Origin of the sequence: Candidatus Bathycorpusculum sp. (assembly GCF_009778815.1) — an archaeon.
GTDB lineage: Archaea > Thermoproteota > Bathyarchaeia > Bathyarchaeales > Bathycorpusculaceae > Bathycorpusculum > Bathycorpusculum hydrogenotrophicum.
This window is the reverse complement of the sequence record NZ_WRFL01000012.1, coordinates 1-43958: the sequence shown is the minus strand read 5'-3', so window position 1 is coordinate 43958 and position 43958 is coordinate 1. Positions and strand designations below refer to the sequence as shown.

Genomic DNA, 43958 nt, shown 5'->3' with positions numbered 1-43958 from the left:
TTGTCTCAAAAATTATCCAACGCTCATCTTTGGTCAAGTTAACACTGTACTTTTTATTCATAACTAAGCACGTGTTAACATATACAATCAACACTTATTTATAATGCGGTCAAAGCAATATGTAGTTTATTACAGCATAATAACAAACATATCGGGCAGTAGTTCGTTTCATAGGTTTGTTTAGCTTTTGAACACACATGATCTATCACAACTAAGTATTGATGTTGATTTGATTTAATGCTAAGTACACGAACAAGGTGTTCAGCAGTTAGACAGCCCGGGTAAACACTGTATCTTTAAGCGCTTATAGGCTACTTCTTTTTTTTAAAGTAAATCGACAAACTTATGCTCACAATTGTCACAGACACTATGGTGACTATTAGTATCGTTGTTAGGGGAGGTTGTGGTTCTTTATCGCTTGGGGAGAACGTTGGGACAGGGGTTGGTTTTTCATTGCGACCGGGGGCGCCAGCACTGACTATATGATTTATCAAAGGATTAGAATCGAAAAAGAGAAGACGACCAGCGTGAGGGCCAGTGTCGTAGGATGTGTCCCAAATGCCTGTGTCACCTATTTCTTTGGCATCAGGATACAACGCTTCGTAGTTGCTCCAATAATTCCTATCAAGCTCAAGCTGACCATATATTTGAATATCTATCTTGCTATTGATGAAATTATTTTCAGTCACAACATTTGGCATAGCCCAATCTATGAATATTGCAGATGGAAAGCAGTCGATGAAAACGTTATGTTTAATCACATTTCCGATATACTCTATAGAAACTCCATTTCTGATGTCTAGTCCGCCTCCCTCAAAGGTGTTGTTGATAAAACTGTTATTATTTGAGGAAGCAAAAATATGGCCTCTATCACAAAAATATACAGGGACGGACCCTTAGAATTTCTGTTTAAATCTACTCCGTTTCCTTTTCCTTTAATTGTATATCCGGCGCCATCAATGGTAATATTGTCTTTTTCAACTACTATGATACCAAAAATGTCTCCTGTAAAAGTATAAACATCGCCTTGCCGCTCAATCCGATCTGTGCCCACAATCTGTCCCTCAGAGGTGATGGTTATAGTGGAACCTGCTTGAGCGTTTATCAACCCAACAAACTGACTTGCAAGCACTGTTGAACAAAGTAAAGTGGAAATTAGCAAAAATATGCCTGCTTTCTTAAGGGGTTCAAATTGCTGCTTAACTCGATTGAAATTCAATGAACAGTGATAAAAAATGGTTAGTTCTGAGTTATGGAGCCGCATTTTTTACCCTTGCTTCAATTGGTTATTTGTGTGCTGTCTTATGTTTTTTTCGCAAGCAGTTGTTTGGTTGCGTAAGCTTTAACCTGGTGGATATTTGTCTAATTAGGGATGATTTGGTGATTTGGAGGTTTTTTCGGGTGTATTATATATTGGGATTTTTGTGTATTTTTCACGGTTTTGGGTGTTGGGGTCGGGGTGGATTTGAGTGTTTAATGTGTAAAATTGTTATATATGCGCTAACGGTAGTGTAGTATGTAATGTCAATAACACTATGCATCAAGACAGGAAGAGCAAATAAAAAATGAGATGCCCCTACTGCAACTCGGAAAATTCAAAAACCCTCGAAACACGGGACTCTGCAGAGAACACCACCCGCAGACGTAAAGAATGCACCACCTGTGGTAAACGCTATACCACCTACGAATATCTCGAAACCGTCGAAATCATGGTTCGTAAAAAAAACGGTGAATTACAGCGCTTTGATGTTAACAAAATAATTCGAGGACTCCAAAAAGCCTTCGAAAAACGCCCCGTCACCATGGTACAGATAAACGAGTTAGCAGATCACGTCCGCCAGGACTTAATGCTAAAAGGCGCTCAGGAAGTCGCATCAGAGGAAATCGGCGACTTGATTATGCAGTACATAAAAAAAGTCGACCGGATTGCCTACATCCGGTTTGCTTCGGTTTACAAACAATTTGAAGAGCCTGAAGATTTCAGGCGAGTAATTTCGGAAGTGAAGAAAAAATGAAATTCGTATTAAAACGTGACAGTAAATTAGAACCATTCGATCAAGAACGCATCACCCAAGCCATCTATAAAGCTGTAAAAGCAGTAGGCGGCAAAGATAAAGAACAAGCTAAAAGAATCAGCGACGAAGTCGTAGCTGAACTCAACCGAACCTATGGGGATGATGGCGTCCCAACCGTTGAGGAAGTCCAAGATCTCGTCGAAAAGCGCCTCATCGAAAACGGACACGCCTCCACCGCAAAAGCCTACATCCTCTACCGCAAACAACACAACGACATGCGCGAACTAGCCGCGCTACTAAGCTCCTCAGACTTGGTAGATCAATACCTCGAAGTTGAGGACTGGCGCGTCAAAGAAAACAGCAACATGAGCTACTCACTCCAAGGCCTAAACAACTACCTCTCCTCAGCCGTCATAGCCAAATACTGGATCGCACGCATCTACCCCGAAAACATCGCCGCATCTCACTTCTCAGGAGACATCCACATCCACGACCTAGGCGTCCTAGGACCCTACTGCGTTGGATGGGACATAAACGATCTGTTGCTCTCAGGCTTTGGCGGAGTGCATGGCAAAATCGAGAGCAAACCCGCCAAACACTTCCGCACCGCACTAGGACAAATCGTCAACTTTTTCTACACCCTCCAAGGAGAAGCCGCAGGCGCACAAGCATTTAGCAACTTTGACACCTACCTAGCACCCTTCATACGATACGACAACCTAACCCAAAAAGACGTCGATCAGGCACTCCAAGAATTCTTCTTCAACATGAACGTCCCCACCCGAGTCGGCTTCCAAGCACCCTTCACCAACCTCACCCTAGACCTAACCGTACCCGACTTTATGAAAAACGAAGCCGTCATCTACAACGGCAAAGTCACAACCGACACCTACGGAGACTTTTCCAAAGAACTAGAAATGCTAAACCTATCCTTTGCAGAAGGCATGAAACAAGGCGACGCAAAAGGCAGAGTCTTCACCTTCCCCATCCCCACCTACAACATCACCAAAGACTTCGACTGGGACTCACCCACCTCACAAGCCATCTTTGAAGTCACAGCCAAATACGGCGTCCCCAACTTTAGCAACTTTGTAAACAGCGACATGAACCCCGAAGATGTCAGAAGCATGTGCTGCCGGCTCCGCATCGACAACCGAGAACTCCGCAAACGCGGCGGAGGCTTCTTTGGAGCCAACCCACTAACAGGAAGCATCGGTGTAGTCACCCTAAACATCCCCCGCATAGGCTACCTCTCCAAAAACGAAGACGAATTCTTCGAAAAACTAGACACCCTCATGGAAACCGCCAAAGCCAGCCTTGAACTCAAACGCAAAGTCCTCGAAGCCTTCACCGACAACGGCCTCTACCCCTACTCCAAACGCTACCTCCGACACGTCAAAGCAGGATTTGACAAATACTGGAAAAACCACTTCTCAACAATCGGCATAGTAGGCATAAACGAAGCCCTCATAAACCTCCTAGGACAAAACATCGCCTCAAAAGACGGCCAAGCATTTGCAGTTAAAATCCTAAACTACATGCGCAAACAAATAGCAGACTATCAAGAAGAAACAGGCAACATCTACAACCTCGAAGCCACCCCCGCAGAAGGCACCGCCTACCGCCTAGCCCGCCTCGACAGAAAACGCTACCGAGACATCATATTTGCCAACCAAAAACACATAATTGCAGAACACGCCGAACCCTTCTACACCAACTCCTCACAACTACCCGTAGACTTTGCAGGTGATCTCTTTGAAGCCCTCGAACATCAAGAGACACTCCAAACACTCTACACAGGCGGCACAAACTTCCACATCTTCATAGGAGAACGCCTACCCACCTGGAAATCTGCAGCCGAATTAGTTAAAAAAGTCAGCTGGAATACAAAACTACCCTACTTCACCCTAACGCCAACCTTTAGCATCTGCCCAAGTCACGGCTATACCACAGGTGAACACAAAACCTGTCTGGTCTGTGGAGCAAAAAATGAAGTTTATAGCCGCGTTGTAGGATATCTTCGCCCAGTTGACCAATGGAATGATGGGAAACAAGCTGAATTTGCCATACGCAAAACCTTTGACAGATCAACAGTGGTGGCATCAGCCCCCCTAACAGTTTAGGTGAGCAACTCAGTGAAGTTTAGCGGATTACAAAAAACCAGCTTGCTGGATTATCCCGATAAGGTAGCATCAGTACTGTTCACACCGGGGTGCAACCTGCGTTGCCCCTTTTGCCACAACCACAAAATTGCCCTCGATCCTCAACCACCGTTTCTCCAAGAAGGCGCAGCACTCTCAATACTTGAGAGCCGTAAAAAACATGTCGACGCAGTTGTTATAAGCGGAGGCGAACCCTGCATGCACCGAGAACTCCCCAAGTTCCTTGCCAAACTCAAAGAACACGGATTCTCAGTCAAGCTAGATACCAATGGCTTTTTCCCCGACGTACTCGAGGAATGTCTGGGACATGTGGATTATGTGGCAATGGATGTGAAAACCTGCCAAGAAAAGTATCATCTGCTGGGTGCCTCTGACACAAAGAACCTGATGCACTCAATGGAGATACTCAAGAGGGGCAAGGTTCCCTACGAGTTTCGCACAACCGCCATACCCGAGCTCCTAACAGAACAAGATGCACAGGCAATCGGGGAAATGATAAAAGGCACTAAAATTTATGCACTTCAACAGTTTATCGCCGAAGATACTCTTGATAAACGCTACCAAACACTCAAACCCTATGTACCCGAAAAAATCGAGGAAATCGCCAAAATAATCGCACCCTACACAGAAAAAATCATCCTAAGAATCTAACTCTTTTTCGTCTATTTTTACACTCTACAACCCAACTAAGAATACCTCTTAATCAGCACATCTATGGTTAGGTGGCAATAGCTTTTTTAGGTCTTATTAATCCTATTTTTGCAGTGTAGCGTATGGAAGAAGCAACTATTTGGGTTCCTGCCGATGGTGACACCTTTGTCACCCAAGATGGGTTTATCATGAACACGTTTGGCTATGAGCATCCAAGCGATAGAGTCTTTGCATTTCTCAAATACATCCCCGCTAAATACAAAGATCTCTTCAATGTTGAGATGTTGCAACGCACATGGAAATTTGGTTCAAATCCGCTGACCAGTCAGTTATTTCGTGCAGAGAAGCTCTACACCGCTAAAAATTATCAAACCTTTATAGGTGCGTTTCGAGGAAATTTCGCAAACTATTTGTTTTTTGATCAAACGCGAGGTAAAGAACTCATAACATCACCCTTAGATAGAATCGAGCAGGTATTTGTACCCAAAGATCGTTTGGTCTGGTTGCAGAACCTCAAAAACCCGGATAGTCTCCAAGCACATGCCATAAAACTCATTGATCTGGTTCATAAAGAATCAGGTGTGCCCTACTCGGATTTAGGTATCCATGGCTCCATCGCCTTGGATATGCATGCGCCGGAAAGTGACATTGATTTTGTGGTTTATGGTTCAGAGAATTTCCGCCAAGTTGAACAAACACTACAAACACTTGTTAATCACGGTACCTTATCCTACATTGCGGGCAATCGTATTGAAGCAGCGCGTCGATTTGTTGGTAAGCATGATGGTAAAATCTGGATGTACAATGCTACCAAAAAAGCAGAGGAAATTAAGAGTAAATACGGCGACTATACCTACACAGCATTAGCACCGGTACGGTTCACCGCAACTGTTTGTGATGATACAGAAACAATGTATCGCCCAGCAGTCTACAAAATCACACAGTACAAACCTCAAGATGTCCAATCAGAAGTGGACCTAGATAAAATTCCCCTCCAAGTCACCGCCAACATTGGCTGCTATAGAAACGTCGCTCGAACCGGACAGCAAATCAAAGTTGCAGGTACCCTTGAGAAAGTCCAATCCAACCGTGACGGTACAGTTTTCTATCAAGTTGTTGTGGGCACAGCTACCTCAGAAGAAGAATACATATGGCCGATCTAAACCTGCGTGATCGCGACGCCATCCAAACCGAGGAAGGCATCATTTTCCGCGTATTTGGATACAACCACCCCCAAACCAGCTATATCTGCGATGCGGAATATGCCAACTCGAAAATCTTTAACTCAACAGATCCCAGAGCACCGCGGGAGGGCAAAAATGAGCTGTTTTATAAATTCTACAACGACGAAGGCCTAAAACTTATCACCAAAAAGTATCCCCAGTACCTAGTTAATCAGGAAATGCTTGGTCTTAAAATCGTCGGGGTTCCAGAGAAACTCATTGGAAAAGTACGCCAACCCCAACCTCGACTACAAGAACTGCTAAAAAAAGGCCCCACCGATCAGCTATTGTCGGCAATGGAGCGCGTACTAGATATTGTCTCAAACAAATCCGGAGTTTCTAAGATGAGCTTTGGCGTGTTTGGTTCAATGCTACATGATTTCCATCATCCAAAATATTCTGATATTGACTTTACAATTTATGGCAAAGCACAAAACCAAAAAATTGTACAGACAATGGCCCAACTCTACGCAGATCCCAGCTCAGGACTTAGCAATGAATTTACATCAGAAGAGGTCATGTCAGGTAAACGATGGTTATTTAGAGACTTTACGATCCCAGACTTTGTTTGGCACCAACGTCGCAAGATGATTTATGGTTTCTACGATGACAGAGCCCATAGCGGCAGAATTATCAAAGCAGAATTTGAACCGGTGAAAGCTTGGGAGGAAATCAGAAACGAATACGACCCCGATACAAAGATCACTCAAAGAGGCTGGGTTAGACTCAAAGCCCGCGTGACAGCTGATAATGATGCACCCTTTATTCCATCGGTTTATGGCATTGAACCCTTAGAGGTTCTAAGTGGACCCAAAGAAGCCATAGAGGCTATTCGTATATTTAGTTACATGGAAGAGTTCCGCCAACAAGTACAGCGTGACGAAACAATCATAGTGGAAGGCAATCTTGAGAAGGTAGCATCTTTAAAGGGCAACTATTTGCAGGTTACACTAACTTATTGTTCCCGCTACTATGAACAGGTACTAAGAGCCCTGCATAGTTAACGCAAAAGTATCATGTAGTCTTGGGGTTTATTTCCTAAAATCAAGCGGTAATGTTCTTTGCCGCTTTTTTTATTAATTACACGCTCAATTTTTCCCTGAGCCTCAATTTTCTCACCTATCTCAGCTTGCATACAGAATCGACCACGGAAAGAAACCACTTCCTCGATCGGTGTCATCTGAGAACACTCAAGAACTTGGACACTGTCAAGTTTGTAGGTACAGGGGGTGTAGAGGGCGTCTTGGGCATCAGTGATGGTAGAATAAATTTTACTGTATCCGCTGTTTTGGTAGCAGATATCACCGTATTGTTGGGAGGTTTCGTTTGGCTCTTTTATAAAACGGATAAAGTAGTCGACGCCTTGATACATACCTTGAAAGGCCTTACGGGACTCCACAACTGAGAAATCACTAAAACTCATATGGGTGTCTTTGGAACGAAAGTCATAGAGGGTTTGGAGCTCAGTTGTTGTGTATGGTTTAAAACCTGAGCTGGGTGTTTTTTGGAGTTGTTGGAGTGTGAGGTAGGCTTTTTGGCTGTTTTCTGTGCCATAAACGATGGGGTCGATATCAGAGGCTGGGGTGGTTAGGGCAGCCATTATCGAACCAGAGATACCTATACTACTCCAGGGGATATTGGCATTATTTTTTAATTCCTCAGCCAAGTTTAGGGCTTTTTCTTCAAGATCCGAGAGGTTTTTTGCATTTCGTAGTTCGGTTAGTTTTTCTGTGGGTTGGTAGTGCTCAATGATGTGGTTGAGGGAGACTTCACAGAGGGTTTCCCCAAAAACGCTATCAAAAACGATGAGGTCAGGATGGTTTTGTTTTAGGTAGTTGAATCGCTCATCTAGGCTGTAGACTTTGCCGTAGAGTTGGTCTTTACCTTTTCTTGTGCCCTGTGTGAAGGGTATGAATCGGGGGAATGCTATGATTTTGTCTGGGGGGTGCGTTGTACCCTTTACGTCGAAAACTACGCCGCTTTGGGTTTTGATTAAGTCGCCTTCACGGGGCCTCATGATGTATCCTTGCTGTGCTAAAGTTTTGGATACTTTAATAAAGCTTCTTTGGCGTCCTTCTCTGAGTGCAACAAATGAGCGACCTCCTCCGCCTCCAAAAAGCGCAGCACATCGCCAAATGTCTTCAACTTGCGATGATGCTTGAAGTCAGTGTGCAAAAACCCGGTAACGTCAGTTTCACTGCCAGCTTTGAGAAAACCCGGGTGGAACATTTTTTGGCATCAGCGGTTGCGGCTGGACCGAGTTTGCAAGAAGCGGCTTCTCGGGGAGCTATGGTTGCTGAGGGACAACTAAACCTTGAAAGGCTGGGTATAGGTGAGTTAATCAAGACTTGTTCAGAAGATGTTACAATGTGGCAACGAGGTGGAAACACTATTTTGGGTACGGTGATGCTGTTTGTGCCGCTTGCAACCGCCGCGGGTATGACACCAACAAAGCAGAGGTTTTGTTTTGATTTTTCGGTTCTGCGGCGAAATCTTGATTTGGTGGTTAGGGCGTCATCGGCGTGGGATGCGGTTCATCTCTATGAAGCAATCGATATTGCATGTCCCAGCGGGTTAGGCGGCGCACCGGATCTGGATGTTACCCAAACAGATTCCAAAAAACGGCTCATAGAAGAGAATGTGGGTTTGTTTGAGGTGTTTAAACTCGCCGCCGCCTATGATGATATCTGCTATGAATGGGTCAACAATTACCCCATAACTTTTGATTTAGCCTATCCCTATCTAACAGAACAACTCAGAAACAAACCACTCAACACCGCAGTTGTTCATACCTTCCTAAAAATTCTCGCTGAACGTCCAGATACATTTGTTGCTCGCAAAATGGGTAAACCCAAAGCTCAAGAAATCTCCAAAGATGCCCAAACCAGCCTAGAAATAGGCGGCTTAGAAACCCCCGAGGGTAGAGAAAGCCTCGCAGAATTTGATAAAAAACTCCGCAACAGTGGAAATACCTGTAACCCGGGCACCACTGCAGATTTAACGGCTACAACTTTGGCGCTCTGTGTTCTTAACGGATACAGACCGTAACCAACAGACCGTAACTATAGCTATAGCCCCCATAATTATCAATATTACAAAAATTAGCGAAATAGGTGTCAAAGGGGATTGAACAGATGGTGGAGAAACCCCGGGAGGTTGATCTATTGGTAGAGAAACCTCTAAGGCATAAACACCATCTCCACCACCCACATACAAAACCCCATCACAAACAACAGGCGAACCAACACCACCCCCAACACCCCATGAAGAGTAATCCCAAGAAATAGGCGACGAAACAGGGTAAGTCCATAGTTCAAAGCCGTTGGCAGCATTTAGGGCATAGAGATTACCATCAGAGGAGCCAACATATAAAACATCACTATAAAGTGCCGGTGCCGACAACCGCCCCGCACCAATGGTGGAGTTCCAAAGTTTTGTCCCATCAGATGCATTTAACGCATAAACCTCACCCGTATTTGAACCCATATAAATTAACCCATCTCTAAGAATAGGCGCTGAGGGAGCAGAAGGATCTATAAGAAATGATGACGAGGAAATATAATGGCGCGGCAGACGAGAAGCGTAGGTGTAGCTCCAAATTTTTTGGCCGCTGTCAGCCTCAAGAGCATACGCATTACCATCCCCCGCACAAAAATAAAGCACTCCATCACCAAACACAAAAGACGACACACAAGACTCCCTATCTATATTCTTAGATCCTACTGTATAAGTCCAAATTTCACGGTCACCTCGAATGTCTTGGGCATCTAAAGCAAAAACTTTGTTAGATGACCCCGCATAAACAACATCACCAACAACCAATGGTGATGGAGCAACATCAGCAACACCATAGATCCAAAGAATATCGCCTGTAAAACTATCTAGAGCATAAAAGCTATGTTCATAACCGATATATAAAGTACCATTTGCAACAACTGGAGGTGCCATGACCTTATTGGTTGTTCCAGGGCTTACAATTGTTTCCCAAATTATGGCACCGCTCTTTGCGTCTAGAGCATACATTTCCCTATATCCATTTAGGAAAATTTTGTTGTCATAAACTATTGGGAACTTTGAGGCACCCGTATGCGGTAAATGGCCCTCCTTATAAGTCGACCATATTTTTGGTCCGCTGGCAGCGTTTAATGCATAGACATAACCCTCATCAGAGGCAAAATAAAGAATCCCCTGAACAATAATCGGAGAAGTATAAACCATACCCGCCCTTGTATCATATGTTCCGACTCTGCTGTCTGTTGTGTAGTTCCAGAGAGGTGTTGGAGTATTTGTTTCATCAGATGAGCCAATGGCGGGCAGTGTTGAAATTGCTGTGGGGGTTGTGGCTGTGGTAAGGGCAGCAAATGAGGTGTTAAAAACGATAACTGTTATGATTATGGCAGTCAAATATATGAGGCAAGACTTCGAGTGTATCCTTAGCTGTGCATTTGTGGTGGATTGCCAATTTTTGAAACTATAATATGCACACATATTCTGCTCTGCTTCAGCAATTATTTGATCTGATATAAATATCAGTTATCCTACGCACCAGCCAAATCGTTTCACATCTGCTGGTGCAATGCCTTCTTGGCGCATTAAATCTCTAAGGCATACTGGATCGGTTTCTAGGTAGTCGCCTGTACATGCATAGGCTCTGCCTCGGCATCCTCCACAACTCTCGCGGTATTCACAGCCGCCGCAGTTTCCTTTTAGGGTGTGTCGTTGCCGCAGGGTGTTTAAAATTGGGGCGTTGCGCCAGATTTGGGTTAGGCTTTGTTCGCGGATGTTGCCGGCTTTTATTGGTAGAAATGTACAGGGGTAGATGTCCCCGTTTGGTCGGAGGCTGAAGTACATGTTGCCTGCGTGGCATCCTATGCCGTTGTGTATCCAGAATTCTTTAATGAGGAGGGTTTTGGCTTTGGTTCCGTGGTTACGGTGCATCTCTGCGGCGATTTCAGGGTAGAGGGGCGTGCCTCCTGACATGGTGAAGGTCATTTCGGTGTCTTCTTGGCGGCTCTGCAACCAACGGATGAGGTTGACGCGTTGTTCCATGGTCATGGCGTTATCCATCACGTCTTTGCCTCTGCCTACAGGCACAAGGTCATAAACGGCGGCTTCATCAACACCTAACTCGTAGAGAAATTCGAGTCGTTTAGGCATCTCGGTGTAGGTGTCTTTGAGAGCCATGGTGGTTACAACAACCTCTAGATCTATTGCAAGACATGTCTTGATGGCCTGTATTGTTTTTTTAAATGTGCCGGGTAGGTTGCGGATATGGTCATGTTTTTCGGGAACCACTGAGTCGATGGGCATGCCTACGACTTTTAAACCGGCCTCTTGGAGCTGCAATGCTGTATGAGGGGTCATAAGCAAGCCATTTGAGAGCATGGCTGTGATTATGCCTAGATCAGTGCAGTATTCAATGAGTTGGAGTACGAAATCTTTGCGTATTAGGGGTTCGCCGCCGCTAAAAATCACTGCTTCAGTGCCTAAACTGTGCATTTCCTCAATGGCCAACTTGGCTTCTTTTAGGTTGAGTTCATCAGACATGGCTTCTCTTGCCGATACGTGACAGTGAATACAACTCAGATTGCAAGCACGCGTCACAGCATAGGAAACAATAAGGGGTGTGTTAGGTTCACCTTTTAGACCCTGTCCTAGTAGGGCCTGTCTGAGCTGCAACTCGAGCATTTTTAGCGTTGTACCCACAGCTAGCGCCTTTAACGTAGTTAGATTTTAGGGCGGATGATCCAGAGCTGGATGGCTCTGCGCAACAACCATGCGATAGCAAAGATGATCGCAACTGCGATTATAGCTATCATGATATTAGGACCAATGTCAAAAGCGTCCTCGGTAACGTTTGGCGGTGAGAGATCAACAAGTTTTATGTTGTCGATGGTTATGAGGCTGTCGTGGCCAAAGTAGTATTCAGTTCCATTAACAATGTTGCCTTGGGGGTTTTGTACGCCGTGGAGAACAGTTGTGGTTTGTTCGTCGCCGTTTAAGTAGAGGTGCATACCTGTAGTGTCGCGACGAAATTCCACTTTAATCCATTGATTGAGCGGAACCGACTGGGTGGTTACAATCTCATTAAACCCGCCGCTATCAGTTTCTACATAGCCGCTCAATGCGCCCTGTACGTATTGTTCTCCGTTCTCAGGTGTGCCTGCGCGTATGGATAAGCCAAGAACGCGAAGGGTGTTTTGCCAATCACAGGCTTGATCGGGATGGTTACATTTGGTGACTATTTGGTTATAGGTGGCATCATATAGACTGGGAACATAGACCCAAGAGCTGATTTGGACGTATTTTTGGATGTCAAGGTTTTGTGAAATCGGCACATACATAGGCTGAGACATTGGTGGAAAACCCACGACAAATTTGATGGGAACATAAACGGTGTTTTTGCCGTTAAACTGGAGGGCCTTGTCATATTTGCCATCGACAAGTTCGGGTTCAACCTCACCAGCCAAGATGCCATGGTTAACGCCTGTGCTGTCAGGGGTTATTGTTCCTGAGTCACTGGGTTTGATCTGATCCATAGCCCACTCACCCACGGTGATACCGCCGCTTTGAGCAGAGGCGGATGTAAGAAAAATCGGGCTCAAAAGAGTAACTGTTAGAAGACAAAACACTAAGACGTTTACGAGAGTTTTTTGTGCCATCATACTCACCTTATAGTTGAAGTCGAATAGTCTTCTTCTGGAGAACAAAGGGTTCCCAAAAGAACACCTCGAACAGACAATAGACCCTTTGCAAACTCTCTATAATAGTTTACTTTCTTTGGTGTTATGCATGTTCCACAGGTCACTCTTTAGCACTACACGAACAAACCAACCAATTAGCCGGCTCACCCATGACTGATCCTTAAACCACATACAATAAATTTTGCCCTGATACGCCGCTATAACAAAATTAGATTTAGACGTAACTAATTAACAAAAACTTTATCAGGCAAAATCAAAAGATACCTTATGTTAAACATGAATAAAGTTATTCCTTTCATGTTGCTTTTCTTTTTCATAAGTGGGTCATTCATAACAGCTTTTGGGTCTGTTTTAGTTGCCTCAGAGTTAGTTGAGAATTCTTGGAGCACAAAAACCGCTATGAATGATCCCCGATCTGAATTGGGGGTTGTTGCCTTAGATGGCAAAATTTATGCTATTAGCGGTGCTCCCTTAGTTGACAAACAAAATGTCAAAGGTCAGGGTTTTGTGGGTACTACTGAGTGTTATGATCCTGTGACAGATACATGGACTACTCTAAAACCCATGCCAACACCCCGAGGCAATTTTATTATTGTAACATGTCAAGGCAAAATTTACTGCATCGGCGGTGCAAATGGCACCATTTATCCCCTAGGCCCACCCATACGTTACCCATTAGACATAGTTGAAGTTTATGACCCCGTTACTGATATGTGGGAGAGTAAGACCTCGTTTACCAATTTATGTAAAACAGGGCTACAAGCACAGGTTGTAAATAAACAAATTTTCATTATAACTCTCGATGGTGAGCTGTACCTGTATAACCCCCTTACGGACAAATGGAGCACCAAAACACCCCTCACCAATCAAGAAGAACCACTACAAACCCATGTGGTAAACGAACAACTTTTTGTTATAACACAAAGTGCCATGTACATGTACAATCCAGCTACAGACACATGGATAAATAAAACCAATATGCCCACAGCAATGACATATGCATTTTCAGATGTGATGGATAACCAAATAGTAGTAGGCGACTTTTTACTCACACCATCAACAGAAACTCTTTGGATGGGCCTATTTAATGCCCAGTTACGGATTAGAATTTATGATCCGATTTCTAATACGTGGCATGACGGCAAAACAACAGATGAACACATATTTGCCACCAACCCCATTTTCAATGCTGCCACTATGATAATGACATCGGGTGGTTATGCACCTAAGAACGTTTATGTTTTAGGGATTGAAGCCGCTAAAGAAGATCTCTTCAATGTGAAGCCGTTTACGTGGGTTTATGATCCCATAGGTGATAGTTGGTCAACTGCAAAAGCCATGGATACAGCACCATATATTCGGGGGTGCAAAATGGTTGTCATTGATGATGTTTTCTACACATTAGGCGGTGAGTTTAATGTTAAGTATATACCTGTAGCTTATAATCCGCAAGGCTATCCTGATACTCAACCCTCTGCAACAGAGGATATTACTTCTTCACGTGTTCCTTCTGAACCTACACTTTTAGGGTCTTTCTTAACTGGGCCTGTTGTGGTGATAATAGTTCTAACGGTCAGTGGTGTTATTGTAGCATCTTTATTTTTCTACCTAAGAAGAAAATAAGCAAGAAATTATCCAAGGCAATAGTTCGGCCCGTTTAAATTTTTTAAACGAACATGACACAAAAATCTACACAAGAGACAACATCTACCCTTGAAGACAAAAAAGCTAACCAAAAAGACTAAGAAGTTAGCCCAAAGCCGTGTGTGGGGAGGCTTTAAATGAATAACTTGCTTCTGTATGAGGGAGGATATGTATGCCTGCGTCTTTCCAGCCTGTTCGGGGAATGCGTGATCTTATCGGTGATGAGGCTCAAGCCTTCACAGCTATCATAGGTAGAGCGCGTCAAATAGCTGAGTATTATGGTTTTTGTGAGGTTATAGTGCCTCATGTGGAGCCTCTTGAGTTGCTTTCAGCCAAGTCGGGGGAGGAGATTCGGCAACGTATGTTTATCTTTAAGGATTTGGGTGAGCGTCAGGTGGCTCTGCGGCCTGAATTTACGGCTTCTATTGCGCGCTTGGTAACTACTGCGCTTAGAAATGAGCCTAAGCCGCTTCGGTTGTTCTCCTCAGGTACGGTGTATCGTTATGATGAGCCGCAGAAGGGACGTTATCGTGAGTTTTGGCAGTCAAATTTTGAGTTGATGGGTTCGGCTAGGCCTGAGGCAGATGCTGAAATTGTGTTGCTTACTAATGGTTTGATGGCCTCGCTTGGGCTTGAGGGTTATGCGTTCAAAGTTGGCCATATTGGGGTCATTCGCGGTATTTTATGCCAAGATGAGGTGGATGAGAAGGCTCAGAATGCAATTTTGCAAAAGATGGATAAAAAAGACTATGATGCTGCTTTAAAGTTGGTGGATTCTGAGAAAAGCCGGAGTATGCTTGAGGGGTTAATTGCCATTAAAGGCGACAATTGGCGTGAGACCGTTGATCAGATGCTGGCCTACGTTTCTGAGTATCCGGCTGCTAAGTTGGCAGTTGAGAATCTAGCAGAGATTTTGGGGCTTGTAACGGAGAGTACAAATACCACAATTAGGGTAGATCCGGCATTTGCTAGGGGATTGGAGTACTATACGGGTATGATTTTTGAAATCTATGTTCCACAGTTAGATATTGCGTTGGGTGGTGGTGGACGCTATGATCGGCTGATTGAAGTTTTTGGCGGGGAGGCCACACCTGCGGTGGGTTGTGCGCATGGGATTGATCGGGTTGCTATTGCATTGCAGACTCAAAATGCAGTCCGAATTGACAAATCAGTCAAGAGGGTTGCTGTAATTGCTATTACTGAGGCTCTAAAGGTTCAGGCTTTAAAAATTGCTCAGCAGCTTCGCTTGGCGGGGGTAGCAGTAGAGTTTGAGGTTATGGGCAGAAAAATGTCAAAGGCACTCGAAGATGCAGATAAACGCGGAGCGGATTATGCAATTATTGTGGGTGAGCGAGAGTTCAAAGAGGGTGCAGTGATGCTCAAAGACTTAGCTAACCGTCAGCAAAGCGTTGTTGCAATTGAACAGTTGGCTGAAAAAATCAAAAGCTAATTGGCTCTATTGATTGAACCGGTTTCTATTGATAGGCAGGATAGTAGTTAGGCAACTATGGAGTAATTAGTTTCATAAAGGAAAGGGATGAGTTTGGGGTTTGGTTGGTTGTTAGAGGCGTTTGATGTAGCGGTTGACTTCCCATTCGGTGACTTGGGTGCGGTAGAGGTCCCATTCGCGGTGTTTTTCGCGTAAAAAGTTTTCGAAGGCGACTTCGCCTAGTGTTTCGCGCATCAGTTCGCTGGTTTCGAGTTCGTCGAGGGCTTCTTTGAGGTTCTCTGGCAGTGATATGATGCCCCTTTGTTTGCGTTCTTCGTAGCTCATGTGGTAGACGTTTAATTCAACGGGGTTGCCGGGGTCGGTTTTGTTTTTAATACCGTCTAAGCCGGCGGCTAGGAGTACTGCGAATTGAAGATAAGGGTTGCCTGCGCCGTCGGGGCAACGGATTTCGCATCGGGCGGCTGTTTTTCTGCCGCCAAAGTTGGGGACGCGTATGAGGGGGCTTCGGTTTTTGTGTGCCCATGCTATGTAGACGGGGGCTTCGTATCCGGGGACGAGGCGTTTGTAGCTGTTGGGCCAGCTGTTGAGAACAGCGGCTATTTTGCGTCCGTGGATTAGTTGTCCGCCGATGTAGTTGCGTGCGAGTTCGGAGAGGCAGTCGTTTTTTGTGTCTTCTGCGTAGAAGAGGTTTTGGGTGTAGTCTTTGTTCCATAGGCTTTGGTGTATGTGCATGCCGCTGCCGTTGATGCCTTGGAAGGGTTTGGGCATGTAGGTGGTGATGTAGCCGTTGCGGGCTGCTACGACTTTGCCGCACATTTTTAGGGTTATGGCGCGGTCGGCGGTTTCAAGGGCTTCGCCGTATTTGAAGTCGATTTCGTTTTGTCCTAGGGCGACTTCATGGTGGCTGATTTCTATGTCTATGCCAAATGCTTCGGCGTAGTCGGCGATTTCTCGGCGCAGATCGTCGGTGACGTCTCCTGGGTGGGCGTCGAAGTAGCCGGCTAGGTCGATGGGGGTGGGTAGGCCGCCTGTTTCGCTTTCTTTTACGATGAAAAATTCTAGTTCGGGTGCGCAGATGAAGGTGTAGCCGGCGTTGGTTGCTTTTTCGATGGCGCGCTCGAGAATGTAGCGTGGGTCGCCTTCGAAGCGTTTGTTTTGAGGTGTGTAGACGTCGCAGATGAGTCGGGCGGAGGCTTTTTCTTTGGGTCGCCATGGTAGGATGGCAAAGGTGAAGGGGTCGGGGTAGAGGTTCATATCGGATTCTTCGACTGGGCGGTAGCCGGTTATGGAGGAGCCGTCAAAGGATTGGCCGTTTTCAAAGATGCTTTCAATGTTTTTGGCGCTAACGGCCAAGTTTTTGAGAAAACCGTTTATATCGGTGAATTGGAGCCTGACAAATTTTATGTCGTTTTCTTGGATTTGGTGGATTACTTTGGTTACTTGTTCTCTCCAGAGGGGGTTTTTAAAATGTTTCATGTTAAATCTCCTGCAGGTTGTTAGGCTCGGTTCTTCACATGTTATGGTTATAAGTGTCCGCTTTAAACGTATTTAAGCTTAGCGTCCACTAATATGGATAACTGTCCACTATATCGAGAATTTATTGAAATAATGTATAAAGCCACACTGTTAAAGACTAAAAACTAACCAAAAAAAAGACAACAGCAACAACCACCTTAGCGTTCACGACGCAGAAAATCACCGACATCTGAGACATTACGCACCGCAACCTCATCACGAGAGGTCTTTGCGCTCAGATCACCCACAATTCGGCCAAACCCCAAACATTCCCCAAATTCATTTAACACCAAAGTATTTGTGTTTCTCTTAGCTGAACCAAACACACGCACCACACTACTTGCAAAAAGAGGTCTACCGCATATAAAAAGCCAAGCCGCCTTCCGGTCTACAACTATGCGCTGCGCATGCTCTTTTGCTAGAATCGAGAGTAAGTGAAAACTGGGGAAAAATTTGCCTTCTTTGGTTTTGCCCAAAAAAAGCCCAGCATAAAAGAAATCAGGTCGAACCATAAGAGGCCTAAGAGCAACATTAACCAAATAGAAACGCCCATTTTTCTCTACGATTAAATCAGGGTTTAAGATGATATCTACGCCAAATGTCGCTACAAAATTGGTTACTGCCTTAGCGGTCATGGGGTTGGCTCCGTTTTAGTTTAGCGGCAAAAAAGCCCTGAGTTTCATTTGGCCACATCCGCAGGCATTTTGCGACTGATGAATCTAGTTTTTTGCCAAAGACCTCTGTTAAGCCGTTTTGGCCATAACTACTATGAGTTTCTTGGATTTGCAAATTGAGGTTTTTTATTGCCCAATCCATGTTCAGTTCGTTTTCTTCAGGTTCAAGTGAGCAGGTGGAATAGACTAATTCGCCATGGTTACTTAGGCATTCGGAGGCTTTGGTGAGTATGTCTTTTTGAAGAGCCGCATTGCACTGAATGTCTTTTAGAGTGCGATTCTTAAACCAGTCGCGGTCTCCGGCAAAGTTACCAGAACATGGAGCATCCACAAGTATTCGATCAAAGCGCAGATTTAAAGAAGGGACCTGGCGTGCATCAAGTAAATAGACCACAGTGTTTGTAATGCTACATCGCTCCAGATGGTTTCCCACTGCCGCTATGCGGCGTTTATCCACATCCAAAGCTACAATAGCACCCGAGTTTTGCATGGCATCAGCTAACTGTACAGTTTTACCGCCCGGTGCCGCAGCACAGTCAAGCACTCTTTTACCACGCAAATCGCTAAAGAGAGACACCGGAATTTGAGCAGCCGCTTCTTGTATTGAGTAGAGACCCAGCAAGTATTCAGCGGTTGCACCTGCAGAGACTTTGGAGTCCAAAACCCAGTAACCTGACTGGAGAAAAGGAATTTTTTGCAGAACCACCCCTAAGCTGTTGAGACGCTCAACAAGGTTTTTGCCACGTGCATTGGTGTTGTTTATGCGGATAGCTTGCCGCAGATTAACCTCTTTGAGTTCCCAGCCAAGTTGCCTGTAACGGTCTTGAAAGAATTCTCTACCAGACACAGCCAAACCTTGTCTATGGGGAGATAAAAGCTTTTCAACAACAAACCAAACAATGAGCAGTAGGAAGCGGCAAAGTGCAGTTACAGATAAGCGGCACCGATCCCAAATGCGCGTTTTGCAAACAGCACTACAAAAAACGCTATGCACCAACTATTTTATGCCCGAATTTCCTGCACCCCCAAACTGTACCCATAACTATGAAGTGGTTGTGAAGTAGGGTATTCCCCCAACTAACCAACCCAAACAGTTTTTATGCCATAGTGGAACAGAGTAAGTTATTGGAGAATTAAACATGTTTACTAGTATGGAAGAGGCAAGAAGGTACTGTAAAGATAATGAAATTCAGATGGTCGACTTTATGATGGTTGACCTAGAGGGGCGTTGGAGACATCTAACCATCCCCGTTGATCGCTTTACTGATGATATATTAGAGGATGGGGTTGGGTTTGATGGTTCAAATTATGGTTATGCCCCTGTTGAGAAAAGTGACATGGTTTTTGTGCCGGATTTGAGTAGCGCTTATGTGGATGCGTTTGCGGAAATTCCCACTTTGGCTATGATTGGGGATGTGTTTGTTATTGATTTGCCCAAAAACCACAGGTTTGATCAGTATCCAAGAAACGTTGCTGTTCGGGCTGAGGAATACATGAAAAGTCTGGGGATTGCGGATGAGATGCGCATTGGACCCGAATTTGAGTTTCATGTGTTTGAGCATGTGAGTTATAATGTAGAGCCAAATGGTTCGGGATATGTTGTTGATACTGAGCAGGCAGCCTGGAACACCGGTAATGATGGAGAGAATTTGGGCTATAAGATGCCTGTGAAGGGTGGATATCATATGGCCTTACCGATGGACAGACTTAGTGGTTTTCGCTCTCGGGTCTCTATGTTGATGGAGAGACAGGGAATTTTGGTAAAGTATCATCATCACGAGGTTGGCGGTCCAGGACAAGTAGAGATCGAGGTTGAAATGGGCTCAATGCTAGAAATGGCCGATAAAACTATGATGACCAAATATTTGGTAAAAAATGCAGCCTTTGCAGAACATAAAACAGCCACATTTATGCCAAAACCCATCTTTGCCGAAGCAGGCAATGGCATGCATGTACATATGCACCTGTTTAAAAATGGTGAGCCGCTGTTTTATGATGAAAAGGGCTATTCACAGTTAAGTGATATGGCACTACATTTTATGGGCGGACTTTTGAAACATGCCCGAGCACTTTGTGCATTTACCAATCCAAGCACAAACTCGTATAAACGGCTTGTTCCAGGCTATGAGGCACCTGTAACCATTGGATATGCAACCGCAAATCGTAGCAGCGTAATTCGTATCCCAGCATATGCCAAGGGACCAAATAAAAAACGCTTTGAGCTTCGCAATCCAGATGGCACCTGTAACCCATATTATGCGTTTTCAGCAATTCTTATGGCAGGTCTTGATGGGGTGCAGAAAAAAATTGATCCACACAAAGAAGGTTATGGACCCTATGATTTTAATCTGTACAATCTGTCCCCTGAAGAACAACAAAAAATCAAACAACTGCCCCGATCTCTTGATGAATCCCTTGATGCTTTGGAAGCCGATCATGAATTCTTGACAATGGACGGCGTATTTCCAGAAAAGTTGATTGAGATTTGGATTAAAAAGAGACGAAAAGAGGCAGCAAAGTATAATCAACTACCCCAGCCAGTAGAATTTGAGATGTACTACGACCTATAATACAGCCAGCAAACCGCAAATTCCAGTTGAGCTTGCTCAACTTTTCTTTTATTATTTTTTTGGTTTCCAGCTTTCTGCTTTTGTTATTATCAGTTGTCAGGTCAGCAACAAAATATTACCCTATTGATTTTCCATATGATGTCTGGATTTTTGGGTATCTATTGAAGATTAACAAATAACACTTTCACTCCGCCATTGCTTTTCCTTTGCCAAATCACAAAGAACACGACGACAGCGGCAACTGCACCTACCGTAATGATAACTATGAGCAATTGGAGAGGAAAAGGATCTTGGGGGTAGTTGAGTTTGGCAAGCCAAGTTGAGTTGTTGTATGAAGCGATAAGGAAGTAGCCGCCTTCTTTGGCAGGTATGAGGGAGTTAAAGTTGGCTTCTAATCCCACGGGCAAGGTAACATTTGGGAAGGTGGTGTTCCAGATAACGACACCAAGTTTATCAGCTATGATTAGCCCTGTGGCATTGGGTTTTTGGAATTCCAGCATGAGGTAACCGTTCTCTGTTGGGAGGGCACCAACGATGGCGTGCCCGTTTTCGCCATATGTTTGGTTCCACTCCATAGCACCGTCTGCATCAACTTTAACAACCCATGCGGGTTTGCGCCAGAGGTATCCAATCATGAGGTATCCGCCGTCACTTGTGGCTATGGCTCCGTTGCATTCTGTTTGGTAATAGAAACCTGTGCCGCCGTAGGTGGTGTTTCCAAGTGGTTGGCCATCCTTATCTAGCTTTAGCAACATGTAGAGAGCTTGGTCAGGAACAAACGAGTAGCTTACAGCTGAAAGTGTGAAACCGTGGTCTGTTTCTATTATGGTTGAGGGACAAGTGTTGAGTGGTCCCATGATGTTTTTACTCCACATCAGATTACCCGAGGCATCAATTCGAGCGAACCAAATCCAGCCTAGACCGTCCTCGACGGGTACGCCAAAAGCGGCTAGTGCAAAACCCCCCTCTTTGACCTCGATAACGGCCATCAAATAGTTCACTGGCGCCTCTGAAGTGTAGCTTTGAGTCCACTGTGTGATCCCATCTGAGTTTGTTTTCATTAGGACATATCGGTTATTGATGAGGCCGGCTAAGACAAAGCCGCCGTCACGACAAACCACCAGACGTGGCAGAACGGTGTCTGCGTCCTCGATTTGGATTGTTCGGGTCCAGAGCAAATTGTGGGATGTATCAAGTTTTGTGAGAAAAGTACATGATTGGTTGATGCTGTTTAGCACTAGACTGCCATCGTCTAGTTGATATACGCTGTAGCCTACAACACCAGGCAGATTGGTGTACAACTCGACTGGTGCGGATAGGGGTGGTTGTGTAGTCGAAGTTGAGCTACTCAGGGGCAAGGGGAATAGGGCAAGGAGCACCACTAAAGTTGCGACCAAAAGAGTGGCTCTTGTTCTTTGCTGGGTTTTGTTTTGCAATGCTGAATTCCCACTATGTATAGACATAGGGAGCCGAAAAATATTACTCTCCCCTTGGAACAGAGTGTTCCAAAACAAGAACATACAGAGTTAGGATAACAAAACAACATCCCAAATTTCCAGCGCAGATCCGCGTTTCCTTAGGCACGGTCACTGCACTTGGATTGCTAAGGGTAAACTGGATACGACCCCCACAACCGCCTACCTGATGACATATACAGATAACAAATGCCAGTGCAAACTGCTGTTTTTGCAATACCGTTCATCCTACCGAAGACGAACTCAACAGCCTAATCGCAGGGATGCAACAAAACAACAGCAACGTTCCTTCAGTTTCTTAAAGAAACAGGAGTCCGAAGCGGCGAAGTCTTCATACTACAATGAACAGACATAGGTTCATAAAAACAATTCGTAAACATTCCCCCATAAAAAGACAGCGAACCACACAAATCAAACCATCAAAACAACCAATCACCAGTCTAAACAACCTACCACACAATAACCCCAAACCCTTCACACACTCACAAAAACACTCCACAAAAACCGTAGATACCAACAAAAAACAAAAATCACACACAAACTAAAAAACGACCACATACACAAAACACACTTCCACACCCTATAACACTAAAAAACCACCAAAGAATACCACAAAACTAAAAACATACTACACACCATGAAACTACCCGACCACAAAAACATCCAAAACACCCTGCTCTATACCCAACAAATAAACTTTGACAAAGACGACAACTACCACTCAACAACCACCAAAACCAGTCAAGAAGCCCAGAAACTAGTTGAAACAGGCTTGAGTACATTTGTTCTTTTGAGGATGTAAAATTATTTAGGAAACGCAAATAGGCTCTATTTAAACAGGGTCTAGAGGATTGTGGTGAAGTCGCTGGGATTTTTTGGGGTTTTGGGGTGTTTGTGTGTTGTTTGTTGGGTAGTGGGGTTTGTTGTGTGGTGAGTTGTGTCGTTTTGTGATATAGGGTCTTTGTTAGATTGTTCCTTGGTGGGAATAATGTTTTTAAATTTTCCAGTTGTAGGATGGGGTGGGTGAGGAGTGCCTGTGAAAGCCGCTGGGTCAAACAACATTCATTCATACACACTCATACAATACATCTTTTCTGGCGGTCGAGTAGGAATGGTCTCACCCACTTCTCATTTATCACATAAACGCAAGGCTTAAGAGTAATTACACAATTATTGTTTACATACATGAAGGGCAAAATCGAAACAATCGACGAGTTCAACATGTCGAAAGGGGAAAACGGAAAATAGGAATCAGGGAGGAAAACAGCACAACGCTGACAACTCCCAACTCCACCTTTTTCAGACACTCCAATCCTTCTCACATCAAACTACCGCGAATTTTTTAAGTACACCCCTCAATCATACTACCAACGAGGCACAATCATGACCCAACAAACTGAGACCATCACCGATTTTCCCAGCGAAATCATAAATGAGGGCAAAGTACAAATTTTAGTTCCCGACCTCAAAGCATACGGCGTAACCCCAAGCAACTATGCCCCCTCCAAAGCACCAGTATTCTACAACCCCGTAATGGAGTTTAACCGTGACCTCTCAGTTTTAACATTCCAAACCTACCAACGCATAATTGACCATGAAATAAACATCTGCGAACCGCTAACCAGCCAAGGAATAAGAGGAATCCGCTACGCCGCAGAAGTTGACGCAGTCAACAAGGTACTATTAAGTGACATAAGCACCCGAGCATGCCACCTAGCCCAACACAACATCAAACTAAACAACCTCGAAGACAAAATAATCCTAAAGCACAGTGACGCCAACCGCACCCTAGCCAACCATGCATCCCCAAAAAAACGCTTTGACATCATAGACATCGACCCATTTGGCACACCCATACCCTACCTAGACTCCGCATTCCGCGCCCTAAAAAACAGGGGCCTTCTAGCAACAACCGCCACCGATCTAGCGCCGCTGTGCGGCGTACACGCAAAAGCCTGCCTGCGCAAATACGGCGGCAAACCGCTTCGCTCAGAATACTGCCATGAAATAGCAATCAGACTCCTCTGCGGCAGTATGGCAACAATTGCAGCCAAAAAAGACATCGGAATCCAAATTCTATTTAGCCACAGCACCGACCACTACATCCGAGCCTATGCCCAAATCAGCTATGGAGCAAAAAAAGCAGACGACAGCATCAAAACCATGGGCTACATCCTACACTGCTTCAACTGCATGCACCGAGAAATCACCCATCAACCATTTGATTGCTCCACATGCCCCGAATGCGGCGCAAAAATGGATTACACTGGACCCCTCTGGACAGGCCCCATCACTAACACAGAATTTATAGAACAACTAATTATCCAAAATCAAAAAACAATATTTACAAAAAACAATACAAAAATCACCAAACGTCTAGCCCTGATCAGCGCAGAATCCCCCATGCCCCCAACATACTATGTTATCGATAAACTAAGTGGCAAACTAAACCTACCCGCACCAGCCAACCAAACATTCATAGACGCACTCCACAAAGCAGGCTACCAAGCAGTACCAACACACTTCAACCCCCGAGGAATAAAAACAAACGCATCCGCAATGATCATGCACAAAATACTAAAAGAACTAACAGCAACCACCCAACCCTAATGGGTTTGGGCAATAAAGTTTAAACAGTAAAGCAGACTCATCTAAGGTAAGTGAAGATTATGTCTGAAAAAATCACAGTTATCGGCTCAGGAATGATGGGCGGCGCCATAATCAAAAGCCTGCTCAAAGGCAATCTTACCCCCTCGAGCTTAACAGCTGTTGATATTCAAGCTGAAAAACTAAAAGAATTCGAAGCTCTGGGTGTCAAAACTAACACAGATAACGCCAAAGCCGCCAAAGATGCGGATAGCATATTTATCATCGTCAAACCCGGAGACGTCGCCAAAGTTCTAAGCGAGATTAAAGAAGAAATCAAGAACAAACTGGTCATATCGGTCGCAGCAACAGTTTCTCTAAACTATTTAAGAAAATATGCACCAGAGAGCAAAATCGTGCGCATCATGCCCAATCTCTGCGCTATGGTCCAAGCCTCCTACACCGCCTATTGCTGTACAGAAAACTTGACGACCAAAGATAGAGAAACAGTCAAAAAACTACTCAATATGATGGGCACCTGTGATGAGGTTGATGAGAAATACATGGATGCCATCACAGCGGTCAGCGGCAGCGGACCAGGCTACTTGAGCATAATCATTGAAGCACTCACATACGCAGGCCTAAAAGTAGGGTTACCAAGAAACATTGCACTCAACTGCGCAGCACAAACCGTCTTGGGCACAGGCAAACTGGTAGTTGATCTACATGAAGAACCCGCCCACATAAAAGACATGACTACCACCCCGGGCGGAACAACCATAGAGGCCATCTATCAAATCGAGCAGAGCCAAATCCGCCCCGCTTTGATGCGCGCCATCGAAGAAGCAACCAAAAAAAGCCAAACCATACGCGAAAAGCTCAACCTCCAATAGCGAACAGCCATGATGTTTGAAGCCGCCATTTTTGACTGGGACGGCACCCTAGCAGATACCCGCCACGCTATTGTAACCTCTTTTCAAAAGGCGCTCTCAGAGAATAACATAGAGATTCCAAACGACTATATTGAGCAACGTATTGGTATAGGCGCCGCAGACACTTTCCGCGAAATCCTGCACTCAAAAAAACGCATAGTCGATGAAGCACTAATCACCCGTTTGGTTGAGCGGAAAAATGAAGTTCAAATTGAATTAGCAGACAATATTCAACTCTTTGATGGGGCACAACCCCTATTAGAAGCACTAAGAGGCAAAATCAAGGTTGCACTAGCAACTATGAGCAACAACTCGGTGATAAGTCATTTGCTCAAAATAAATCACCTTGAAAAATATTTTCAAGTTGTATTAACCGCAAACAACGTTAACTGTTCTAAGCCCAACCCCGAAATTTTTTTAAAAACAGCTACGAAATTAAATACACCACCGGCACTATGCACAGTCTTTGAGGATTCCCGCTTTGGCGTTAAAGCCGCCAAAACAGGTGGCATGCACTGCATCGCAGTGATAACAGGCACCAACACCAAAAAAGAACTAGAATTAGAAAAACCCGATTTACTGGTAAAAAATCTAAAAGATCCACAAATCTTAAACTATATACTACGCCAATAAACATTATTTATTTGTAGTAGTGCGTTGACAATCACATAACTTTAAACACTTTTTGAATCAAATATGTATTTGCTTCAAGTCTGAAGGAAGAACAGGGTTTGACCATACTTAGAACAAGCAAACTAAAAGAACAACACGATTTCAAGTTTGTTGCTAAAAAACAAGAAGACAATACCCTTCTACAGCAAATGAAGCACCACAAGATGTGTGGCGTGCATCCATAGATTCCCTTTACCCCCTCTCTCTTCCTCACCTGGGTGCACGCTACTCCCGCTTACCAATTAAATTTACCCTCAACACCTAACCAGCAGATAGTTACTAGATCACAGCACCAACGACTCATATATTGGTGAACCTAGGTGATTCCACAGAGTGGGTTTATAAAATAACATATGCGTAAACTGGCGTAGTTATGAAATAGTGGTCAGTATATTGGCAAATTAATGTTGAATTTTCAATCAAAACTCAAGATGCGGTGTGTAGCGTACGCACATATATATCTACATGTTAGTAAGAAATAAAAACCCATTTGGCGTATCGCATTAAAGAGGATATTTACATGTCTGAACGTTTCGCTAAAAAATGGGAAGCAAAGCCAGAAGGAAACAATTTGGTAAATTCATTAAAGGAAGTAGTTCAACCAGCTCAACCTCTAAAACCCCGCTTAGACTTTGCCGCCAGACAACTTGACCTCCAGATCAACAAACTCGACCAAGCCAACGAACGTTTCACCCAAAAAGACAAAGCATTGTTCACAAAACTCGTTGCCGCCTACACAGAACATGACCAAGCACATGCAAACATCTACGCCACTGAACTCGCAGAAATCCGCAAGATGAGCCGAATTATCATGAATGCACGCCTCGCCTTGGATCAAATCTCATTGAGAATTAAAACCGTCAGTGAACTAGGTGATGTTTGCTCTATGCTAGGTCCTTGCATCGGAGTATTACGTAGTGTCCGCAACGGATTGGGCGGTGTACTCCCCGAAGCAGAAGGCGAATTAAACGACATCGGCAACATGCTAAGCGGACTTATGTTTGAGGCAGGCACAACAAGCGGCATGTCACTAAACTTTGACAACGTCAACGAAGATGCAGCAAAAATCCTCTCAGAAGCAGCAACCGTCGCAGAGCAAAGAGTAAGTGCCAACTTTCCTGACCTCCCCCCTGGATTATCAGGCACATCAAACAAAACAAGCACCTAACTGTTTCCCTCTCCCCTCCTTTATTTTTTGTCAAACTCTATTACAAGCAGAAGTATTAACCCTAAATAAATAGCAAAACCAACCGTAAAAGATTTACAAGATACCATCACAGAAATCCAATTAAGCAAAATGAAAGGGTTATCCAGCTAACTCTGCATCCAGAAAAGTTATATCCATAAAACCGCTAAGTTTGAGTGGATCATATGAATACTCCCCGTCTCTGCCCTGAATGCTACGTTGAAATGAAGCCAATCTATGATAGAGAAGGTAAGCTACTCTATTACCAATGTCCCAAATGTGGCAAGCTAATCCTTTTCACCCACTCAGGACACTAAACCAATCAGCATCAGCTATATAGAAACTAAAGAAACACTCATAGAATACCCTGTTTTCACCTTTGAACTTATATTCAACATGTCATAATATAGGCTGGGTGTTTAATGATTGAACGGGAGCAGTGAAACAGAGCTTGAATATGCACTGCGAGGCAAAGCGTGGAAAGTATATTGGTATCTTCTAAAACACGGTAACCCCGCAGGTATTCGCGAAGTTCAACGGGCACTGCATTTTAGCAGTCCCAGCATCGCATTTCACCATCTTGAGCAACTACGAGAATTAGGACTGGTTGAGAAACAAGAAGTCGGTGGACAATACATACTGGTGGGTGAGGTTAAAATCGGCGTACTGCGCCACTATGTAAAACTGGGTAAACTCTTATTCCCACGCTACTTCTTCTATGCATTGTTCTCTACACTGTTCTTTAGCTTATACTTGACGATTATGGTTAACAGTTTCACCCGTGATAACCTCTTTATAATCTCATTTGGCGCAATTATTTGCAGTATTTTCTGGTATGAAGCATACCGAGTTTGGGGTATGAGGCCGTTCTAAATGTTAGAACAAGCTGTTCGCATAATTAGCATAAAAAACAGGATAATACACAGTTCAAAGGGAGCGAAAGTATAATGGTGCAAAGAGAAATCAAGAAAAAAACACGGCTCTATGGAACAACAGCAGTACTCTCAGCAATAGTCCTCATATCTATGATCTATGTCTTTGGCGTAACACCCTTGATTTTTCCACCCGCCCAAGCAATGAAAACGTTCTCCTCTACGCAAGAAATCACAGATTACCTAAACACTAACACTAACCAAAGAGAGAGCATCCAAGGCTATGGCACTCCCCTGGAAACTCCATTAAGCATGGTTACTTCGTACCCTGCACCGGAGATTTATTGGGCCAAGCCAAGTGACGACTACTCGACAACCAATATACAAGTTAGTGGAGTAGATGAGTTAGATGCCGTTAAAACAGATGGTCAATACATCTATATGACCTCAACCACTACCCAAACCAGCGATGATTACACATTTTGTACCATAAATACCGTTTATATTATAGATGCAAACTCACAAAAACCCACAGTAGTGTCCAAAATTACACTTGATGATATAACGCAACCAATTGGATTGTTTCTAAGTCAAGACAGCAATCAAATAGCAGTTTTAGCCAACAAATATGACTATCCCAACGATATACGTCCGATACATTGGGGATATAATCCAGGTAATGATTACACCTGCATCAACGTCTATGATATCTCTAATAAGGCACAACCAATTTTGACACGAAACTGTACTCTGAGCGGCAACTATGCCAATAGCCGCATGATAGGCGACATCGTCTATACCGTTGTTAGTCAACCCGCTAGGGTCTATGATAACATAGCCAGATTACCAGTTGTGTATGAAGATAATTGTCAAATTGAGGTTTCTCCTGCCAGCATCTACTACACCGATATGAATGATTCAAGTTTAAGCTTCACAAGCTTCTACGGTCTAAACATCACCGATTATACATCAAAACCAACTAGCATGACCGTTATGATGGGCAGTACATCCAATATGTATGTTTCAACTCAGAACTTTTATGTCACATACCCCCTATGGAACCAAGAGGCGGGCCAGTACACTACAATATATCGTGTTGCAATTGATGGGTTACAACTATCATGTGAATCACAAGGAAGCGTCTTTGGCAATATCTTAAATCAGTATTCTATGGATGAATACAACGGCGATTTTCGGATAGCCACCAACTATTACAACCTTGAATCCCAAACCCAAGTCAATAACGTCTATGTATTAAACTCTGAGCTAATTGTGATTGGTAAACTGGAGGGTCTTGCACCAAACGAGAACCTCCATGCGGCACGCTTTATGGGTGACAAAGGCTATTTGGTAACGTTTAAGACAATAGACCCACTCTTTGTCATTGATCTCAGTAACCCTAGCAACCCAAAAGTGTTAGGTGAGCTCAAAATTCCTGGATACTCAGACTACCTCCATCCCTATGATGAAAACCATCTTATCGGCATAGGCAAAGAAACAACTGAATCCGACACGGGAAACTTTGCATGGTATCAGGGGTTAAAACTCTCCCTCTTTGATGTCACCAACGTTAGAGAACCAATCCAACTGACAAGTTATGGTATAGGCGACAGAGGCACAGAGTCATTGGTACTCTCAGATCCCCATGCATTTCTCTTTAACAAAGAAAGAAACCTACTGGTAATACCGGTCGGGTTAGCATTGATCAACAGCCAAACCGAACAGGATGCCTCCAACTCTTGGCTCTACGGCGAATCCGTCTGGCAGGGAGCATATATATTTAGCCTCAGCACAGACGGCGGCTTCACACTCAAGGGCACCGTAACACATCTAAACCCAGCATTACTGAACACCCAAGGACATCTACGCGACCCCTATGAATACTATAATACACAAAACGACTGGATAACACGCACCCTCTACATCGGCAACAATCTCTACACAATCTCCAACTCACAAATCAAACTCACCAACCTAACCAACATGACACCAACAGCAACCATTAAACTCCAATAACCAAGCAAACAATAAACCATAACAACCAACAATTGCAATCAGCAGTTACAACACAAACCAAAACGCTCAAACCCCATTTTTTTAAAACAATTTACACATAACAACTGGAGATTCAACAAGTTCTGAAAATAAAACCCAACCAACCGAGAAACAAACCAGCGATTGATGGTTGGGGATGGTGTGAGCAGGTGGTTAAGTTTTTATTCTTGACTAACGGAGAGGGTATGGTTGTTATATGAATCTTTGGAAACAAGTTCCGGTGGGAGACAATCCGCCAACTGAACTGAACATGGTTATTGAAGTTTTAAGCGGTTCACGAGATAAATATGAATATAATTCAGATTGGGAAACCTTTGTACTTGACCGCATAATCCCCTCGGCAGTGTTTTTCCCGGTAGATTATGGATTTGTTCCCCAAACATGGTCAGAAGACAATGACCCACTAGATATCATGACCTTAACCTATGAACCATTAGAAGTTGGCGCAATTGCACGTGTTCGAGTAATTGGAGCACTTCACATAGAAGATGAACATGGTCTTGACGAAAAAATTCTCGCAGTCCTTGTTAATGATGCGCGCTTCAAAGGTTACAACGATATCACCGACGTACATGAACACCAATTAAACCAAATTCAAGAATTCTTCACAACCTACAAACGCTTAGAACCACACAAATGGACTAAAGTCAAAGGCTGGCAAAACGCCAAAGAAGCAAAACAAATCGTCGAAGCCGCAATGCAACGCTTCAACACACACTTCAAATAATCAATATAGACATACAAACAGCCACCTGTTTAGAAATTAGAGACTCAATAAGATAGTAAAATGTTTGTCTAAACAAGCAGGCAAAAATTGATTTTATCAGTGTAATGCTTAAAGGTATGGAGGTTTTGAGTAGTATAGAGAGATATCGTGGATAATTCCTCTGAAGCTGACCATTTCATTGCTAACTTGGATAGTGCTAAGAGTTATGCGGAGATTTGGCAGATTGTTCGGGAAACTGCCGAGTATGCAACATGTAAACGGCGCAATAGTATGATGCTTTTCTTGGATGATTTACCGTTGCAGTTTGGTGCTTACTATCCTGTTGGGAGCAATAATATTGTTCTCAATCGTACGCTTGTAGATGCCGTAGAGGCTTCTTGTAGTGATAAAGCTACAATTAACGCCTTGATTTACAACTTGCTTTTACACGAGTATCTGCATGCGTTAGGTGAAGTTTCTGAGGTACTTGTGAGACAGCAAGTAGTTGAGGTAGCGAAAAAGAGCTTTGGAGAGAATCACATCGCCACCATACTTGCCCGCAAATCGCCTTGGATTTTACTAAAAAATCTGCCGCGAAAAACCGTAACTGGATCCAAAAAAGTTATGGAAATCGTCCATGACTTCGAAAAGACAGACAAATACATCGTTTAACATACCAGCAAAGTAGAGAGAGCGATTTAGCACAGGTAGATTATAAACTGAATAAATCAAAGTTGCACCAAAAAATGACGGGCCCCAGCTCAAGATAGGGTAAGATTAGGTTGGGCATTGTTTTGTGTAGTTTGTGTGTTGTTGTTAGATTTCGAATTTTTCTATTATACGGTTTTCTTTTTCGTTTGTGATTTCGGCGGTTACGTGGAAAAATTGGGCGAGACCGGATTTTTGGATGCGGGGTTTGAGTAGTTCGTCGATTTGGAAGACTCCAGCAGAGTTGGACATTTTTATTTTTATTGTGAGGGGTTTTGGTTCGTTTTCGGGTGTTTCTATTTCGACTTTTTCTATGGAGAGTGCTGAGACGGAGTGGATGTCGATTTTTCCGGATTGGAAAGGGATGCGGGCTCTGCCGGCTTCCATATCTAATGCGTCGGCGATGCCTACTATTCCGGCTTCTTTGGTTAAGATACGGGTGTTGGGTTCAATACTTAGGGGTTGTTCGTGGCAGACAATGGCATGCATTACCTCTGAGGTTATTATGGTTCGTTGTTCTTGGGTGTAGGTGGGTGTTAGGAGGTTGTCTATGAGGGTAAGTGCGATAATGGCGCTGTATTTTTCGTGGTCTTTGCGTTGGACAATCATACCTATATCGTGCATAATTGAGCCCAATACAACCACGACCTCCGCGTCGTCGTTGTCCATGGCATAGTTTTCAACTATGCTTGGTGTGATGAGTTTTTTCTCTACCATAACTCTTAGCAGTTTTAGTGCGATATTTGCTACGATTTTTACATGGGTAGATCCGTGGTCGGTGTAGCCCATACGGTCAATGGCCATAACGTTTGAGCAACGCCAATATGTTTGGAGTTTTTTGTCTTCTCGGACTTTTTCCATAACTTGTCTGAGTTTGTCGTTATTGCGGTGGGGTATGTTAAAGACGTAAGACACACAACCATCTCCTTGAGAGATAATATTGTGGGAGATTTAAACCTACACAACCAGATAGGAACATTAGAGCTAAAGAGTTGAATGATTGGGTTGTTTGGGGTGGTTAGTTGAGGGGTGTGATTTCTATGTGGTAGATATTGGACCAGTTTTTTCCGGTTACAAAGAGGCGGTTTGTTTGTTGGTCGTAGGCGATTCCGTTTAATACCGAGTCGGGGTTTGTGGTGGGGTGTTGGTTGATGTCGGTTAGGTCTATCCAGCCTTTTATTTGGCCTGTTTGCGGGTTGATTATGGCGATTTTTTGTGTCATCCAGATGTTGGCATAGATATCGCCGTTTATGTATTCGAGTTCGTTTATGTTGGTTATGGGTGTGTTACCTTCTAGGACGTTGATTTCACCTATTTTTTGGTAGGTTTGGGGGTCGAGAAAAATTAGTTTTGAGCTGCCATCGCTCATGATAAGTTTGTTGCCGTCAAAGGTTAATCCCCATCCTTCGGTTTCATAGCTAAAGTTTCCAAGTAGCGTGAAGGTTTCTTTATTGTAGATAAAGCCTATTTTGCTCTGCCAAGTTAGCTGCACAAGGGTGTCGTTTACAAGTGTTAGGCCTTCACAGAAATAAGTAGGCAGATTGTGTTGTTGCAGGATGCGCCCGTCTTCTATGGTAACTTTGCGCAGTGAGGAATCACCAAATCCGCCGGTGCTTTCGAACAATACGCCGTTATCGTAGACTAAACCTTGAGTGAAGGCGGCGGTGTCATGGGGGTAGGTTTTTACAACTGTGTATGTGTATTGGATGACGTTGCTGTTTGTGGTTGGTTTTGGTGTTGGGGGTTGTGTAGGTGTGGGTTGGGGGTTGTGGAGAATTGTTGTGATTACGCCGGCCATTAAAATTGTGGTTAGGAGAATAATTGCAAAAGCGGCGTATTTTTTGTTCATATATGTCCAAAGAGTTGCCCGCCTTTATATATACAGCGTTGGCTGCTTGGTGCAGGCAAGCGAAACACTTAAGTGTAGAGAAAATCTAAGTATGTTTCAGACTATAAAACAGGTGTTGAAATCAATTGGCTGTAGAAGGTTTTTTCGAAAACAAAAAGGAACCAGTAGAAGCTAAAGTCGGCGACTTAACACCACAATCAAAGGCTGTTAACGTTACTGCTAAAGTTGTATCTAAAACCGAAATGCGCGAAATTCCAATGGGCAGAGATGGCTCTCCCCACAAAGTCAGCGATGCACTCATCGGCGACGAAACCGGCGTTGTTTATCTCACTCTCTGGGATGACAACATCGAGAAAGTCAACGATGGCGACACAGTTCGCATCGAAAATGGCTATGTAACTCTCTTCAAAGGCAACATACGCCTAAACATCGGCAAATACGGCAAGCTTGAACCCGCAACTGCACCCTTGGACGCAGAAGTTAACACAGAAAACAATGTGTCAAGCAAGACCTACGAACAAGAACGCAGACCATACAGAGGCGGCGGCGGACGCGGATTTGGCGGTGGCGGCGGCTACGGCGGTCGTGATAGACGCGGCGGTGGCGGCGGCTACGGCGGCGGTGGCGGCGGACGCGACAGAGGCGACCGACGCGGTGGCGGCGGTTACAGACCCAGATATTAAAACCACAATCGAATAAGAAAAAAGCTTTTTCTTTTTTGCTTTTTATTTATTTTTATTTATCCAATAATTATCCAATCAAGTTATTGTAGAGTCTTCACATCAGTCTAATCGGTTATGTGGGTAACCTGCTGGGTTAGAATCAGATAAGGGATATTTTTCAATCGGGTTGTCATAATGGTTGTCAAAGAAACAGAAACCAAACCAATAGTTGATGAACTGCTTGCAAAGGCCAAAAAGCCTGCTCAGCTCTCACCAGCTATGCACCGATTCTATGAGGGAAAAATGCAAGTTATCCCCAAATGTGCGATTAGAGGCATTGATGACTTTGCCTTTTGGTATACTCCCGGTGTTGCAGCAACCTGCCGTCAAATTGAAGCGGATCCGGATAAATCATTTGAGTTAACTAACCGGTGGAACTATGTCGCAATCGTGACTGATGGCACTCGTGTTTTAGGGTTAGGTGATATTGGGCCCGAAGCGGCTATGCCGGTTATGGAGGGCAAAGCATTACTCTTCAAATATTTAGGCGGGGTAGACGCGTTTCCTATTTGTCTGCGCACCAAAAATCCTGATGAAATCATTAGAATCTGCAAGACCATAGAACCTACTTTTGGGGGTATCAATCTAGAAGATATTGAGAAACCTAAATGCTTTCAGATACTTGAGAGTGCACGTTCAGAGATGCAGATACCGGTTTGGCATGATGACCAGCAGGGCACAGCAACGGTGATTTTGGCGGGACTGATAAATGCCTTCAAGTTGGTGGGTAAAAAACCTAAAGAGAGCCTCATTACACTGATAGGTTCAGGCGCGGCTAACATCCGAACAGCGTATGTGCTTATGCGCTGGGGCGTTAAACCAGGCAACATTATTCTAGCGGACACTAAAGGTGTAATCCATCGTGGAAGACCAGATATTGATGAAAAAGATGACCCATGGAAATATGATGTCGCCCAAAAAACCAACCGTGAAAACAGAACCGGCGGTATAGAAAATGCCTTCAAAGGTGTCGATGCAGTTGTTGCGGCTTCAAAACCAGGTCCAGGTACAATAAAGAAAGAATTGATCAAAAGTATGGCTTCTGATGCGGTCGTATTTGCCTGTGCTAATCCAATCCCTGAAATTTGGCCCTGGGAAGCTAAAGAAGCAGGCGCAAGAGTTATCGCTACGGGCAGAAGTGATTTTCCCAATCAAGTCAACAATAGCATGGGATTTCCCGCAATTTTCCGGGGCGTTTTAGATGTGAAAGCTAAAACCATAACCGATGACATGTGCATAGCGGCAACCGCTGAGCTGGCATTATATGCAGAGGAGCGGGGCATGGATGAAACAAATATTTTGCCACGGATGGATGAGTGGGAAGTGTTCCCCCGCGAAGCGGTGGCCTGTGCACTTAAATCTATTGATCAAGGTGTAGCTCGCATTAAACCCAGTCGTATGGAACTCCATGAACGTGCTTCAGCAATCATTTCAAATGCCAGAGCTACAACGGAACTTTTGATGAAACATGGATTGATTAAACCGCCGCCAAAAGAGGAAGAGTTACTCCGATAAACACAAACGGGCTGGCTACTGAGCCGTGGAATAAATATAAAAAACAACAGATTCAAACAACCAGCCCAACACACACATCAGACACAGAAACACCACACAAAAAACCAAATCAACCCCACAGCACCAACCACTAAAACCCCGCCGGAAACACCGCCAGCCCAACTAACCAACTAACCCAAACTCTAGAACCACTTGCACAAACACCCCAGCATCTCAAATCACAGAAAAACACACAGCCGAGTTATCGTTAACTAACATAGCAGGAATTGGCAAAAACGTGCAATCCAACTCCAATATAGCATAACAACAGTAGAAGAACTAACGCAGACCTCGACCAAAACCATAACTAAACCCTCAGTGTCACTTAAAACTGTGGGCAAATGGGTTAGAGAGGCTAAAAAGCTCTCCAAAAAGGAAACTATAGAGCTGTTATTGTAACAATGTTTCTTTTTTCAAGTCTGCGCAGAGCATCGAGGCAGTTATCGGTATTCTCGCCGGTAATATCAAGATTTAGCAGAATATCTTTGACAGATACACCAGGCCTGCCAAAGGTCTTGTGTCGTTTGTAGAGATGATTAACAATGGATTTTTCAAGTTTGCCACAACGCCAAGTAGTATTGCGGTTAAGAACTACAATCGTTTGAACAGGAGTTTTATCACTCGATTTTTTTCCTCGGGATTCTCCCATGTCGCGCCTCTCAAGTAACTGAGGGGCAACAAACCATTTAAACATTTGTTCAACACACACCAAAGTATGCTAGAACTGCAATATTTTTTTGAAATATAGTCCATGTGTGTTACCGTAGTATCGTTTGAGCTTACCTATTTTTTGGTAGCCAAGTTTCTGATAAAGACCTATAGCAACATAGTTGTCTTCTCGGACCTCAAGACGACACTCAGTTATACCACGCTGTTTTAAGAGGCGCTCAATTTCTTCAAGCAACTGAGTAGCAACTTGCCTACAGCGATATTTTTGAGCTACACTTAGAGTAATTATATGGCCAAATTCGGTATCATTGGTTTCCACCTGAACGATTATAAACCCTGCAACATCAAGATCCACTTTGGCGGCAAGCGCGATGATATTATAAGCAGTCAACAAGTAGACTAACTGGCTTTTGCTAAAAGCTTCCTTATCAAAACATTGCGTTTCAATTCGGTAGTAGGCATCAATAAATTTGAGATCAGCCGGTTCAATTTTAATGCTACACATGGTCAATCTAAGTAGGTGTCAGTTCGTTTTTAGTTTTATCGTATGTGTCATTGACTATTGCGGGTTTAAGTTCAAGATACTGTTGAGCAACAAAACCGATAAAGAAACGGAACCACATGGTAATGATTCGGGTAAGAATAGTAGCCGTGGCGCTTAGTGCTACATCAACACCCATAGCAAAGAAAAGAGTAGTCATAGCGGCTTCTGGGATACCTACCTCAAAAGGAATTCCCACAGGAATGGATTTTATCGTTAGAATAATTGCAGAAGTAATCAAAATAACGCTCCACGGCACGGGGTGTCCAAGCGCCTGAAAAACTAAATAGGGGACACTTAAGCTAAAAAACCAGGAACCTACCAGATAAATCATGGATTTTGCAAGTGATCGGGGGTTGCGTTTGTACTCTATCATGGATTCGTGAAAGTGATTGGTGATTTCGAGTGCTTTTTCTTTGAGGTTGAGTTTCCATCGACCCCTTGAGAGTTTATCGATCACCCGTACAATCCACTCAATTGTTTTTAGTAACCAATTTTTTTTGAAAACAAAAACTGTCGAGGCCGCAGTTATGAGGGCTATGGCGGTGGCAACAAATATTATAAGATTAAAAACAAATCCGGATCCTTGACCTTCAAAGACAAGTAGTGCAATACCTACGACTAAGGCGGCAACATTCAAGGCCATACCCAAGAGGCGCTGAGTAAACAGTGAGGCCATAGCTTTACCGAACGAGCCGCAGCGGTCACGGGTGAGCAGATAAGCACGGGTAATTTCGCCGCTAATTGACTCCGCAGGTATCAATATGTCAACATATATGCCATACCATACATAGAGGCAGGCTTTTTTTAGGGTCATTTTGATATCAAGAGGAGTGGTCAATACACGCCAGGAAAGGGTGAAAAAAAAGACTTCCAGTAAACCACAGGCAACAGCTAATCCAAAAAGCAGGGGATTGGCAGTTTGTGCTGTTGTGATGATACCTATGATGTCAACTTGGAAAAAATAGATGTAGATAAAAAATCCCGCTAAACCTAAAAGTGGAAACAAGACTGTTTTGTAGGTGAATTTTGGTTTAGGCGGTTCCATATCGAGCGCTAACCAGAGCTTAGTGATATATACTTTGCTCAAATCTCGTGGGTTTCTATCCTCAAAACTGTTTTTTACAAGCGCTGAACAGGGGGGTGTTTTTATAAATAGCGGGGTAGGCAGATGTTGGTGTGTCTTGTGATTTGTGGTAAATGATTGGTGGGTAGCTTTATTGGATGCGTAGTGTATTTTCTGTTGGGTTGGTGAGTTGGTGTGTGGCTATCGGTCCTGTAAGGGACTGAGGAAACTCCGCTCACACGCAGAAATGCAGTCCTCTGGACAGACCGAGAGGTTTGGCAACGGAGCAGAAACGAAACGTCCACTCGGAAATTGGCTGTGACGCATTTGTGATGCAGAGTCCGCCGATCTGGAAACGGTGAAACGGCCGTCCTGCATGTGGAAAGGGCAAACGGTCGCCTATGACGACTCTGCCGGAGGCGCGGGTAGCCCGATTAGCCGAATGCCACAAACAACAGAAAGCGGGTTATGGCCAAAACACCAGCCCATTTATATTATGTTTAAATTAAAGACAGTTGTAAGCACAACAATACTAAACATTCTATCTAATGATTTTATGAAACTTTCAATAGCTATCTGCTATTTAGGTAGAGAAGTACGAGCGTAAACAATACTAACAGCCAATATGCTATAGAGTTATGAAATCCTCAACGGTTATTCTCTCTGTGTTAGTAACTCTGAGTCTAGTCATCAGCCTCACTGCTTTACTACTTGTTGCAACTCAAAACAACAACAGCCTTACCCCCAATCCACCAACCCCAACCCTAACCATAACACCCACAACACCACAATATACAACACCAACAATTACAGATCCCCCTCCTTCCCCTACACCCACAATCACCCCTGAACCTACACCAACAACTCCCCCGCCCCAAACCGAATTAACACTCCTCTACGAAGAAATTGATCGAGTGGAAAATAATGGCATAACAAAAGTAACCCTAACCATAGACCTTAACTACACAAGCGGACCACCCATAACCATAAAATACTCACAATTCTGCCTCCAACTAGGAGTCTGGAGAACGCTTATTTATTTTGGTGCTGGGACAGTTGAGACTCAAAACAGTGGAAGTTTCACTTTGGATTCTTCACATAAAACACAAACATTTCAATTAACCTTCGAATTCCAAACTATGGGCCACAATGGAATGGATCCAGCTAAACATTGGTACCAACTATACTACGATGGGCCCGCCGTCATTGAGTGGAAAAATCAGAAATACCACTAATAAAGAACTCCCTAAGAATCGGAAGCAACCTCTAAAATGCCGTAGGCCGTTCACCGAAAGCCAGTTCTTGGCTTTCGAAACATTCACCAATTGTCCATTAGTACAATATCGGAACATACAATATAACTTTAAATCAACAACAAAAGAAAATATACCCAGAGATCAATCAGACAACAACAAACACAACAGAAACAATTAAACAGACAATCCAAGACAACGAAAACATGGTATCCAACAATTTATATGCTCTTAAGTAACTTTGACTAAGGTATAAGATAGAAAGTGAGGAAACATGGCCTATCTGCGCAGTGAAAATGAAAAACTTGAAATTGACTATTCAGCTGAGAGAGTTTGGAGAGTTATTCCTCGGGCCGTTAAAGCATTGCAGTGGGAAATCCAAGAAACAGATGAGACTCACCAGATACTAAAAATCAAAACCAAAGGAGCTTTTCTCTCTTATGGTTCAATACTCACCGTTGAGGTAGTGCCGATAGATGAAAAAACATGCCGAATGTCTATAATGGGTGAAACGCCGGTAACCACCATAACCTCTATGGCAGATTTTGGCAGAACCCGAGACCGTATTAGTTTTTTTGTTGAAGCCATAGCCAAAGAAATCGAAACAGAAAAAACAGGCCCTGAGTCTACGCAATAACTGCCGGCGTTAGACACAACCAAGCGTCAACCAGAAGCAAAATAGAGACGGGCACATAACAGAGCAACAAACGATTTGGCGTAGCATAACGGATTTGCTGACATGCATTAGATGGTGCCAGTGCTTCTGTAGCTGTATATCAACACTAAGGGTCTTTGAGGGGGTAAAAAACAAAGCTTATTCTGTAACCAATACTATCTCACTGTATCAGTAAGTAGCATAAGTTTGGAGCCGTATAAATGTCACAGACACCAAATCCGCAAGAGCAGCCACCGAAAAGCGCTGTAGGGGAGGATAAATTCAAATTTCAAATAGTTTATCTCTTGCCTATATTGGCAAGTATGCTTTTTGGATTAGGTTACGCTTCGGTATTGTTGCCTCAATCAGCGCCCACTTTGCCAGTAACTCCGATTCCGCCTGAAACCACTGGTTCTGACTGGGGTGTTGCACTCTATTTTGTGGTGGTGCTTGCATGTGGTGCTACAGTGATTTATTTTTTGCTCAAACACAACCGAAAACGCATCATAACCGGCGCAATTACATTGTGCCTAACAGCAGCGGCTATGTTGCCCTCGCTTTTCTTTTTTGCCGCTCTATCAGCATATGTTCCCTTCTTAGCCAACTGGGTGGCGATCATCGCCCTATCGATAGCTGTTACGGCATTCTTTGTTTTATCTATATTTCGCTTAGGTAGCAAAGTGCGTAATATCACAGTTATTTGCATAGGCGGCGCGTTGGGTATGTTTTTTAGCTACAACATTGCAGCTATATCGCTTTGGAGTGCAGTTTTGATTTTGGTGTTTTTATCAATTTATGACATATTTGCGGTGTATAAGGGTCCGGTGGGTAAAATTGCACAGTCCTCAGGTCTTGAGCAACTCCCCGGGTTGAGTTTTTCATTTAAAGACATTCAAATGGGACTGGGTGATTTGGTGTTCTACTCTATGCTCACCGGCACCATGATTTTTAGTTTCTCCCAACCCCAGAGTTTTCTCGCAGCCGCCGCCTCCATCGCTGGTATTATGGTGGGTTCAGTGATCACATTTCGTGTACTGGAGAAAAAAAACATCTTTCCCGGTTTGCCGTTTCCAATTTTTTTAGGGCTAGCGTTTGGGTTAGCTGTGGGCTTTTTGGTGTAGCTAAACGTTTAAAGCACCCAACCATAAGTAATGAGAAGAGGATTCTATGGAGCCATCAAAGGTTGGAATCATTGAGGGCGAACGTGGATTTGAGCCTGTTTTTAGAGCTCTGGATTTAATCGATTATAAATCTGCGTTGACAGGGTTTAGCAGAGTGCTTATCAAGGTTAATTTTATCACAACCATGACATGGGATACAGGAGCTACAACCGATCCTGTTGTGGTCGAGGCGCTTATTCAGCGACTCAAGCAACTTCCTGTGGAAATTTTTGTAGTTGAATCTGATGCAACCATGACTGATGCAGACAAAGCCTTTGAAGCCACCGGCATGGCAGAAATGTGTAGCAGATATGGAGTAAAATGCCTCAATTTGCGACATATAGAAGACAAAGTCAAAATTAAAATTGTTGGGGGTGAGGTCTTAAAGGACATAACGGTTCCTCAGATAGTTACCCAATCAGCGCTTATCAGTGCCGCTAAGATGAAAACCCATTCCTCAACCAAGGTTACCTTGGGCATGAAAAACATGTTTGGGTTATTGCCGGATAAATTCAAATTCAAATACCATGCCATTGGTATAAGTAAAGTTATTGTTGACATCAACTCGGTTCTCAAGCCGCATTTAACAGTAATCGATGGTTTCACGGCCATGGAAGGTAAGGGACCCATCGATGGAGTGCCTGTTAAGATGAATCTAATTTTTGCAGGTAACGATCCGGTTGCAACAGACGCCACATGTAGCCGTGTTATGGGTATAGATCCTCATGAAATCAGCCATATTAAAAGTGCAGCCAAAAAAGGACTGGGAAACATTGACAACATTGAAGTTGTTGGCGAACAAATCGAAACTGTTAAACGAGTATTTAAGAGAAAATAGAACTCTTTTTCCATTAACCGCCGCTCAAATACAGGCCAAGTAACCCTTAAACGAGTATGTTTTTTTCAAAAGAGAATAGTTGGTGTTGTTTATGTTGCTATTGTTTAACGTACTATCTGTAGAGAGGTTGGTATCGTTTTTGTTGTCGTCTTCTTTACTGTCGTCTTTCTTTTTGCGATTAAATATTAGGAGGGTGATGGCGATGATTTCTACTATGAATATGATAGCATTTACAATGGTCCATTGGTCAACTAATGCCATGGGTAGACTTGTATTCTCAGTAAGTAGGAACACAATGATGCCTGCGATGCCCAGGATGAAACTTAAGAGCCATAGTATTTGGTGTTGTTTCTGCTTCTTTGTTTTCTCATCGTCAGTCCGTTCATTTTTGTGTTCTGCACTATTTTGACTTTCAGACGCTTTCTGTTCATCCTGTTCTTTTTTTTGTTTTTGTTTCTTTTTTAACAGTACACAGATGACTACGATAATTGCCAGTATGAGACCTACGATGCCCAGTATTAGATTTACAAGGGCCCAGACTTGTAGAGAGGGAGGTTCACTGTCAGCAACATACTGAGCGGTAACAGTCAGGTTTGAGGTTATATTGGTGTAGTCGCGATCCCAGCCTATGAATGTATAACCTTCTCGCGTTGGATCATGCGGCGCAGTTGCATTACCGCCGCAGGGTACAGTTTGAGATGTCAAAAGCACCCCATTCCAAGCCATAAACTTCACCGTAAACAACGCAGGTTGCTCTTGGACCCACTGCGCCACATAAACCACATCGCCTCTTACGGTTGCGCTTGGCACTGGAGACCAGCCGGCAAAAACCCAGCCAGCTTCACCTGTCACCATAGGCGCCGCAGGAGTTAAATCACCATAAACAAGCCCACGTACAGTCTTTTCAGTAAAAGTACCATGCGCCCCAGGTACATAACTCACTGTATAGCGAGCAACTGGCGCAGACTGAGTTGGTGTAGGCTCAGGTGATGTAGCTTGTTGCCATACTGCATACAACACCACATCACTTGTAATAGTAAAGATTGAACCGGCACTGTAGGTTACAACCGTGTCATTGGGACTTGTTGTCCAGCCAAGGAAAGAATGAGCACTACGACTCAAACTACCCAGACCCAAGACAGTCACCTGACTACCGCTATCATAGGGATTATTACTATCTACGGGTACAGTACCGCTTGTGTACCCATTACCATCATAAATCACACTATAACTTTCTGTCTCCACCACAATCCATTGTGCGGTCAGAATAATATTACCCGTTGTACCCACTGGAACACTAAAATCAAGCACAGGACCAACAACACTACCATCAGCATACTCCACCATCCAACCTAAGAAAACATAACCCTCCATGGTTGGATCAGCAATAGCAATCGGGAGATCCGACACTGTGTATGAAACTGGATTATCAGGTGCATTAACCCCACCTTCCAACTCGTAGATAATATCATACACAGCCACAGGACGCCAATAAGCAGTCAACACTATATCGCCTCTAACATCCTGTGGAATGATAGAATTCAGCAGTAACTTCTCAGTGCCATTAGCATAGAGGGCCATCCAATACAAGAAAATAGAATCCGCACGATAAGGATCCGCAATCTCAAGAGGCAGATCATCCACCGCATAAGAAACAGGATTACCATTCGCATTAACGCCCCCACTTAACACATAAGAAATAGCGTAAGCGCTAGGAGATCCCCAAACAGCAACCAACTCTACATCTTCAAAAATCCTAAACGAGTCACCAGCATTGTAAATCTCACCATCATAAAGCCAACCAACAAAAACCAAATCATCAAACTCAAGATCACCCACACCCTCTACAGT

General features: G+C 43.9%; 42 protein-coding genes and 1 other RNA gene. 26 read left to right on the top strand and 17 right to left on the bottom strand.

Annotated features, from left to right (window positions below):
* Window positions 1-311: 311 nt before the first annotated feature.
* Window positions 312-761 carry a hypothetical protein gene (locus tag FWF39_RS04100; protein WP_343382167.1) on the bottom strand — a complete coding sequence of 150 codons (450 nt, stop codon included), beginning with the start codon at window positions 759-761 and terminating at the stop codon, window positions 312-314.
* 38 nt (window positions 762-799) lie between these two features.
* Window positions 800-1054, bottom strand: a complete 255-nt coding sequence (locus FWF39_RS04095) for a hypothetical protein (protein ID WP_343382166.1) — start codon at window positions 1052-1054, stop codon at window positions 800-802.
* A gap of 511 nt (window positions 1055-1565) precedes the next feature.
* Here FWF39_RS04095 and nrdR point away from each other — a divergent pair.
* From nrdR to FWF39_RS04070, 5 genes are all read left to right on the top strand, one after another.
* A complete protein-coding gene (gene nrdR / locus FWF39_RS04090; RefSeq protein ID WP_343382165.1) occupies window positions 1566-2015 on the top strand; it encodes a transcriptional regulator NrdR in 450 nt (149 codons plus the stop codon).
* Entirely contained in the window at window positions 2012-4138 is a 2127-nt protein-coding gene (locus FWF39_RS04085) for a ribonucleoside triphosphate reductase (RefSeq protein ID WP_343382164.1), read from the top strand. The genes nrdR and FWF39_RS04085 overlap by 4 nt, the downstream gene beginning before the upstream one ends.
* Window positions 4139-4828 (top strand): anaerobic ribonucleoside-triphosphate reductase activating protein, encoded by a 690-nt coding sequence (locus FWF39_RS04080; protein ID WP_343382163.1) that lies wholly within the window; start codon window positions 4139-4141, stop codon window positions 4826-4828.
* 122 nt (window positions 4829-4950) lie between these two features.
* Window positions 4951-5991: a nucleotidyltransferase domain-containing protein gene (locus FWF39_RS04075; RefSeq protein WP_343382162.1), complete on the top strand. Its 1041-nt coding sequence runs from the start codon at window positions 4951-4953 to the stop codon at window positions 5989-5991.
* The gene (locus tag FWF39_RS04070) at window positions 5979-7055 is read left to right on the top strand and encodes a nucleotidyltransferase domain-containing protein (protein ID WP_343382161.1); all 1077 of its coding nucleotides are present in this window, start codon (window positions 5979-5981) and stop codon (window positions 7053-7055) included. The genes FWF39_RS04075 and FWF39_RS04070 overlap by 13 nt, the downstream gene beginning before the upstream one ends.
* Here FWF39_RS04070 and FWF39_RS04065 read toward each other — a convergent pair.
* Window positions 7052-8068 carry a hypothetical protein gene (locus FWF39_RS04065; protein WP_343382160.1) on the bottom strand — a complete coding sequence of 339 codons (1017 nt, stop codon included), beginning with the start codon at window positions 8066-8068 and terminating at the stop codon, window positions 7052-7054. The genes FWF39_RS04070 and FWF39_RS04065 overlap by 4 nt on opposite strands.
* Window positions 8069-8142: 74 nt before the next feature.
* On the opposite strand from FWF39_RS04065, the gene FWF39_RS04060 reads away from it, so the two are divergent.
* Window positions 8143-9099, top strand: coding sequence for a triphosphoribosyl-dephospho-CoA synthase (locus tag FWF39_RS04060; RefSeq protein ID WP_343382159.1), 957 nt, complete (start codon window positions 8143-8145; stop codon window positions 9097-9099).
* On the opposite strand, the gene FWF39_RS04055 is transcribed toward FWF39_RS04060, so the two are convergent.
* From FWF39_RS04055 to FWF39_RS04045, 3 genes are all read right to left on the bottom strand, one after another.
* A complete protein-coding gene (locus FWF39_RS04055) occupies window positions 9049-10455 on the bottom strand; it encodes a PQQ-binding-like beta-propeller repeat protein (protein WP_343382158.1) in 1407 nt (468 codons plus the stop codon). The genes FWF39_RS04060 and FWF39_RS04055 overlap by 51 nt on opposite strands.
* Before the next feature lie 129 nt (window positions 10456-10584).
* Window positions 10585-11757: a radical SAM protein gene (locus FWF39_RS04050; RefSeq protein ID WP_343382157.1), complete on the bottom strand. Its 1173-nt coding sequence runs from the start codon at window positions 11755-11757 to the stop codon at window positions 10585-10587.
* A gap of 20 nt (window positions 11758-11777) precedes the next feature.
* Window positions 11778-12713 carry a hypothetical protein gene (locus tag FWF39_RS04045; protein WP_343382156.1) on the bottom strand — a complete coding sequence of 312 codons (936 nt, stop codon included), beginning with the start codon at window positions 12711-12713 and terminating at the stop codon, window positions 11778-11780.
* Window positions 12714-13031: 318 nt separating this feature from the next.
* On the opposite strand from FWF39_RS04045, the gene FWF39_RS04040 reads away from it, so the two are divergent.
* Window positions 13032-14378 (top strand): hypothetical protein, encoded by a 1347-nt coding sequence (locus FWF39_RS04040; RefSeq protein ID WP_343382155.1) that lies wholly within the window; start codon window positions 13032-13034, stop codon window positions 14376-14378.
* A 193-nt stretch (window positions 14379-14571) separates the two neighbouring features.
* The gene (hisS, locus tag FWF39_RS04035) at window positions 14572-15849 is read left to right on the top strand and encodes a histidine--tRNA ligase (protein WP_343382154.1); all 1278 of its coding nucleotides are present in this window, start codon (window positions 14572-14574) and stop codon (window positions 15847-15849) included.
* A 111-nt stretch (window positions 15850-15960) separates the two neighbouring features.
* Here the strand turns inward: hisS and glnA (FWF39_RS04030) are convergent, their stop codons facing one another.
* The 3 genes from glnA (FWF39_RS04030) to FWF39_RS04020 all read right to left on the bottom strand — a co-directional run bounded on the left by glnA (FWF39_RS04030) (window position 15961) and on the right by FWF39_RS04020 (window position 18885).
* Complete coding sequence (glnA, locus tag FWF39_RS04030) at window positions 15961-17325, bottom strand: type I glutamate--ammonia ligase (protein ID WP_343382153.1); 1365 nt, start codon at window positions 17323-17325, stop codon at window positions 15961-15963.
* 197 nt (window positions 17326-17522) lie between these two features.
* Window positions 17523-17999 (bottom strand): hypothetical protein, encoded by a 477-nt coding sequence (locus FWF39_RS04025; RefSeq protein WP_343382152.1) that lies wholly within the window; start codon window positions 17997-17999, stop codon window positions 17523-17525.
* Window positions 17989-18885, bottom strand: coding sequence for an NOL1/NOP2/sun family putative RNA methylase (locus tag FWF39_RS04020; protein ID WP_343382151.1), 897 nt, complete (start codon window positions 18883-18885; stop codon window positions 17989-17991). The genes FWF39_RS04025 and FWF39_RS04020 overlap by 11 nt, the downstream gene beginning before the upstream one ends.
* A 292-nt stretch (window positions 18886-19177) precedes the next feature.
* On the opposite strand from FWF39_RS04020, the gene glnA (FWF39_RS04015) reads away from it, so the two are divergent.
* Complete coding sequence (gene glnA / locus FWF39_RS04015; RefSeq protein WP_343382150.1) at window positions 19178-20608, top strand: type I glutamate--ammonia ligase; 1431 nt, start codon at window positions 19178-19180, stop codon at window positions 20606-20608.
* Between the two features lie 158 nt (window positions 20609-20766).
* Here the strand turns inward: glnA (FWF39_RS04015) and FWF39_RS04010 are convergent, their stop codons facing one another.
* Window positions 20767-22005, bottom strand: a complete 1239-nt coding sequence (locus FWF39_RS04010) for a hypothetical protein (protein WP_343382149.1) — start codon at window positions 22003-22005, stop codon at window positions 20767-20769.
* Window positions 22006-22720: 715 nt separating this feature from the next.
* Here FWF39_RS04010 and FWF39_RS04005 point away from each other — a divergent pair.
* A complete protein-coding gene (locus FWF39_RS04005; protein ID WP_343382148.1) occupies window positions 22721-22885 on the top strand; it encodes a hypothetical protein in 165 nt (54 codons plus the stop codon).
* A 41-nt stretch (window positions 22886-22926) separates the two neighbouring features.
* Here the strand turns inward: FWF39_RS04005 and FWF39_RS04000 are convergent, their stop codons facing one another.
* The gene (locus FWF39_RS04000) at window positions 22927-23145 is read right to left on the bottom strand and encodes a hypothetical protein (protein WP_343382147.1); all 219 of its coding nucleotides are present in this window, start codon (window positions 23143-23145) and stop codon (window positions 22927-22929) included.
* Window positions 23146-23466: 321 nt separating this feature from the next.
* Here FWF39_RS04000 and FWF39_RS03995 point away from each other — a divergent pair, with 321 nt between their 5' ends.
* The 9 genes from FWF39_RS03995 (at window position 23467) to FWF39_RS03955 (ending at window position 31764) form a co-directional block, all read left to right on the top strand.
* Window positions 23467-24693, top strand: a complete 1227-nt coding sequence (locus FWF39_RS03995; protein ID WP_343382146.1) for a tRNA (guanine(10)-N(2))-dimethyltransferase — start codon at window positions 23467-23469, stop codon at window positions 24691-24693.
* Window positions 24694-24752: 59 nt separating this feature from the next.
* On the top strand, window positions 24753-25562 hold the full coding sequence (gene proC, locus FWF39_RS03990; RefSeq protein ID WP_343382145.1) for a pyrroline-5-carboxylate reductase: 810 nt from the start codon (window positions 24753-24755) through the stop codon (window positions 25560-25562).
* A gap of 9 nt (window positions 25563-25571) precedes the next feature.
* Window positions 25572-26234: an HAD family phosphatase gene (locus FWF39_RS03985; protein WP_343382144.1), complete on the top strand. Its 663-nt coding sequence runs from the start codon at window positions 25572-25574 to the stop codon at window positions 26232-26234.
* 559 nt (window positions 26235-26793) lie between these two features.
* Complete coding sequence (locus FWF39_RS03980; RefSeq protein WP_343382143.1) at window positions 26794-27441, top strand: Snf7 family protein; 648 nt, start codon at window positions 26794-26796, stop codon at window positions 27439-27441.
* A 203-nt stretch (window positions 27442-27644) separates the two neighbouring features.
* Window positions 27645-27776, top strand: coding sequence for a zf-TFIIB domain-containing protein (locus tag FWF39_RS03975; protein ID WP_343382142.1), 132 nt, complete (start codon window positions 27645-27647; stop codon window positions 27774-27776).
* 109 nt (window positions 27777-27885) lie between these two features.
* Complete coding sequence (locus FWF39_RS03970) at window positions 27886-28332, top strand: hypothetical protein (RefSeq protein ID WP_343382141.1); 447 nt, start codon at window positions 27886-27888, stop codon at window positions 28330-28332.
* 74 nt (window positions 28333-28406) lie between these two features.
* Window positions 28407-30347 carry a beta-propeller domain-containing protein gene (locus FWF39_RS03965; protein WP_343382140.1) on the top strand — a complete coding sequence of 647 codons (1941 nt, stop codon included), beginning with the start codon at window positions 28407-28409 and terminating at the stop codon, window positions 30345-30347.
* A gap of 289 nt (window positions 30348-30636) precedes the next feature.
* On the top strand, window positions 30637-31113 hold the full coding sequence (locus FWF39_RS03960; RefSeq protein ID WP_343382139.1) for an inorganic diphosphatase: 477 nt from the start codon (window positions 30637-30639) through the stop codon (window positions 31111-31113).
* Window positions 31114-31260: 147 nt separating this feature from the next.
* Complete coding sequence (locus tag FWF39_RS03955) at window positions 31261-31764, top strand: hypothetical protein (protein WP_343382138.1); 504 nt, start codon at window positions 31261-31263, stop codon at window positions 31762-31764.
* 144 nt (window positions 31765-31908) lie between these two features.
* Here FWF39_RS03955 and FWF39_RS03950 read toward each other — a convergent pair whose 3' ends face one another.
* The gene (locus FWF39_RS03950; protein WP_343382137.1) at window positions 31909-32715 is read right to left on the bottom strand and encodes an HD domain-containing protein; all 807 of its coding nucleotides are present in this window, start codon (window positions 32713-32715) and stop codon (window positions 31909-31911) included.
* Window positions 32716-32818: 103 nt separating this feature from the next.
* Window positions 32819-33649 (bottom strand): glutaminyl-peptide cyclotransferase, encoded by an 831-nt coding sequence (locus FWF39_RS03945; protein ID WP_343382136.1) that lies wholly within the window; start codon window positions 33647-33649, stop codon window positions 32819-32821.
* Window positions 33650-33774: 125 nt separating this feature from the next.
* Here FWF39_RS03945 and FWF39_RS03940 point away from each other — a divergent pair, with 125 nt between their 5' ends.
* Window positions 33775-34332, top strand: a complete 558-nt coding sequence (locus tag FWF39_RS03940; protein ID WP_343382135.1) for a single-stranded DNA-binding protein — start codon at window positions 33775-33777, stop codon at window positions 34330-34332.
* 174 nt (window positions 34333-34506) lie between these two features.
* Window positions 34507-35886, top strand: coding sequence for an NADP-dependent malic enzyme (locus tag FWF39_RS03935; RefSeq protein ID WP_343382134.1), 1380 nt, complete (start codon window positions 34507-34509; stop codon window positions 35884-35886).
* A 418-nt stretch (window positions 35887-36304) separates the two neighbouring features.
* Here FWF39_RS03935 and FWF39_RS03930 read toward each other — a convergent pair whose 3' ends face one another.
* Genes FWF39_RS03930 through FWF39_RS03920 form a run of 3 tightly spaced genes read right to left on the bottom strand, consistent with a single transcriptional unit; the run spans window position 36305 to window position 38183 of the window.
* The gene (locus FWF39_RS03930; RefSeq protein ID WP_343382133.1) at window positions 36305-36619 is read right to left on the bottom strand and encodes a hypothetical protein; all 315 of its coding nucleotides are present in this window, start codon (window positions 36617-36619) and stop codon (window positions 36305-36307) included.
* A gap of 24 nt (window positions 36620-36643) precedes the next feature.
* Entirely contained in the window at window positions 36644-37099 is a 456-nt protein-coding gene (locus FWF39_RS03925; protein ID WP_343382132.1) for an N-acetyltransferase, read from the bottom strand.
* A 7-nt stretch (window positions 37100-37106) separates the two neighbouring features.
* Window positions 37107-38183: a lysylphosphatidylglycerol synthase transmembrane domain-containing protein gene (locus tag FWF39_RS03920; RefSeq protein WP_343382131.1), complete on the bottom strand. Its 1077-nt coding sequence runs from the start codon at window positions 38181-38183 to the stop codon at window positions 37107-37109.
* A gap of 203 nt (window positions 38184-38386) precedes the next feature.
* Here FWF39_RS03920 and rnpB point away from each other — a divergent pair.
* The 5 genes from rnpB to FWF39_RS03895 all read left to right on the top strand — a co-directional run bounded on the left by rnpB (window position 38387) and on the right by FWF39_RS03895 (window position 42107).
* Window positions 38387-38682: RNase P RNA component (gene rnpB / locus FWF39_RS03915), an RNA gene on the top strand.
* A 157-nt stretch (window positions 38683-38839) separates the two neighbouring features.
* Window positions 38840-39436: a hypothetical protein gene (locus FWF39_RS03910; RefSeq protein ID WP_343382130.1), complete on the top strand. Its 597-nt coding sequence runs from the start codon at window positions 38840-38842 to the stop codon at window positions 39434-39436.
* Window positions 39437-39728: 292 nt separating this feature from the next.
* On the top strand, window positions 39729-40091 hold the full coding sequence (locus FWF39_RS03905) for a hypothetical protein (protein WP_343382129.1): 363 nt from the start codon (window positions 39729-39731) through the stop codon (window positions 40089-40091).
* A 341-nt stretch (window positions 40092-40432) separates the two neighbouring features.
* Window positions 40433-41230, top strand: a complete 798-nt coding sequence (locus tag FWF39_RS03900; RefSeq protein WP_343382168.1) for a presenilin family intramembrane aspartyl protease — start codon at window positions 40433-40435, stop codon at window positions 41228-41230.
* Between the two features lie 46 nt (window positions 41231-41276).
* Window positions 41277-42107, top strand: coding sequence for a DUF362 domain-containing protein (locus FWF39_RS03895; protein WP_343382128.1), 831 nt, complete (start codon window positions 41277-41279; stop codon window positions 42105-42107).
* A 24-nt stretch (window positions 42108-42131) separates the two neighbouring features.
* Here the strand turns inward: FWF39_RS03895 and FWF39_RS03890 are convergent.
* On the bottom strand, window positions 42132-43958 hold a 1827-nt coding region (locus FWF39_RS03890), incomplete at its 5' end, for an InlB B-repeat-containing protein (protein WP_343382127.1).

Coding starts and splice junctions, on each gene's coding strand:
- FWF39_RS04005 (WP_343382148.1), top strand. CDS start 22,721: ATGAAACTACCCGACCACAAAAACATCCAAAACACCCTGCTCTATACC.
- FWF39_RS03905 (WP_343382129.1), top strand. CDS start 39,729: ATGGCCTATCTGCGCAGTGAAAATGAAAAACTTGAAATTGACTATTCA.
- FWF39_RS03930 (WP_343382133.1), bottom strand. CDS start 36,619: ATGTTTAAATGGTTTGTTGCCCCTCAGTTACTTGAGAGGCGCGACATG.
- hisS (WP_343382154.1), top strand. CDS start 14,572: ATGCCTGCGTCTTTCCAGCCTGTTCGGGGAATGCGTGATCTTATCGGT.
- FWF39_RS04070 (WP_343382161.1), top strand. CDS start 5,979: ATGGCCGATCTAAACCTGCGTGATCGCGACGCCATCCAAACCGAGGAA.
- FWF39_RS03995 (WP_343382146.1), top strand. CDS start 23,467: ATGACCCAACAAACTGAGACCATCACCGATTTTCCCAGCGAAATCATA.
- FWF39_RS03960 (WP_343382139.1), top strand. CDS start 30,637: ATGGTTATTGAAGTTTTAAGCGGTTCACGAGATAAATATGAATATAAT.
- FWF39_RS04065 (WP_343382160.1), bottom strand. CDS start 8,068: ATGAGGCCCCGTGAAGGCGACTTAATCAAAACCCAAAGCGGCGTAGTT.
- glnA (WP_343382153.1), bottom strand. CDS start 17,325: ATGAAACATTTTAAAAACCCCCTCTGGAGAGAACAAGTAACCAAAGTA.
- nrdR (WP_343382165.1), top strand. CDS start 1,566: ATGAGATGCCCCTACTGCAACTCGGAAAATTCAAAAACCCTCGAAACA.
- FWF39_RS04040 (WP_343382155.1), top strand. CDS start 13,032: ATGAATAAAGTTATTCCTTTCATGTTGCTTTTCTTTTTCATAAGTGGG.
- FWF39_RS03935 (WP_343382134.1), top strand. CDS start 34,507: ATGGTTGTCAAAGAAACAGAAACCAAACCAATAGTTGATGAACTGCTT.
- FWF39_RS03985 (WP_343382144.1), top strand. CDS start 25,572: ATGATGTTTGAAGCCGCCATTTTTGACTGGGACGGCACCCTAGCAGAT.
- FWF39_RS04075 (WP_343382162.1), top strand. CDS start 4,951: ATGGAAGAAGCAACTATTTGGGTTCCTGCCGATGGTGACACCTTTGTC.
- FWF39_RS03965 (WP_343382140.1), top strand. CDS start 28,407: ATGGTGCAAAGAGAAATCAAGAAAAAAACACGGCTCTATGGAACAACA.
- FWF39_RS03920 (WP_343382131.1), bottom strand. CDS start 38,183: ATGGAACCGCCTAAACCAAAATTCACCTACAAAACAGTCTTGTTTCCA.
- glnA (WP_343382150.1), top strand. CDS start 19,178: ATGTTTACTAGTATGGAAGAGGCAAGAAGGTACTGTAAAGATAATGAA.
- FWF39_RS03900 (WP_343382168.1), top strand. CDS start 40,433: ATGCTTTTTGGATTAGGTTACGCTTCGGTATTGTTGCCTCAATCAGCG.
- FWF39_RS03910 (WP_343382130.1), top strand. CDS start 38,840: ATGAAATCCTCAACGGTTATTCTCTCTGTGTTAGTAACTCTGAGTCTA.
- FWF39_RS03945 (WP_343382136.1), bottom strand. CDS start 33,649: ATGAACAAAAAATACGCCGCTTTTGCAATTATTCTCCTAACCACAATT.
- FWF39_RS03895 (WP_343382128.1), top strand. CDS start 41,277: ATGGAGCCATCAAAGGTTGGAATCATTGAGGGCGAACGTGGATTTGAG.
- FWF39_RS03925 (WP_343382132.1), bottom strand. CDS start 37,099: ATGTGTAGCATTAAAATTGAACCGGCTGATCTCAAATTTATTGATGCC.
- FWF39_RS04045 (WP_343382156.1), bottom strand. CDS start 12,713: ATGGCACAAAAAACTCTCGTAAACGTCTTAGTGTTTTGTCTTCTAACA.
- FWF39_RS04000 (WP_343382147.1), bottom strand. CDS start 23,145: ATGTTGTTTGACCCAGCGGCTTTCACAGGCACTCCTCACCCACCCCAT.
- FWF39_RS04025 (WP_343382152.1), bottom strand. CDS start 17,999: ATGACCGCTAAGGCAGTAACCAATTTTGTAGCGACATTTGGCGTAGAT.
- FWF39_RS04085 (WP_343382164.1), top strand. CDS start 2,012: ATGAAATTCGTATTAAAACGTGACAGTAAATTAGAACCATTCGATCAA.
- FWF39_RS03975 (WP_343382142.1), top strand. CDS start 27,645: ATGAATACTCCCCGTCTCTGCCCTGAATGCTACGTTGAAATGAAGCCA.
- FWF39_RS04060 (WP_343382159.1), top strand. CDS start 8,143: ATGAGCGACCTCCTCCGCCTCCAAAAAGCGCAGCACATCGCCAAATGT.
- FWF39_RS03980 (WP_343382143.1), top strand. CDS start 26,794: ATGTCTGAACGTTTCGCTAAAAAATGGGAAGCAAAGCCAGAAGGAAAC.
- proC (WP_343382145.1), top strand. CDS start 24,753: ATGTCTGAAAAAATCACAGTTATCGGCTCAGGAATGATGGGCGGCGCC.